Here is a 57,671-nt window from a genome sequence, read left to right as displayed (position 1 = left end):
TTTTTATTGCGCCCCGCGTTTTTGCAGGAACAGAATGGTGGCCGCCACGCGTGAGCGGACGTTGAGTTTACGCAGCAGATTGCGGATATGGACTTTTACCGTCTGCTCAGAAATATTCAGTACCGAAGCGATCTGCTTATTGGACAGTCCTTGTGCCAGTTCGTGCAGAACATCTAATTCACGCTCCGTTAGCACGCTGAAGGGGTCTTCTTCAGCGCCAAACATTTCACGCTCGCGTAAGTACTGACTGACGCGTTCACTAAAGACTTTGCTACCTTTTGCTCCGGCGCGAATCGCTTCCAGCAACACTTCCGGATCGCTATCTTTCAACAGATAACCGTCAGCGCCTGCGTCTATCAATGCAAAGATATCGCTGGAGGCATCTGAAACAGTCAGGATAATAATTTGCGCGGTAACGCCATCCCTGCGCAAGGCATTGAGGGTATCCAGGCCACTCATACCTTTCATATTGAGATCCAGCAAGATCACGTCGATATCCAGTCTATTCGCCAGATCGATAGCACTAGCGCCGTCGCCTGCTTCGGCGACCACTTCAAAGCCAGGGTCAAGCTCCAGTAACTGACGAACACCGCGTCGCATAAGTGGATGATCATCCACAATCAGCACCTGAAAAGGCGTTGCTTCAGGCATAGTAGTCTCCTGAGGTTTTATTAGAATCATTATGTTTGAGCGTAGCGTTGGTAACGCTACCAGGCGCGTGAATGTTACCCCATTTTATGTATGGGCATGTAGTGAAAACTGTAAGTGTGGGTAGAGGGGGATTGACGTAGATATAAAAAAACCAACCTTTGCGGTTGGTTTTCTTGGGATTTTTGGTCGGCACGAGAGGATTTGAACCTCCGACCCCCGACACCCCATGACGGTGCGCTACCAGGCTGCGCTACGTGCCGACTCGTGGCTGCTTATACTACCGTTTTCCACACCGATTGCAAGTAAGATATTTTGCTAACTGATTTATAATTAATCAGTTAGCGATAAAACGCTTCTCGTCTGTCAGCACCTGCAATAACAAACTCAACTGTGGTTTTTCGTCTCTCACTCTTTCACCACGTAAGTTGTAAGTGCGGTATTTACCGTTATTGTTCAGTACTAGCGTCATTTTCGGTGTGGTAATTGCCAGCGTATCGTTATCCGCGGCTGTTACCCAGTAATGACGGCGCTCAGGGTTGAACAAGTCCTGACCTTGTGAGTATTCGCTGGCAGGCGTGCTGACGTGTAGCAGGCGTTGCATCAGCGTGGTCATAAGATCAGTATGATCGGTCAGGGCATTAATACGCTGTGCCGGTGTGCCTGGCCAGTGAATGACTAATGGCACCTGAAGATGGCCACGTGACCAGTCAAAGGTTTCTTCATCTTCGCTCAGCGGAATGCCGCGACCAGCAGTGATAATCACCACCGTGTTGTCCAGTTTCCCGGATTCACGTAACGCATTCAGGACGCGATTGATCTGGTCATCGACATTACCAGCTGCGCGGCTATATTTCCGGGCAAATGCTTGCTGATTGCTGTCGTCAATATTGGTGCCATTGAAAGATACCCAAGAGAACCAGCGGTTATCTTCTTGCGCGTAGCGGCCAAGCCAGTTGATCCACTGCGTGGCGGTCTGCTCATCGGATTGTGTATGTACGCTCGGCATCGAGAAGTCTGACAACAATGCCTGGCGATACAGTGGACTGGTAAAGCCATCTGACGAGAATAAGCCCAACTGATAGCCTTGCTGGTTGAGCGCGGTAATTAACGCCGCAGGCGTACGGGTCGACAGAATACCGTCCATATAGCTTGGCGAGATGCCATAGAACAAGCCAAAGATACCGTTGTCGGTGGCGTTGCCTGAACTCATATGGCGCGTGAACGAAATATTTTGTTCGGCAAAACCCGCCAGTGCAGGCATCTGCTTCTCGTAGCGTGAGTAGTTCAGGCCATCGACAGTAATCAACAACACATTTTGCCCGGTGCCCATATCGCGGTAGCGCAATTCGCTTAACGGATACTGTACGGAAACAGCGTCTGGATTGCCTTGCTCGATCAGACGGCGTTGATACTCCTGCGCATCAAGCAGACCATGCTTCTCAAGAAAACGTCGCGCCGTCATCGGGTACGAAAGCGGCAGGTTAGCGCGCTGCATGGTGATAGGGCGATAGAAGTTAGCATCGGCCCAGATATACACCATGTGTGAGGCGATAAAGGCGATAAATAAGAATGCGGCCAGCGGACGGGCGAAGCGCCGACGACGCGTCAGACTGCGCAGCTTTTGCCAGCTCCACGTCGCAAACACCAGTTCAATCAATAAAATTACTGGCACGCTGATAAACATTAGCTGCCAGTCGCGCGCCATCTCATTCTCGTCCGGATTGATAACCAACTGCCAGACGATGGGATTAAGATGGAGATGGAAACGGGTAAAGACTTCGCTGTCGATCAGTAACAGCGTCATTCCCACAGTGGCCAGAATGACGGACAAAAACCTCATTAGCCTCTGTGAGCCGACGATAAAGGTCAGCGGGAAGAGGATCAGCAAGTAGGTGGCGAACACCAGAAAGCTGAAGTGGCCGATAATGCTTACATAGGAATAAATACGACCCGCAAGCGTTGTCGGCCAGTCGGCGATAAACAGGTAACGACTGCCAATGACAAGTGAGAGCAGAATGTTGAACAGTGCAAACCAGTGCCCCCAGCTGACCATCTGGGAGACTTTTTCACGGTAGCGCTGACGATGAGTTACCATAACCTGTTATCTGTTTCCCTTAGTGCGCTTTGTCTTCGTTGATCGAGGACTGCAAAGCGCGGGCAAAAGAGTTGGCAATTGCCTGGCGTTGAGCCGGGGCAATGCTGGTATTGATAAGGTTAGTGACCATGTTGCCTAACACCATCAGGGAAAGGTCGGTCGGAGCCTTATGTTTTTCCAGTACGTTGAGCAGCTCTGCGAGCAATTGTTCAACCTGTTCATCACTGTAGCGGGAAATTTGTGGCATAAATCGAAATCAGTTAGTTGATGAAAGGGCAACATATTACCGTAGCAACGGTTTTTTTTCTGCTTTTTTATGCTTTCAATCATTCTCCTTACGCAGCCTTCTGTAAAATGACCGCCAACTTTTATTGCGTCGCTTTACCGGTGGTGGTTGAATACCGCCCGGTCTTAAAGGAGAGTTTATCATGAGTCTGGATATCAACCAGATTGCTCTGCACCAGCTTATCAAGCGTGATGAGCAGAACCTTGAGCTGGTGTTGCGCGATTCATTGCTGGAACCGACGGAAACCGTCGTTGAGATGGTGGCAGAGCTGCATCGGGTCTATAGCGCCAAGAACAAAGCCTACGGATTGTTCAGCGAAGAGAGTGAACTGGCGCAGACGCTGCGCTTGCAACGTCAGGGCGAAGAGGACTTTCTGGCATTTAGCCGCGCGGCAACCGGTCGCCTGCGTGACGAATTGGCAAAATATCCATTTGCTGATGGCGGTTTCGTCCTGTTTTGCCACTATCGTTATCTGGCAGTTGAGTATTTGCTGATTTGCGTGCTGAGCAATTTAAGCAGTATGCGCGTCAACGAAAATCTCGACATCAACCCGACCCATTATCTTGATATCAATCATGCGGATATTGTGGCGCGTATTGATTTAACTGAGTGGGAAACCAATCCGGAATCGACACGCTACCTGACTTTCCTGAAAGGGCGAGTCGGACGCAAAGTCGCCGATTTCTTTATGGATTTCCTCGGTGCCAGCGAAGGGTTGAACGCCAAAGCGCAAAACCGCGGTCTGTTGCAAGCGGTCGACGACTTCACCGCAGAAGCGCAACTGGATAAAGCAGAACGGCAGAACGTTCGCCAGCAAGTTTATAGCTATTGTAATGAGCAATTGCAGGCGGGCGAGGAGATTGAACTGGAGTCGCTGTCAAAAGAGTTGGCGGGCGTCAGCGAAGTGAGCTTCACGGAGTTTGCTGCTGAAAAAGGGTATGAACTGGAAGAGAGCTTCCCGGCAGACCGCAGCACGCTGCGTCAGTTGACGAAGTTTGCCGGTAGCGGCGGTGGCTTGACCATTAACTTTGATGCGATGCTGTTAGGTGAACGCATCTTCTGGGATCCCGCGACCGATACGCTGACCATTAAAGGTACGCCGCCAAACCTGCGTGATCAATTGCAGCGTCGGACCTCTGGCGGCAATTAATCGGAGTTGTGTTATGTATGTCAGATGCGGCGTGAACGCCTTATCTGGCCTACCCAAAATAGCAATGCCGTAATCAGGCATTGCAAAGAAGCTAATCTGCAGATACAAAAAACCCCGCCGGAGCGGGGTTTTTTACAACTTATTCAGCGATTAAGCGCGAACGAAGTCGATGTGCTGCAGCTTCGGTTTGTACGGATGACGCTGTACGTCCTGAGCTTTAACTTTGATTTCTTTACCGTCAACAACGATGGTCAGAACTTCGCTGTAGAATTCAGCTTTAGCTTGCATGTTCATGACTTTGTCGTGATCCAGCTCGATAGCCAGCGGCGCTTCTTTGCCACCGTAGATGATTGCCGGGAACTTGTTAGCGGCACGCAGGCGGCGGCTCGCACCCTTACCCTGCTCTTTACGTACTTCTGCGTTGATAGTAAACATTTCTTTCTCTCTTAAATGATTCCTGCTACAGGCGACCCAGCAACAGGTAAGTGATCTGCTTTGCGTATGCAAAAGCGGGCGAGATTCTATACTCAATCGCCTTATACATCAATCAAAACTACCATTAACCGCGTAATTCGTGCGCCCGCCGAAAACGACCTTCGTAATCGAATATTTTTTCACGCACCTGCCAGTACTGGCCTTTCATTCGTGCGACGACAAAATCCGGATGGCGCAATAAGGCTTGTTGGGCGAGGATATCGGCAGCGGTGATCCAGCGCAAAGGGATGCCCGGTGTACGCGTATGTGGGCGGATAAAAAGCTGCTCGAAGGCAGTACGCTGGGCGGGCGTTTGCAGACGGAAACGCTCACTCACATCAGCGCCGTCTTCATCGTAATAGGTGATTTTCAACCATTCGCCTTTCTCGTCGTGCCCATGCTGCAAAGACATGCCGCTACAGCGTAATACCAGCGCGTCTTTCAGTCGTAGCGCCGCTTTTAACATATCATCCGGGTCAACCAGAATGGTGTCACATTCGCGGCAACGGCGGGCGGCAATATCGTTTTCCGCGTTACATTGCGGACAATTTTTAAAACGGAAACGGAAGTCACACTGTTCGCGATGGCCGTCGCTATCTTCAAACCATCCCTGACAGCGGCGACCAAAGTGTTCAATCAATGTCCCATCGGCGGTAGTTTTGCCCCAAAAGGTGTTGGCAAAGCCACAGGCAGGGCAGAAAACCTGCACCGGGACGTTGTCACTTTTGCCTTTCGGTGTACCAACTTCCGGTGCGTAGAGGTCATGAGGATTGCCCGCATAATCGAGAATTAAGCAATCTGTTTTACCCGGCGCCAGACGCAGACCGCGCCCGACAATTTGTTGGTAAAGACTCACTGATTCGGTAGGGCGCAGAATGGCGATAAGATCGACGTGCGGGGCGTCAAATCCGGTGGTCAGCACCGCAACATTGACCAGATAGCGAAAACGTTGGGCTTTAAAATCTTCAATTAATACATCGCGTTCAGCGCCGGGCGTGTCGCCAGTAATCAGTGCAGCATCTTCTGCGGGTAGCAAACCGACAATCTCTTTTGCGTGTTCAACCGTCGCGGCGAAAATCATCACCCCTTTACGCTTTTCGGCGAACTCCATAATCTGGCTGATGATGTGCGGTGTAATGCGTTGCTGTTTTTTCAGCTCGCGGTTGAGATCAGCTTCGCTGAACAGCCCGTTACTCTGTGCCTGCAAGCGGCTGAAATCGTATTGCACTACCGGCATATCCAGCCGTTCTGGTGGCGTCAGATAGCCGTGTTTAATCATATAACGCAGCGGTAGCTCATAAATGCAGTCACGGAAAAGGGCTTTCTCATCGCCGCGTACCATGCCGTGATAATGGAACTGATAAATCCAGCCTTTGCCCAGTCGAAAAGGCGTGGCAGTCAGCCCAAGCAGGCGTAAGTGGGGATTCACTTTTGTTAGGTGAGAAAGGATTTGCTGATACTGGCTCTCTTCGTCGTCACCAATACGGTGGCATTCATCGACAATCAACAGCGAAAATTCACCCTGAAAGGCATCAAGATTACGGGCGACCGATTGCACGCTGCCAAATACCACTTTACCGTGGCTCTCCTTGCGTTTTAGCCCGGCGGCAAAAATATCGGCTTCCAGCCCCAACGCCTGGTATTTAGCATGGTTCTGCGCCACCAGTTCTTTGACGTGTGCCAGCACCAGAACTCGACCACGCGCCAGCCGTGCCAGTTCGGCAATCACCAGGCTTTTACCTGCTCCGGTAGGCAGCACGATAACGGCAGGGGTTTTATGACGACGAAAATGGTTGAGCGTGGCATCCACGGCTTCTTGCTGGTATGGACGAAGTGTAAAAATCATGGTTTAGCGTAGGTAGATTAATCTGCTAATAGTATGCCACGGATCTTTTTCCCTTGAGGGAAGTTATTAGACCGCTATACTGGGCAGACAACAGTTCTGATTTTCGGGTCTATGCCCGACCTCCGTTTTTTACAGGCAAAATCACACACATGCGACTTGATAAATTTATCGCACAGCAACTCGGTGTTAGCCGTGCTATTGCCGGGCGTGAAATCCGCGGCAATCGTGTCACCGTCGATGGCGAAATCGTCCGCAATGCAGCGTTCAAACTGCTCCCTGAGCACGATGTAGCTTATGACGGCAATCCGCTGGCGCAGCAACACGGCCCGCGTTATTTCATGCTCAACAAGCCCCAGGGCTATGTTTGCTCAACTGATGACCCGGATCACCCAACGGTGCTCTATTTTCTGGATGAACCTGTGGCGTGGAAACTGCACGCGGCGGGGCGGTTGGATATTGATACCACCGGTCTGGTGCTGATGACTGACGACGGTCAGTGGTCGCATCGCATTACTTCTCCGCGTCATCATTGCGAGAAGACCTATCTGGTGACGCTTGAATCACCCGTAGCTGACGATACGGCAGAGCAATTTGCTAAAGGCGTACAGCTGCATAACGAAAAAGATCTCACTAAGCCAGCGGTGCTGGAAGTGATTACCCCTACGCAGGTCCGTCTGACCATCAGTGAAGGGCGTTATCATCAGGTTAAACGCATGTTCGCCGCCGTGGGTAACCACGTGGTTGAGCTGCATCGTGAACGCATTGGCGGTATTACTCTGGATGAAGATTTAGCCCCAGGTGAATATCGTCCATTAACTGCAGAAGAAATTGCCAGCGTCGGTTAACACTTTCATTTTATTCAGGAGCCCGTTGTGACCACTCGACAGCATTCGTCGTTTGCTATTGTCTTTATTCTTGGCCTTTTGGCCATGTTAATGCCGCTGTCGATTGATATGTATCTGCCCGCGCTGCCAGTGATTTCAGCGCAGTTTGGTGTGCCAGCGGGCAGCACGCAGATGACCCTGAGTACTTATATTCTGGGTTTTGCGTTGGGGCAGTTAATCTACGGGCCGATGGCGGATAGCTTCGGGCGCAAGCCGGTTGTCCTCGGTGGTACGCTGGTGTTTGCCGCGGCGGCGGTGGCGTGCGCGCTGGCGCAAACCATCGATCAGCTGATTGTGATGCGTTTCTTCCACGGTCTGGCGGCGGCTGCGGCCAGCGTGGTTATCAACGCTTTGATGCGCGATATCTACCCGAAAGAAGAGTTCTCGCGGATGATGTCGTTTGTCATGCTGGTGACCACCATTGCACCGTTGATGGCACCGATTGTTGGCGGTTGGGTGCTGGTGTGGTTGAGCTGGCATTACATCTTCTGGATCCTCGCTGTGGCGGCAATTCTGGCTTCGGCAATGATCTTCTTCCTGATCAAAGAAACGTTACCGCCGGAGCGTCGCCAACCGTTCCACATTCGTACCACTATCGGTAACTTTGCTGCGCTGTTCCGCCATAAGCGTGTCCTGAGTTATATGCTGGCCAGTGGTTTCAGCTTTGCCGGGATGTTCTCGTTCTTAAGCGCCGGACCGTTTGTTTACATTGAAATCAACCACGTTGCGCCGGAAAACTTTGGTTATTACTTTGCGCTAAACATTGTTTTCCTGTTCGTGATGACCATCTTTAACAGCCGCTTCGTTCGCCGTATTGGTGCGTTAAATATGTTCCGCTCGGGGTTGTGGATACAATTTATTATGGCGGTGTGGATGGTTATCAGCGCGCTACTGGGGCTGGGATTCTGGTCGCTGGTGGTTGGCGTTGCGGCGTTTGTGGGCTGCGTATCGATGGTGTCTTCTAACGCGATGGCGGTGATTCTGGACGAATTCCCCCATATGGCGGGAACCGCGTCGTCGCTGGCAGGAACCTTCCGTTTTGGTATTGGCGCCATTGTTGGCGCACTGCTTTCGCTGGCGACGTTTAACTCTGCATGGCCAATGATCTGGTCCATTGCTTTCTGTGCGACCAGTTCCATTCTCTTCTGTCTTTACGCCAGTCGACCGAAAAAACGGTGATCTATTGCACAACGGGGAAGCTAAAAGGCTTCCTTTGTTGATGCATGTCAACCGCAAATCTATCATTCCCCCGATATATGTTTATTTTATGTAAACTCAATTTATGTAAAAAGTCACATCATTGTAGTTAAAAAGGTTGAGTTAGATCGCAGAAACGGGTACATATAGCCCCGCAAACGTGACCACGCCCGCAGATATCATTTAAATCAGAACAATAGCGGCCACGCAGGCGAGGCATCAATCTTTACGATCTGTTGAAGGACAGATTGTTGATGGTGTGTTAAAATTAATGTAAATAAATTGTGAAGTAAATGTGCTTCCGGGGAAAATAAGTGACTTCATTACAACTCTCAATCGTCCATCGACTGCCGCAGAACTATCGTTGGTCTGCAGGTTTCGCAGGTTCGAAAGTTGAACCGATTCCGCAAAATGGACAGTGCGGCGACAACAGCCTGGTGGCGCTTAAATTACTTAGCCCTGATGGCGATAACGCATGGTCGGTGATGTACAAACTCAGCCAGGCATTAAGCGATATTGAAGTTCCGTGCTCTGTTCTCGAGTGCGAAGGTGAGCCATGTCTGTTTGTGAATCGTCAGGACGAGTTTGCGGCGACGTGTCGACTGAAAAATTTTGGTGTAGCCATAGCCGAACCTTTCTCAAACTACAATCCATTTTAAGCGTCAGCTCAACGCCAGTAGCTGACGCGTATACTCCTGCTGCGGTGCGGCAAACACGCGCGCGCACGGTCCTTGTTCCACCACTTCTCCCTGTCGCAGCACGATAACCTGATGACACAACGCGCGGACAACGTGCAAATCATGGCTGATAAACAAATAGGCCAGTTGATGCTTTTGTTGCAATGATTTCAATAGCGTCAATATTTGCGCTTGTACCGTTTTGTCGAGCGATGATGTCGGTTCATCAAGAATGATCAGCGAAGGCTTAAGAATCAATGCCCTGGCAATCGCAATACGTTGCCGCTGACCACCCGAGAATTCCGCCGGATAACGGTGGCGCGTTTCAGGATCTAACCCCACTTCATGCATCACGGCTATCACTTGTTCTTCGCGTTGCACGGCAGAGAGCGTCGGTTGGTGAACCCGTAACCCTTCCTCAATAATCTGCAACACGTTGAGTCGTGGGTTGAGCGAGGAGTTTGGATCCTGAAATACCACCTGAATGCGATGGCGAATGGGCAATAGCTGGCGACGAGTTAAATTTTGTAATGGCTGACCGTCAAAAACGATGTTGCCCTGAGAGTTAATCAACCGCAGTAGCGCCAGCCCCGTTGTGCTTTTACCGGAACCAGACTCGCCTACTAAGCCCAGCGTTTCACCCGCTCGCAGCGTAAAACTGATGTTTTTGACGACCACATTATGATCGACGACACGTTTCAGTAGCCCTTTGCGAATGGGGAAGGCGACCTGAAGCTGTTCAACATCAAGCAACGTTGAGGCCGGTTCTGGCAACGGCACCGGGTCGCCTGACGGTTCGCTGTTGAGTAGCTTTTGCGTATAAGGATGTTCTGGGGAGGCGAAGAGCGTAACGGCGTTATTTTGCTCCACACAGCGACCGTTTTGCATTACCGCCACGCGGTGGGCAAGTTTTCTGACAATACTGAGGTTATGAGTAATAAACAGCATACCCATATTCAGTTCATGTTGCAGTTCGCGCAACAGCTGCAAAATCTGCGCCTGGACAGAGACGTCCAGTGCGGTGGTTGGTTCATCGGCAATTAATAATTCTGGTCGCGTTAACAGCGCCATCGCAATCATCACCCGCTGGCGTTCACCGCCGGAGAGCTGATGCGGGTAATCTGTCAGCCGCTTTGCCACTTGGCGGATACCGACGCGATCAAGGCAGTTAAGAATTTCGCCACGAGCCGCTTCCCGACGCATTCCGCGGTGGAGTGAAAGCACTTCATAAAGCTGCTTTTCCAGTGTATGCAATGGGTTTAACGACACCATCGGTTCTTGGAAAATCATGGCAATCTTATTACCGCGTATGCCACGCAATGTTTGCTCGCTGGCATGAAGCAGCGATTCGCCATGAAAACGGATATCGCCAGAGAGATATTCAACCGGCGGGGAAGGGAGCAGACGTAAAATTGACAGCGCGGTAACGCTTTTGCCAGAACCTGACTCACCCACCAGCGCCAGCGTTTCGCCAGCCTCAATGTGTAGTGAAACATCATTCACTACGGTACGAACAGTTTGCTGATGGCGAAAACCCACCGACAAATTTTCAATCGCTAACAGAGTTTGCGTCATGTTACACCGCCTTATTAGGATCAAATGCGTCGCGGACGGCTTCACCAATAAAGATCAGCAAAGACAACAATATCGCCACCGACAAGAAGGCAGTGATCCCAAGCCACGGAGCCTGAAGGTTATTTTTCCCTTGTAGCAGCAGTTCGCCGAGTGATGGTGAACCGAGCGGCAGACCGAAGCCGAGGAAATCGAGCGAGGTCAGGGTGGTTATCGAACTACATAAAATAAACGGTAAAAAGGTGAGGGTCGCGACCATGGCATTCGGCAACATATGACGCAGGATGATACTGCGATCGCTGACGCCAAGCGCCTGCGCTGCGCGGATGTAGTCGAAATTACGGGTACGTAAAAACTCAGCCCGTACCACGCCGACCAGACTCATCCAGCCAAATAAGACAGTAATTGCCAGCAGCCACCAGAAGTTAGGCTGTACGACGCTGGAAAGTAAAATAATCAAAAACAGCGTCGGCATCCCCGACCATACTTCAATAAAGCGTTGCCCCCAGAGATCGACTTTACCACCGTAATAGCCTTGCAGCGCCCCCGCCAGCACGCCCATTACGCTGGAGCAGAGTGTCAACATCAGACCAAACAGAACCGAGATCCGCGTGCCATACAGAATGCGCGCCAGCACATCGCCGCCGTTGGCATCCGTTCCCAGCCAGTTTTGCCGGGAAGGTGGGGAGGGGAAGGGCTTGTCGGTGGAAAAGTTGATACTGGTAGCGCCAAAGCGAATCGGCGCCCATAGTACCCAGCCTTTATCTTCCAGCCGTTGTTTCAGCCACGGGTCCTGATAATCAGCCTGACTTGCCAGCGGGCCGCCAAAATCACTCTCACTGTAGTTTTTCAGCAACGGGAAATACCAGCTGCCGTCATAACGTACCAGCAATGGCTTATCGTTGGCGATCAGTTCAGAACACAAACTCAAACCAAACAAGATGAGGAAAATCCATAACGACCAGTAGCCGCGGCGATTATGACGAAAACGCGCCCAACGGGCCTGATTGACGGGGCTGAGTCGCGACATTAGCGTCCCTCAAAATCAATACGAGGATCGACCAGCGTATAGCTGATATCACTGACAATATTCAGCAGCAGGCCAATCAGGGTGAAAATGTACAGGGTGCCAAACATCACCGGATAATCGCGCGAGACGGTCGCTTCGTAGCCCAGTAAACCGAGGCCATTGAGCGAAAACATCACCTCAATCAGCAGCGAGCCGGTGAAAAACATGCTGATAAACGTCGCCGGAAAACCGGCAATCACCAGCAGCATGGCGTTGCGGAACACATGTTTCCAGAGAATATTTTTTTCGCTTACCCCTTTCGCACGCGCGGTCACCACGTATTGCTTACGCACTTCATCAAGGAATGAGTTTTTTGTCAGCATGGTCAGCGCCGCAAAGCCGCCAATCACCGTAGCCAGCACCGGCAGCGTGATATGCCACAGATAATCCGTGATTTTCTGATACCACGGCAGCGAATCAAAGTTAGCGGAAACCAGGCCGCGTAGAGGGAACAGGTCGAAATAGCTGCCGCCCGCGAAGAAGACAATCAGCAGGATGGCGAACAAAAAGGCTGGAATGGCGTAGCCGATGATGATAAATGCGCTGCTCCAGACATCAAAGCGGCTGCCGTTATAAACGGCTTTGCGAATACCCAGCGGAATCGACACCAGATAGATAATCAGCGTGCTCCACAATCCGAGGGTGATGGAAACAGGCAGACTGTCTTTAATCAGCGCCAGCACCGAGGCGCTGCGAAACAGGCTGTCGCCAAAATCAAAGCGAATGTAGTCCCAAAGCATTTTGAAGTAACGTTCGTGGATCGGCTTATCGAAACCGTAGCGATGCGTGATCTCAGCGATCACTTCGGGATCTAACCCGCGTCCGCCACGGTAATTACTGTCGCTGATATTGCCGACGCCCGTTTGCGCATGGCTGGCACGAACGCCTTCGCCGCCTGCGCCGGGTAATACTCCGGCATTACCAAACTCAATGGCGGCGATGGCCTGGTCGACGGGGCCGCCAGGCGCAATTTGCACGATGAAAAAGTTGATGGTGATAATCGCCCATAATGTTGGGATCACCAGCAACAGACGGCGAATCAGGTAAGCGCCCATCTACTCTCCCTGTTTGCTGGCGGACGGCAGTTTGGCCGCTTTATTGACGTCATACCACCAGGTATCGATACCGAGGCTATAGATGGGGCGCACGGCTGGCTGGGAGAATTTATCCCACCAGGCGAGACGGTCTTCCGCCATGTACCACATCGGCAACATGTAATAATTCCACGTTAATACGCGATCCAGGGCGCGCCCCAGAGGCAGCAATTTTTCTTTATTTCCCTGGGCGGCAATAATTTGGTTAATTAGCGAGTCGATAACCGGGCTTTGCACGCCGGGGGCATTATAAGTGGAGTTGATATATTCCGATGACCAGGAAATCTGTAAATCGGAACTGGGCCACGGCATCGCCCGCCACACGCGCGGCATCATGTCATAGTCGCGGCTGCGCATTCGGTTGGTGATTTGCGAGTTATCCACCTTGCGAATGTCCATGTTGATACCCAGCCGTTGCAGGCTATGTTGGAACGGCAATACCCACTGACTATTGCTGCTTGCAGGAAGCAATAATTCAAAGCTGAGTGGCTGGCCTGTGGTGGTATTAACGCGTTGCTGACCTTTCAGCACCCAGCCTGCATCGTTGAGAAGTTTGTCGGCTTTTAACAGGTTGTCACGGTCGTAGCCATCGCCTTTGGACACTGGTGGCTGGTAGATTTGCGTGAACACTTCTGGCGGTAGATCTTTTTTCATTGGCGCCAAAAGCACCAGCTCAGCGGCGTCGGGGTAATTTCTGGCCGCGTATTCGGTATTCTGAAAATAACTGTTCGTGCGACTCCAGGCATTGTAAAACAACGCCTTATTCATCCATTCAAAGTCAAAGGCGAGGGTGATGGCTTCCCGGACCCGGCGATCGCTGAATACCGGTCGTTGAATATTAAACGCCAGCCAGCGCGTATCCTGGGCTGATTCGTTCTTTTGCTCATCTTTGATAATGTATTTTTTATCGAAATTCTTACCGGTATAGCGCGTAGCCCAGTTTTTGGCGTCGTTTTCCATACGCAAATCAAAGGCACCGGCTTTAAACGCTTCAAAAGCGACATTATCATCGAGGTAATAATCATAGCGAATGGTATCGAAATTCCAGCGACCACGATTTACCGGTAAATCGGCCGCCCAGTAATCTTTAACGCGAGAATAAACAATATTCTGGCCCATTTTCCAGGATGTAATGCGGTACGGACCACTGGCCAGCGGAGGCGTAGAGAGCGGGTTGCTAAGTTTATGATCCTTCCAGTACTTTTCTGGAAATACCGGCAGCGAAAACAGACTCAGCATATCTTCTTTGCCTGGTTTGGCTAATTCAATACGCACGGTTAATGGCGCTATGGCTTTGACCGTTGTGCCTTTGTATACCAGGCGAAACTGCGGCACGCCCTCGGTCATAAATTTTTGAAAAGTAAACTCAACGTCGCGCGCGGTAATCGGCGAACCATCATGAAAACGGGCGCGCGGATTGATAGCGACTTCTACCCAGGAATAATCGTCAGCATAGCGTGCGCTTTCGGCAATCAGCGGGTAATAACTGCCGGGTTCGTCATCGGAAGTGGTAAATAGCGTGTCGTACAGTTGCTCGGTGCGTGCGCCGGGGTTTCCGCGTAGTGCATAGCGGTTAAAATTATCGAAGGTACCAATGGAGGATAACGTTATTTGCCCGCCCTTCGGCGCAGCAGGATTCACATAATCAAAATGGTTGAAATTAAAAGCATACCGGGGTTCCCCCAGCACCGCAAAGGCATAGCTTTCCTTGATAGCTTGCGCCTGCGCACCGAAGGTGAACAGGGTGATAAACAGCAGCAGTATGCGCACAATCATCTGCAACGGATTTCCTTTTACTCATCATTAGCCGCAATCCGGCATGCTTCAACTATGAATAATAAGGGACACAAGCACACCTTACCACTGCGGCGTATGCGGTTTCTCCAGCCAGCGGACAAAATCATCTATCGGTAAGGGACGGCTAATCCAATAGCCTTGCAGGAAATTAACACCGCGCTCACGTAGCCAGCGCGCCTGTTCCGGTGTTTCGACACCTTCAGCAACCGTCAGCATATTGAGACGTTTCGCCAGCGTGAGCACCGCGTCAAGCACCGGAGATGTGACCGTTTCCGTACCTATAGCATTGATAAACCCACGGTCAATTTTCAGATACTCGAGCGTGAAGCGTTCCAGATAGATAAGCGCACTGTGTCCGGTGCCGAAGTCATCAATAGCAATTTCCACGCCGACAGAGTGCAGCCAGGCGAACAGTTTTGTGGCCTCATGCTCTTTCAGCATATCGCGCTCGGTTATCTCCAGTACAATCTGGAAATGGTGCGCGGGTAGGGAGGCGAGCAGCCGATGTATATCCGCTTTAAAGCTCTCGCTGTGCAGATGTTCCGGTGCGATATTAATGCCAAACTTTATGCCCACCGGCAGTACGTTTTGTAATTCAGCCGCATCACGGGCTATAAGCTCAAACAGATGCTGGGTCAGCGGCACGATCATCTTTTGCGATTCGGCATATTGAATGAAGGCATCCGGCGGGATTTCACCAGCAACAGGGTGACGCCAGCGTAGCAGCACTTCCAGGCCCGTGACCCGCAGCGTTGGTGTATCAACCACCGGCTGATACACCAGGTAAAATTGCTCACGTTTGATGGCAGCCATAATTTCTCTGCCAGGGCGCATGCGCACACTCATCAGGTAATAGCAGAGCAGGCCAACGACCGTTCCACTCATACCGCCCAGTAAAAACGCATACCACACATCGTTCCATGTCCAGTCATCAGCATAAAGACGCACAGTCAGCGGAATGCCTGTTATTTTGGTTTCGCGTACGGGTTTGCCGGATAACTCACGGACGTTCATCAAATGCGACGAAAATGTCGAAAGCACGGTATCGCCAATAATGAGTGCGATTCCGTCGAAATCTTGCTGACGAGAGCTATAGAGAAGATATGGCGTCAGGTGCAGGTTTAATGCTGCAAAAACGCCGCTATTTTTCAATAAAGGGTTGCGATACCAGATGACGATAGCGGGTTTGTTGGGCACCATTGGCGTGCCTGGCAACATCGCCATATCGACGTCTTTGTTAATATCGAGCGCCGGGATCAACTCATTGAGCGGTATATCCATTTCCCCCGTCGCTGATGAACAAAAGCTCTTTTTATCCTTCACCAGCACAAATGTGCGAACATTCATGCTAAACGCCGCGCGGGCAGTTAGTTCAGGGTTAGCCTGCTGACAGGTATCTAAGGTGAGCGGCTGTAGGCGGTCAGTGGTTAATTTCAGGTCGGCGAAGTAGGTATCGAGATACTTTTGTACGTCGGTAATCAGTGTGTCGTATTTGACTTCGTGTTTATGCCAGGCAACCAAAAACTGAAGACAGCTGACCAGTATTGCAATCATCACGCCCGCAATAATGCAGGTAAGCAGGATCTTACGTCCGGAAGAGGGAGCGCGTATGAACATGGTTCCGTTAATATTCCCGAGATTACGACAACGCTGAAGTGGAAGAGAATGACGGGACTATAGCCTGGTTCAAGGCACGGAAACATCATTTTCTATGATGAATGAAAACAAAAAAGCACTGCTTAAGCAGTGCCTTCAGTTAACTCGTCAGGATAGCCAAGGGATTGCATCCAAACGGTTTATTAGCTGCGGCTAAGAACCCGACGTGCTTCGTTGTAACGCTTTTTCCAGTACGGCTCATTCATGCTGGAAATAATAACACCACTGCTGGTGGAAGCATGAACGAACTGATTGTTGCCGATATAAATACCGACATGGCGTCCAGTTGAACCAGCACGGAACAGAACTAAGTCACCTGTACGCAAATTACTGCGGGAAACTGACTTGCCCATTTCCTGCTGTTCATAAGTTGAACGAGGAAGTTCTAAGCCAAATTGTTCGCGGAATGTACGCTGTACGAAACCAGAACAATCGATACCTTTTTTAGTGCTGCCACCCAGACGATAACGTACGCCTTTCCAGTCAGCATACTGATCCATAATTCGCGATTTTACGTCGACATTACGAACCAGATTTTCAAATTCATCCTGAGAAGCTTGCAGTGATGATGTTTCACTACCCACTGCACGTGTCTCAGGATGCATATTCTTTGCGGTGTTATTTGCACTACATGCAGAAAGCAGAACCGCTACTGCAATCGCGGGAATCCCGCGCAAGATATATCTCAAAATCGGTTGAGATTTGACCATGTTGTTTGTTTTCCCTTGAAGTCCTTAACGACAAATATCGTTATAAAAAAATGCCAAGCGACACGAGACTAATTACCTGGGCACGTTGAAACAATTCCTTAAGGCCAAATCTGTGGACTAACGCACAAAATTATATGCTGTGAGGATAATCTACCGCCGAGGCAAAACGTGTTCGAGATTACCCGATTGACGCGGTCTTGGCGAGCGGTTTTACATGATTTTTTATAAGAAAAAGTGATACAGAAAGTTAATAAACGGGATTGGTCAATTAAAGCACTGTTGTCTAAAAGATGCGCAATCCATTCATTTGCTTAGAGAATGATCATTTCACTTAATGAACGAGAGCAAAGTCGCACATCATCAGGATTATCCCTACTATGAAAATAAACCTGATGATGTTAATTACTGTGAGTTATTTGTTTTATGAATGTTTATTTTTTCCAGGCAGTGATTTGTCAAAAAAGGCGATTAATTGATCACTTAAAGGTGTCATTAGCCACCAGGGCAACCCAATCAATATCACCGTCATGGAACCGACAATGATATCGGTAAACCAATGTGCGCCAATCATCACTCTGGGAAATGCAAAAACCACAAATATAATAAGGGCGATTACTCCTGCGACTTTTCCGAAATATCGCCACATAAAAGCGGAAAAAATAAGCAGCATCATGCCATGATCGCCGGGAAAACTATCTCGTGAGGCATCTTTCGTTGGAACAGATAGCAGTTCGCTGACGCGGTTAATATCTGTAAAGGTCAATGTCGGACTGGCCCGTTTTACCGGAATAAATGCCTGGCCCAACTGGTTTAATACCACTGCGGTTAACAGCATGACCAGACCAATAATCACAATACGCCGTCTGCCGGGTGCGTTTTCTTTCAGCCAGAAACTCAGCATCAGTATTCCCATCGTCAGCAGTGAACAACCGTCGAAGGCGCGATTATTAGTCAACGCAACCAGCCATAAAAGAGTCTTGCTTTCGACCAGTTTCTGATTAAAAAAATAAAAAATATCCGCGTCAATTGGCAACCAGAATCCATGATTGACGGGAATGTACCAGGAAAGAAACAGCGCGAGGCCGACAATATTTAACAGCACTATTTGCGGCAAATTTTTGATCATATTTTCTCTAATTATCTTACTGAAAAACGCAGGCAACCTTACGCGTTGGTCGCTAAACGAAGCTTCAACAGCGCGCTCTGTAAGGCGTTCCAGTCAGTTTCGCTGCTGGAAATCAGCTCAATGCGGCTATCTGGTGGTGCAACGTTTTGCGTTTCAATGTGCAGGTCATCGCCCTGACGGTTGATGCGCACAAGACCTTCTGGTATCCGCATCACGCCTTTTACGCGTCCGACCGGCGCAAGTCGCGCCCATTCCAGAATGCCAATGGTGTCGAACACGGTATCAGCGTCGAATATCCAACCGCAGGCCTGGTGTCCTTGTCCGCTATTCAGACTGCGACGCCAGCGTTGATGCTCTGGCAGGCTTAATGCCGCTAATCCTTTTTTCTCGTTATGTTGATGCGAATGGGCAGCGCTGGCGGGTAACTCAGTTAAATTTCGACGAGGTAAATCCAGAAGATGACCTTCAATTTGCCCATGATCGCTGTGAATTAATTGCCGTTCGCCACCGTTTTGTTGCCACCAGCGTTGTAACGCTTGCTCGCTTTCTGGCGTAGCACGGTCGGATTTATTGGCGACAATGATGTCTGCGGCAGCCAGTTGATCACGGAAGTTTTCATTACCGACGCTTTTTTCGTCCAGCAGCAGGCGCGGATCGAGAATGCACAACGTGGCGCGCAGATCGATCCACGGTTCATAGACCGGCGCGGTTAACAGATCGAGGATCTGTTTCGGATGACCCAGTCCGGTCGGCTCTATCAGCAAGCGGTCTGGTTTTCCCTGGCGCAGTAAGGTATTCAACCCTACCTGCATGGGTAAACCATTAACGCAGCACATGCAGCCGCCGGGGATCTCTTTCAGCAATGCGCCGCTATCGGCGAGCAAAGCACCATCAATTCCGACTTCCCCAAATTCATTAACCAGAACCGCCCATTTTTCGTTGGGATCTTTGTGGGCTAGCAGATGAAGAATAGAGGTTGTTTTCCCGCTGCCGAGAAAACCGGTGATGAGGTTGGTCCTGGTCACAACGGCTCCGCAATAATCAGATGAGTTAACTGTGCGTTAATCCTGGCTAAAAAAGGCGGAAAAGAGAAGAGAGAGGGCGGACGAAGCGATGCTCCATCCGCTTTAACCGCAGAAATCGTTAAATTTTGAGGGTGTTTAATAGCGCCTGATGCGCGCCGAACTGCGCGATTTGTTGCCAGGCTTGTTCGATGGCCTGCACAAAATGCGGGTTATCTGGTAGGTCATCACCGAATACTTCACGCAAAGAAAGCAGGGCGGTGACGCGTTGTTCACTGCTACTGCCCGCAACGAGGTTGTGAATTTTATCGTAAAGCGGATCGCGGACATCGATAGCTTTTCCGGCATCATCTACGCCGCTCACATAGCGCATCCAACCTGCGACGCCTAATGCCAGTAACGGCCAGTTTGTTTCGCGAGCCAGATGGATGCGAATCCCTGCCAACATGCGTTGCGGTAATTTTTGACTGCCATCCATCGCGATTTGCCAGGTCTTATGTTTCAGCGCTGGATTGGCAAAACGTTCAATTAACGTATCCGCATAGTATGTTAAATCGACATCTTTAATCCGTAGCGTTGGCGCTTGCTCCTCCAGCATTAATGTTCTGGCGGCATGGCGAAATGCGCGGTCCTGCATGCAATCACTAATATGGGCGAATCCAGCCAGGTAGCCCAGATAAGCGAGAAAAGAGTGGCTGCCATTAAGCATGCGCAGTTTCATCTCTTCCCACGGCAGGACATCATCCACCATTTGTACACCTGCGATTTCCCAGGCTGGGCGCCCTGCGACGAAGTTATCTTCTACCACCCACTGGATAAACGGCTCGCAGCTAATTGCACAGGGATCATTCACGCCCAGATATTGGCTAATTTCTGCCAGTGATTCTTCCGTTGCTGCCGGGACAATGCGGTCGACCATGGTTCCCGGAAAGCTGACGTGTTCTTTTATCCACTCGGCAAGTTCTGGAGAGCGTTTTTCAGCCATCCCCAGCACCGCATTTTTCACCACATGACCATTGTCGGGAATATTATCGCAGGAAAGTACGGTAAACGGCGCAAGGCCACGTTCACGACGGCGTTTCAGCGCTTCGACAAGAATGCCTGGCGCGGAGTGAGGTTCTTCCGGGCTTTGTAAGTCATGAATAATCCGCGAATTATTGGTATCAAGCGCACCGGTGGCCGGGTCGATACAATAACCTTTTTCGGTAATGGTCAGGGACACAATTGCCACCTGCGGTTCGCAAAACTTCTCAATAATCGCCGCTAAGGAATCCAGTTTTGCATTCAGGCATTCATGAACGGCCCCGACAATAATCGCCTGATTGCCGTCTGCGCCTTTCTCCAACACGGTATATAAATGATCCTGTTCGCGAAGTTGGCTCATTAGCCGATCGCCGCTGAACAAACTGATTTCACAGATCCCCCAATCGCTGCTCTGGGCATTCAGCACACGGTCGGTCAGTAACGCCTGATGTGCGCGGTGAAAGGCTCCAAAGCCAAAATGAACGATACGGGATTTCAATTGCTGGCGATCGTAACGTGGAGTGTGAATGTGAGGCGGGAACGTAGTGGAGGCAATTGTGTTCATAGAAGTCACGTCTTAGTAACGATTGATTAACAACGCTAGTGTAAAGTTATATGACAGCAATTGAAATTGGTCTGGATTGTTAATGCGATGAAGTGTGAGGACGATCAATTTACAAGTGAATATTGCAGGCGAAAGGTGTTCAGGAGGCGCAAAATGAAGGATTGGTATAATAAATTAAAAAGGGACAGTCTGAGCTGTCCCTTTTCTGAATGTGGCTGAAGTTAGTCAGCACGCCCCATATAACGGCGTTCTTCGATATGGATACGAATTTTTTCGCCCGGGCTTAAGTATTCTGGTACCTGAATCACCAGGCCGGTGCTCAAGGTCGCCGGTTTGTTACGGGCACTGGCAGAAGCGCCTTTGATGCCAGGAGCGGTTTCAACGATTTCCAGATCAACGGTCTGCGGCAGTTCAAGCGCCAGCAGTTGACCGTCCCAGGTCAGAACCTGCATGTCTGGCATGCCGCCTTCCGGCATAAACAGCAGTTCTTCTTCAATCTGATCTTTGGTGAAGGTATACGGGGTATAGTCTTCTTTATCCATAAAGACATATTCGTTGCCATCGACGTAGGAGAAGTCAACGTAGCGGCGGGTCAGCGTCACGGTATCAACGATATCATCGCCTTTAAAGCGTTCTTCCACTTTCAGTCCGGTACGGACGTCTGAAAAACGCATTTTGTACAGCGTAGCGGCACCGCGGGCGGTAGGCGACTGAATATCAATGTCCTTAACCAGCAGCAGTTTGCCGTTGTAATTCAGTACCATACCTTTTTTAATTTCGTTCGCTCTTGGCATCGAAAAATTCCTGTTGTCGAAAATGTCAAAAATATCGCGACAAACTACTCGCGACGGGCCTTTCAGGCAAGTGGTATTCGCACTTTTGCTGGTGCCAAAAAGGTGGTAATGTGCGCGCTCCTCAATCCGGTGGTTAACCTTAAGAGAACAACGTATGGAATGCCGTCCGGGTTGCGGGGCGTGTTGCACCGCCCCCTCAATCTCCAGTCCTATTCCCGGTATGCCAGATGGCAAGCCCGCCAATACGCCCTGCATTCAGCTTGATGAACAGCAACGCTGTAAAATTTTCACATCTCCACTGCGGCCGAAAGTTTGCGCAGGCTTGCAGGCCAGTGCTGAAATGTGCGGTAACACGCGTCAGCAGGCCATGACCTGGCTTATCGATCTGGAAATGTTGACCGCGCCTTAAACATCTTTAATCCGCAGCAAGCAAAACAGGGTGGCGATAACCATCACCATCGCAAACCAGAACACCGCGTGATAATTCCAGATCTCGGCGACGATGCCCGCAACTGAACCAGCGATGATCCAGCCCACGCGCGACGTATTGGTATAGAGCGTGGTGGCTGAACCTGCCTGACCGGGCATCAGGTCCTGGAAATAGAGCATCCCGATACCGCCCAGAATGCCGATAAAAATAGCATTCAGCAGTTGTAAGCCCAACAGAATGACAGGTGAATGTGCCATCAGCATACCTGCGTAAAAACAGATGCCACCTACGGCGGCAACGCGCATTAAGAAGCGCTTACCCAGACGTTTGGCAAAATATCCGGCAATCAACATGGTCGGAATTTCCAGCCCGGCTGCGGTCCCCATCATCACGCCCGCCAGTTTCTCAGGAAGATGCAGTTCGTTGATAATAAATAGTGGCATGTTGATGATATACAGACTGTTCGAGCCCCACATCAATGTACAAATCACAAACAACAGCAGTGTATCGCGACGATTACGGCGAGGCGCTTCAACCGTGTCAGTTGCTTGCGGCACCTCTTTTTGCATCGACGGTAAAAACAACCACACCATCACACCGCAGACAATAAACGCCACGGCCGCGCTGAGATACATTACCGTAAAGCTGAATCCCATCGCTAAGGCATACGCCAGCGGCGGGCCAATGACCCACGCTAACGATACCTGGGCGCGTAAAAAAGAGCTGAACATCACCGCTTCACGCCCGGTTTTGTCGGCATGTTCACGAGCAAGAGCAAACATTTGCGGGTTGGCGGTAGAACCAAAGCTGCTTAAAAAAACGCCCACGAATAACAAAACAAAGTAGTTGCGATTCCAGGCAAAAAGGGTACAGGCCAGCATGCCTAACAGGCAGCAAAAGACAATCAGCGATTTACGATCGCCGCGTTTATCAGAGCGTCCGGCGAGAAACTGACTGACCAGAATTCCGATAACGGCGCTGCCGGTAAAGAAGAATCCCACCATCGCCGGGCGCGCGTGCACTTCATCAGTGAGGAAAATACTTAGCGTCGGGGTTTGCAGGGCGCCTGCAATACCGGTGAGAAAGGCAACAATTAAAAACGCCGCTGACGTCAGGTCAAACGATTTCGCGCTGGAAACTGCGGGGGAGTTATGCATGCTGGTCGATCAGTGAAAGATGAAGACGCGGAGTTTACGCTGCCTGTCAGAAAATAAACAGTCAGTGAAATCAAACTCGCTACGAATAATCAAAATGGCATTTCACTCTTGCTGATCCTCAGCTGACGCCGTCGAAATGCTAATGCTGATGGCTAATTTCACTGTCAGCATTTCAGATTTTTGGCAAAAAAATGTGCAGCACATCAAACTTTTGGACATAATTTAGCGGCTTCCCTTGCGTGCTGAAGAAGAAGTATTATTCTTGATTGAAACGTTTCAGCGCGATCTTGTCTTTAATCCTAAGCCAGGTTGGCGCTTTTTTTCTCATAGAAGCTGAATCGTTTCAATTCAGCAAGAGAGGAGAACTATGTTCCAGTTATCCGTACAGGACATCCATCCGGGCGAGAAGGCCGGAGACAAAGAAGAGGCTATTCGCAAGGTCGCCGCGGCGCTGGTGCAAGCCGGTAATGTAGCGGAAGGCTACGTCAATGGCATGCTGGCGCGCGAACAGCAAACCTCAACCTTTCTCGGCAACGGGATTGCTATTCCACACGGTACTACCGACACCCGCGATCAGGTACTGAAAACCGGCGTTCAGGTATTTCAGTTCCCGGAAGGTGTGACATGGGGTGAAGGTCAAGTCGCGTACGTGGCTATCGGTATTGCCGCCAGCTCCGATGAACATCTGGGCTTGCTGCGCCAACTAACCCATGTACTGAGCGATGATTCCGTTGCTGAACAACTGAAGTCAGCAACAACAGCAGAAGAACTTCGCGCATTGCTGATGGGCGAAAAGCAGAGTGAGCAGCTGAAGCTTGATAACGAAATGCTGACACTGGATATCGTTGCCAGTGATTTGCTGACCCTGCAAGCGTTAAACGCCGCTCGTCTGAAAGAAGCGGGCGCAGTTGACGCTACCTTCGTCACCAAAGCCATCAACGAGCAGCCATTAAATCTCGGGCAAGGCATCTGGCTGAGCGATAGCGCCGAAGGTAATCTGCGTAGCGCGATTGCGGTAAGCCGTGCGGCAAATGCTTTTGATGTGGACGGCGAAACGGCTGCCATGCTGGTGAGTGTGGCGATGAATGACGATCAGCCCGTCGCGGTTCTTAAGCGTCTCGCCGATTTGCTGCTCGACAATAAAGCTGACCGCTTGCTGAAAGCAGATGCGGCAACGCTGCTGGCACTGCTGACCAGCGATGATGCGCCGACCGACGACGTGTTAAGCGCGGAGTTTGTGGTGCGCAATGAACACGGCCTGCATGCCCGTCCAGGCACCATGTTGGTCAATACCATTAAACAATTTAACAGTGATATTACCGTGACAAACCTTGATGGCACCGGCAAACCGGCAAACGGACGTAGTCTGATGAAAGTTGTAGCACTTGGCGTTAAGAAAGGTCATCGCCTACGCTTTACCGCCCAGGGACCAGATGCTGAACAGGCGCTGAACGCCATTGGCGACGCCATCGCCGCAGGTCTTGGGGAGGGCGCGTAATGAGCAGACGTGTTGCTACGATCACCCTTAATCCGGCTTATGACCTTGTTGGTTTCTGCCCGGAAATTGAACGCGGCGAAGTGAACCTGGTAAAAACCACCGGTCTGCATGCGGCGGGTAAAGGTATCAACGTTGCCAAAGTTCTGAAAGATCTGGGTATTGATGTCACTGTTGGCGGCTTCCTCGGTAAAGATAACCAGGATGGGTTTCAGCAATTGTTCAGCGAGCTGGGCATTGCCAACCGTTTCCAGGTTGTACAGGGGCGCACCCGTATTAATGTCAAGTTGACGGAAAAAGACGGCGAAGTGACCGACCTCAACTTCTCGGGTTTTGAAGTCACTCCAGCCGACTGGGAACGCTTTGTGACGGATTCTCTGAGCTGGCTTGGTCAGTTCGATATGGTCTGTGTCAGCGGCAGTTTACCATCAGGCGTCAGCCCGGAAGCCTTCACCGACTGGATGACTCGCCTGCGTAGTCAGTGTCCTTGCATTATCTTTGATAGTAGTCGTGAAGCGTTAGTGGCAGGTTTGAAAGCGGCACCGTGGCTGGTGAAACCTAACCGCCGCGAGCTGGAAATCTGGGCTGGCCGTAAACTGCCTGAAATGAAAGATGTGATTGAAGCTGCGCATGCGCTGCGTGAACAAGGTATCGCGCATGTCGTTATTTCACTGGGTGCCGAAGGCGCGCTTTGGGTTAATGCCTCCGGCGAATGGATCGCCAAACCACCGTCAGTCGATGTCGTAAGCACCGTTGGCGCAGGGGATTCTATGGTTGGTGGCCTGATTTATGGCTTGCTGATGCGTGAATCCAGTGAACACACTCTGCGTCTGGCGACAGCTGTTGCTGCCCTGGCGGTAAGTCAAAGCAATGTGGGTATTACCGATCGTCCGCAGTTGGCCGCAATGATGGCGCGCGTCGACTTACAACCTTTTAACTGACAGCAGGAGAGGCATAATGAAAACGCTGCTGATTATTGACGCTAATCTCGGTCAGGCACGCGCCTATATGGCGAAGACCCTGCTGGGCGCGGCGGCGCGAAAAGCAAAACTGGAAATCATCGACAATCCGAACGACGCTGAAATGGCGATTGTTCTCGGTGATTCCATCCCGAACGACAGCGCGCTGAACGGTAAAAATGTCTGGCTGGGCGATATTTCCCGGGCAGTTGCGCACCCTGAGCTGTTCCTGAGTGAAGCCAAAGGCCATGCGAAACCTTACACTGCGCCGGTCGCTGCGACAGCACCGGTTGCTGCCAGTGGTCCGAAACGCGTAGTTGCGGTGACTGCTTGCCCGACCGGGGTGGCGCACACTTTTATGGCGGCAGAAGCCATTGAAACCGAAGCGAAAAAACGTGGCTGGTGGGTGAAAGTTGAAACTCGTGGCTCTGTAGGCGCGGGTAATGCCATCACCCCTGAAGAAGTGGCAGCGGCGGATCTGGTGATTGTGGCGGCAGATATTGAAGTCGATCTGGCGAAATTTGCTGGTAAACCGATGTATCGCACCTCTACCGGTCTGGCGCTGAAGAAAACCGCGCAGGAACTGGATAAAGCCGTTGCTGAAGCGACGCCTTACGAACCAGCAGGCAAAGCTCAAACGGCGGCGACTGAAGGCAAGAAAGAGAGTGCAGGCGCGTATCGTCACTTGCTGACGGGCGTTTCCTACATGTTGCCGATGGTGGTTGCTGGCGGTCTGTGTATCGCGCTTTCTTTTGCTTTTGGTATCGAAGCGTTTAAAGAGCCGGGTACGTTGGCAGCGGCGCTGATGCAGATTGGGGGCGGTTCAGCCTTTGCGCTGATGGTGCCGGTACTGGCAGGTTATATTGCCTTCTCTATTGCCGACCGTCCGGGCCTCACGCCTGGCCTGATTGGCGGTATGCTGGCGGTCAGCACCGGTTCTGGTTTCATTGGCGGTATTATTGCGGGCTTCCTGGCTGGTTACATTGCGAAGTTAATCAGTACGCAATTGAAACTGCCGCAGAGTATGGAGGCGCTGAAACCGATCCTGATCATTCCGCTGATTTCCAGTCTGGTGGTTGGTCTGGCGATGATCTACCTGATCGGTAAACCGGTTGCTGGCATCCTCGAAGCTCTGACTCACTGGCTGCAAACGATGGGGACTGCGAATGCTGTTCTGCTGGGCGCGATCCTTGGCGGCATGATGTGTACTGACATGGGTGGTCCGGTTAACAAAGCGGCATACGCGTTCGGTGTGGGTCTGCTGAGTACCCAAACCTATGGCCCAATGGCAGCGATTATGGCGGCAGGTATGGTGCCACCGCTGGCAATGGGGCTGGCAACGATGGTGGCGCGTCGCAAATTCGACAAAGCGCAGCAGGAAGGCGGCAAAGCAGCTCTGGTTCTGGGACTGTGCTTTATTTCCGAAGGTGCAATTCCGTTTGCTGCCCGTGATCCGATGCGTGTGCTGCCGTGCTGTATCGTTGGTGGGGCGTTGACTGGTGCAATCTCTATGGCGATTGGTGCGAAACTGATGGCACCGCACGGTGGTCTGTTTGTTCTGCTGATCCCGGGCGCAATTACGCCGGTACTGGGTTACCTGGTGGCAATTATTGCCGGTACGCTGGTGGCGGGTTTGGCTTATGCCTTCCTGAAACGTCCGGAAGTGGACGCGGTAGCGAAAGCAGCGTAATAAAAGGTGTGTTACAGGGCAGAAATTTCCTGCCCTGTATCATTTGAAGATCGCAAGGTGATTGACCCGTTCTTGAGGGTAACTCTATGAATTTATCTATTTTATCTTTAAGTTGAAACCTGAAATCTTCATCAAACATTAACCTTATTTTCTCAAGGGCAGATTAATTTCTGCCCTTTTTTATTGCTTCCGTTCTGTGCATCCCGTCACAAATTCTCCGTTTTTTTAATCCATGCATTTAATAGCGTTTTGTGAGCCTGTTCAAATCTGCCCATTTTGCTCATCTGGCGGCAATTTACTTTAAGTAAAACATGCATACTATGAGCACATGTTTAAATACGAACACATGTTTAAACGTTATTTGCAGTACCTATATTCTTGTGGATTGACAGAGTTGGTAATTTTTTACCAGGGGACGTGCTATGCGCGAAAAGGAATATGTCGTAATTATAGGTTCGGCGAATATTGATGTCGCCGGATATTTACATGAATCATTAAATTATGCGGATTCAAATCCAGGTAAAATAAAATTTACTCCTGGTGGAGTAGGGCGCAATATCGCGCAAAATCTGGCGTTACTGGGAAATAAAGTCTGGCTACTTAGCGCTGTAGGCAGTGATTTTTATGGTCAATCGCTCCTGACGCAAACCAATCAATCCGGTGTTTATGTCGAGAAATGCCTGATTGTGCCAGGGGAAAATACGTCGAGCTATTTATCATTGCTCGATAATACCGGTGAAATGTTGGTTGCTATAAATGACATGAATATTAGTAACTGTATTTCTGCGGAATATCTCGCACAGCACCGTGAATTTATCCAGGGAGCAAAGGTCATTGTCGCTGACTGTAATATCAGTGAAGAGGCGTTGGTCTGGATTCTGGATAATGCCGCCGACGTACCTGTATTTGTCGATCCAGTTTCGGCATGGAAATGTGTCAAAGTGCGCGACCGTCTAAGTCAGATCCACACCCTGAAGCCAAACCGCCTTGAAGCAGAAACCCTGAGCGGGATTGCGTTGTCAGGGCGTGAAGATGTCGCAAAAGTTGCCGCCTGGTTCCATCAACATGGCCTGAACCGCCTGGTACTGAGTATGGGCGGAGACGGCGTTTACTACAGTGAAATCGGCGGTGAAAACGGCTGTTCTGCACCGATTAAAACCAATGTCATTAATGTTACCGGAGCGGGCGATGCCATGATGGCAGGTCTTGCTTCGTGTTGGGTCGACGGTATGCCGTTTGCCGAATCTGTTCGTTTTGCACAGGGATGTTCGTCAATGGCGCTCTCCTGTGAATACACCAATAACCCCAATTTATCGATTGCCAACGTTATATCGTTAGTGGAGAACGCAGAATGTCTGAATTAAACATTTCCCCTGAATTATTACAAATTTCCCCGGAAGTTCAGGATGCTTTAAAAAGCAAAAAACCAGTAGTTGCGCTGGAATCGACCATTATCTCTCACGGTATGCCGTTTCCACAAAATGCCCAGACGGCAATTGAAGTGGAAGAAACTATTCGTAAACAGGGCGCTGTACCTGCCACTATCGCCATTATTGGTGGCGTCATGAAAGTGGGCTTAAGCAAAGAAGAAATTGAATTGCTGGGTCGTGAAGGACATAACGTAACCAAAGTTAGCCGTCGCGATTTACCTTTTGTTGTTGCCGCCGGAAAAAATGGCGCAACCACCGTTGCTTCAACGATGATTATTGCGGCGCTTGCCGGAATTAAAGTATTTGCAACCGGTGGTATTGGCGGTGTGCATCGCGGGGCGGAACATACCTTCGATATTTCTGCCGATTTGCAAGAACTGGCGCACACCAATGTCACCGTAGTTTGTGCCGGGGCGAAATCTATTCTCGATTTAGGCTTAACTACCGAATATTTAGAAACTTTCGGTGTACCGCTAATTGGCTATCAGACCAAAGCGCTGCCTGCGTTTTTCTGCCGTACCAGCCCGTTTGACGTCAGCATTCGTCTCGATAGTGCCACAGAAATTGCCCGCGCGATGGCGGTGAAATGGCAAAGCGGGCTGAACGGTGGCCTCGTGGTAGCGAACCCGATCCCGGAACAGTTTGCTATGCCGGAACACACTATCAATGCGGCGATCGATCAGGCGGTAGCTGAAGCTGAAGCGCAGGGTGTTATTGGTAAAGAAAGTACGCCGTTCTTGCTGGCGCGTGTTGCTGAACTGACCGGCGGTGACAGCCTGAAATCCAACATCCAGCTGGTGTTCAACAACGCCATTCTGGCGAGTGAAATTGCCAAAGAATACCAGCGTCTCGCGGGTTAATTTCCGACGGGCAGAAAGCCGTCGCCCGTACTGATCATACATACCGAAACCTGGCGCTGGCGCCGGGTTTACTGGCATAAAGGGAAAATCATTATGGATATAATGAGAAGTTTGGTGGGTATGGTGGTATTGCTGGCAATTGCGTTTGTGTTGTCGGTGAATAAAAAGGGCATCAGTTTGCGCACTGTTGGGGCCGCGCTGCTGCTGCAAATCGCCATTGGAGGCATCATGCTCTATTTTCCGCCGGGAAAATGGGCAGTAGAACAGGCGGCATTAGGCGTTCATAAAGTGATGTCTTACAGTGATGCCGGTAGCGCCTTCATTTTTGGTTCGCTGGTTGGGCCGAAAATGGATGTTCTCTTTGATGGCGCGGGCTTTATCTTCGCCTTTCGCGTACTCCCGGCGATTATCTTCGTCACTGCGCTTATCAGCCTACTGTACTACATTGGCGTAATGGGACTGCTGATTCGTATTCTTGGCAGTATTTTCCAGAAAGCCCTCAACATCAGCAAAATCGAATCTTTTGTTGCGGTTACCACTATTTTCCTCGGGCAAAACGAGATCCCGGCGATCGTAAAACCGTTTATCGATCGCATGAATCGCAACGAGTTGTTTACCGCAATTTGTAGCGGGATGGCGTCCATTGCTGGTTCGATGATGATTGGTTATGCCGGAATGGGCGTGCCGATTGACTACCTGTTAGCGGCATCGCTGATGGCTATCCCCGGCGGTATTTTGTTTGCGCGTATTCTTAGCCCAGCAACCGAGCCTTCGCAGGTGACATTTGAAAACCTGTCATTCAGCGAAACGCCGCCAAAAAGCTTTATCGAAGCGGCGGCGAGCGGTGCGATGACCGGGCTGAAAATCGCCGCTGGTGTGGCGACGGTGGTAATGGCGTTTGTCGCAATTATTGCGCTGATCAACGGCATTATCGGCGGAATTGGCGGCTGGTTTGGTTTCGCCAATGCCTCTCTGGAAAGTATTTTTGGCTATGTGCTGGCACCGCTGGCGTGGATCATGGGGGTAGACTGGAGTGATGCCAACCTTGCGGGTAGTCTGATTGGGCAGAAACTGGCGATAAACGAATTTGTTGCTTACCTGAGTTTCTCACCGTATCTGCAAACGGGTGGCACGCTGGAAGTGAAAACCGTGGCAATTATCTCCTTTGCGCTGTGTGGTTTTGCTAACTTTGGTTCTATCGGCGTTGTCGTTGGGGCGTTTTCGGCTATTTCGCCAAAACGTGCTCCGGAAATCGCCCAGCTTGGTTTACGGGCGCTGGCAGCAGCGACGCTTTCCAACCTGATGAGTGCGACTATTGCCGGGTTCTTTCTTGGGTTGGCGTAATGCTCGATTTGTAGTCCGGATAAGACGTATCCGGCAATCGCGCTATTGCAAATAATTTTTACTGCATCATCCCGGAGAATTTATTCTCCGGGTCCATCTCCAGCGCCAGTCCTGACAACTGCTTTCTGTTTTTAATTAGATACCCTTTCTTGTTTTTAATTAATAAACCGTCGTGAATGAATTGCGCGAGAACATATAAAAGATGTCGATAAGAAACGCCTAAATACTCTGCGGCTTGCGTGTGCTTTTCGTGATAAAGATCACTTTCCTGCGAGAGTAATATAAATGCTGCCAGGCGATTCACTAACGGAAATGATTGGTTCTGAGTTAAAGAAACAATATTGCGATAATTTTTATGACTTAAGGTGACGCAGAGTTTTCGTAAAAAAAGCGTGTCGTTTAATAACAGCGGACGGTAATGTTTCATAGGGAGCGCAAGGCACCAACACTCTTCAATAGCCTGTACCGCACGCGGTTCATGGTCTTTGTCGATTAACTCAATCTCGCCAATAAAACAGGGCGCGGCAAAGAAATCGATCAGCGACACGCGACCATTAGCTAGCGTGGCGTAAAGCCTGGCACGGCCTCGCGTCAGGTAAAACAGCCAGGACGGCTGTTGCCCTTCCTGCACAATGTAGTCACGCGCTAAAAAATGAAACAGTCGCGTATCGGCTGAAACATCCGTTGAAAAGCAATCCTTAAATGCGGATTCGTTAATCAGTTGTTGCTTCAATTCATTATTGTGGATTTCTTTCACGATGTTTATCCGCTATGAGATTTCTCATATTTAGCATACGTACGCTGTTGTTAAGATTCAATCATCGGCCCGGTCGAATTTTCTTTGCTGTAGAAAAAAATAACGCAACTGGAAACAGAGGAAATAAACAATGGAAAAGAGAAAAATTATTCTGGATTGTGATCCGGGTCATGATGATGCTATTGCCATAATGATGGCTGCGAAACATCCGGCGATTGATTTATTAGGTATCACTATTGTGGCGGGTAATCAGACGCTTGATAAAACATTAATTAATGGCCTGAATGTTTGCCAGAAACTGGAGATTAATGTTCCGGTTTATGCGGGGATGCCGCAGCCCATTATGCGTCAACAAATTGTTGCCGATAATATTCACGGTGAAACCGGACTGGATGGCCCGGTATTCGAGCCGTTGACCCGCCAGGCAGAAAACACTCATGCGGTGAAATACATCATCGATACCCTGATGGCAAGCGATGGCGATATCACTCTGGTGCCGGTTGGTCCATTGTCAAACATCGCGGTGGCAATGCGCATGCAACCCGCAATCCTGCCCAAAATCCGTGAAATTGTACTGATGGGCGGTGCTTACGGTACAGGTAACTTCACGCCGTCTGCCGAGTTCAACATCTTTGCTGACCCGGAAGCCGCACGCGTGGTGTTCACCTCCGGCGTTCCGTTGGTGATGATGGGCCTCGATCTCACCAACCAGACCGTTTGCACCCCGGACGTGATTGCACGGATGGAAAGGGCAGGCGGCCCTGCCGGGGAGCTGTTCAGCGACATCATGAACTTCACTCTCAAAACGCAGTTCGAAAACTACGGTCTGGCTGGCGGCCCGGTGCATGACGCCACCTGCATCGGTTATCTGATTAACCCGAATGGCATTAAAACCCAGGATATGTACGTCGAAGTGGACGTTAATAGCGGCCCTTGCTACGGGCGTACCGTCTGCGACGAGTTGGGCGTTCTTGGCAAGCCCGCCAATACCAAAGTCGGCATCACTATTGATACCGACTGGTTCTGGGGCTTAGTCGAAGAGTGCGTTCGCGGCTACATCAAAACCCATTAAGTGTTGATAACAAGCCGGGTCAGTATCGCAAGATGCAGCCCCGGCTATTTCTGATGGGCAGAAAGCCGTCGCCCAAAATGACATGAAGAGATAATAACTATGGATGTCATGAGAAGTGTTCTGGGAATGGTGGTATTGCTGACGATTGCGTTTTTACTGTCAGTAAACAAGAAGAAGATCAGCCTGCGTACCGTTGGCGCGGCGTTAGTGTTACAGATCGTGATTGGCGGCATAATGCTGTGGTTACCGCCAGGGCGTTGGCTCGCTGAAAAAGTCGCTTTTGGCGTGCATAAAGTGATGGCGTACAGCGACGCGGGTAGCGCATTTATCTTCGGTTCTCTGGTCGGACCGAAAATGGATACCTTATTTGATGGCGCAGGATTTATCTTTGGTTTCAGAGTATTACCGGCAATTATCTTCGTCACTGCACTGGTGAGTATTCTCTACTACATCGGTGTGATGGGGATCTTAATTCGCATTCTTGGCGGTATATTCCAGAAAGCATTAAATATCAGCAAGATTGAGTCATTCGTCGCGGTCACTACCATTTTCCTTGGGCAAAACGAAATTCCGGCGATCGTGAAGCCCTTTATCGATCGTCTGAATCGCAATGAGCTGTTTACAGCTATTTGCAGCGGTATGGCCTCAATTGCCGGTTCGACGATGATTGGTTACGCTGCACTGGGCGTGCCTGTGGAATATTTGCTGGCGGCATCGTTAATGGCGATCCCCGGTGGGATCTTGTTTGCCCGCCTGTTAAGCCCGGCTACGGAATCTTCGCAGGTTTCCTTTAATAACCTCTCTTTCACCGAAACACCGCCAAAAAGCATTATTGAGGCCGCTGCTACAGGGGCAATGACCGGGCTGAAAATCGCTGCGGGTGTGGCAACAGTAGTCATGGCATTTGTTGCCATCATTGCGTTAATTAACGGTATTATCGGCGGCGTTGGCGGCTGGTTTGGTTTTGAGCAAGCCTCGCTGGAGTCCATTTTAGGTTATCTGCTGGCCCCGCTGGCGTGGGTGATGGGTGTTGACTGGAGTGATGCAAATCTTGCCGGGAGTTTGATTGGGCAGAAGCTGGCGATCAATGAATTTGTTGCTTATCTCAATTTCTCGCCATATCTGCAAACGGGTGGCTCTCTGGATGCTAAAACCGTGGCGATTATTTCTTTTGCGCTGTGCGGTTTCGCTAACTTTGGTTCTATCGGGGTAGTGGTTGGGGCATTTTCTGCGGTTGCGCCACACCGTGCGCCGGAAATCGCCCAGCTTGGTTTACGGGCGCTGGCGGCGGCGACGCTTTCCAACCTGATGAGTGCGACCATTGCCGGGTTCTTTATTGGTTTAGCGTAGTGCGCGATTTATGAGCCGGATAAGACGCGTTAAGCGTCGCATCCGGCAACATTGTTACACCATTGGCACTAATGAAAGCGCGTTATCGGCAGACAGGGTAGGGTTGTTTAAGCTGCCGCTGGCGCGCGAAATTGCCGCGCAGGCCATCGCAAAATGGGCGCTATCACGGAAACTGCTTCCTTCCAGAAAGCTATACACCAGGCCCGCCATAAAACCATCGTCAGCACCAAAACTGTCTACCGTCGTATGTGCTGGCGGAGTCAGCAAAAATTGTTCACCATCCTTTTCGCTGCAATAAACTGACTCATCGGGCAAATAAACAAACAGATGCTGAACACCTTGCTGATGCAACGCATTCACTGCGGCATTATGATCAGCATCGCTGGTTATCGGCTGGCCCCATAAAATTTCCAGCTCTGGCAAAGTGGGTTTCAGAGTGTGAATATGCGCCAGCCAGTGTTTGATTTTGCCCGCTTTAAATTCTGAAACGGTATCGACAAACACCGGGATTTCATCGGCAAGGGTGAAGACCCACTCCAGCGCCTCGGCAGTCAGGTTACAATCTGCCAGCACCACGCCCGCATGATGAAGTAAATCGCGCGACCCGTTCAGTAGTTGCGGTGTCAACTGTTCCAGCAGATGGGTATCGTTAATCGCCAGCACGGTTTCATCGTCTCGATTGGCAATTGCCAGATACGTCGATGTGCTTTGGCCGTGTAAACGAACACAGCCGGAGACATTCACTCCGGCGCGGCGCGTCTCTTCCAGGAGCATTTCGCCATAAAAGTCATCGCCAATCACCGAGAGTAAATGGACGTCGCGGCCTAACAGCGCCAGATTGTGGGCAATGTTGCGCCCAACGCCGCCCGCCGAGCAATGAATCGTACCGGGATTAGAGGCCGCTTGCGGATAACGGATATCCGCCATCCCGCGAATATCCATATTGATTGTTCCCACCACCACGCAATATTCCTGCTCGGTGAGAATGTAACCTTTGCCTTTAATCCGCCCTTTGCGCATTAAATCCATAATATGCGCCGCAACGCGCGAACGGCTAATTTGCAGCATATCCGCAATTTCATTCTGCTGAATCAGCGGGTTACGCCGTAAAATTGCAAGGATTTCCTTCTCCCGGTTGTTCATTTTCAGGCTACCGCTTTTTCAGTTTGTTGCGCTTTCAGCCAGGCGATCTCTTCTGCCCAGATATCCGGGTTGATGGTTTCGAGGATCAGCGGAATCCCGTCGAAGCGGTCGTCCTGCATGATCCAGCGGAACGCATCATGACCGATATTGCCTTCACCAAGGCTATGATGGCGGTCAACGCGGCTGCCAAAGGTACTTTTCGCATCGTTGAGGTGCATCCCGCGCAGATACTTAAAGCCAACAATACGAGCAAAATCAGCGAACGTTTTCTCGCATTCGGCTGGAGTACGCAAATCATACCCGGCAGCGAAAGCATGGCAGGTATCAATGCAGACGCCGACGCGGGATTTATCTTCCACACCGTCGATAATCGCCGCGAGATGTTCGAATTTAAATCCAAGGTTGCTGCCCTGACCGGCGGTATTTTCAATAACCGCGGTCACACCTTGTGTTTTATCCAGTGCAATGTTGATGGATTCGGCAATACGCGCAAGGCAATCCTCTTCTGAAATCTGCATCAGATGGCTGCCAGGGTGGAAGTTGAGCAAAGAAAGTCCCAGTTGTTCGCAACGCTGCATTTCATCTATAAAGGCATCGCGCGATTTTTCCAGGGCTTCAGCGACCGGATGTCCGAGGTTAATCAGATAACTGTCGTGGGGAAGAATTTGCGCCGATGTGTAGTGATATTTTTCACAGGCGGCTTTGAATTCATCGATGGTTTGCGTCGTGAGCGGTGCGGCACGCCACTGACGTTGGTTTTTGGTGAACAAGGCAAACGCGGTTGCGTCGATTTCGGCGGCGCGAATTGCGGCATTTGCCAGACCGCCAGCAGCACTAACGTGCGCTCCAATGTATTTCATGCGAGGACTCCTGTTAAACCCGCTGGAGGAAAACGGTAATGATAGCGGGTTAACAGGAGCAAGATGTAGTGGTTTATGCGATGACGCTTTGAATCACATAGTTAATTGCACCACCACCAACAATCAGCCAGGCAAACAGTACCAGTGCCATCAGCAGAGGTTTCGCCCCGGCTTTTTTCAGCGCGCTGACGTGAGTGGTCAGACCCAGCGCCGCCATCGCCATTGCCAGCAGGAATGTATCCAGCGTTACCAGCATGTTCACCACGCTCTGCGGTAACAGGTGGAACGAGTTAAAGATGGCAACTACGATGAACAAGATGGCAAACCACGGAATAGTGATTTTGCTTTTCTCGCCGCTGTTCGCCCCAGACAGCTGTTTAACACGCGCCGCCAGCAGGATGAGGAACGGGGCCAGCATCATCACGCGCAGCATTTTGGAAATAACCGCTGCGTTTTCTGCATCCGGGCTGATGGCATGACCTGCCGCCACCACCTGCGCCACTTCGTGCACAGTAGAACCAATGTAGATACCGAAAGTTTCCGGGCTAAACCATTGAGACATCAGTGGATATATCGCCGGGTAGAGGAAAATCGCGACGGTCCCGAAGATAACAACGGTTGCAACAGCCACGGTTACTTTACTGGCTTCCGCTTTCACTACCGGCTCAGTCGCCAGTACCGCTGCAGCACCACAGATACTGCTACCGGCACCGATCAACCAGCTGGTGTGCTTATCCAGACCAAACACTTTCTGCCCCAGGAAGCAAGCCAGCAGGAAGGTACTGGACAGCGTCAGCACGTCAATGATGATCCCACTGATACCGACATCGGCAATTTGTGAGAACGTCAGACGGAAGCCATAAAGAATGATACCCAGACGTAATAAATATTGCTTGGCAAACAGCACGCCACCGTCACAGCTTTTCCAGATGTGCGGATAGATGGTGTTGCCTAAAACCATCCCCAACAAGATTGCGAGGGTGAGGGCACTAAACCCGGCACCCGCAATCGCGGGAATGGAACCACCCCACAGGGCGACCCCGGTGATAACTGCACTCAGGGCTAACCCCGGAATAAAATGCCACAGTGTACGATGTTGTTTCTGTAAGGTGATATTCGTCATAACCCTCTCCTTTAACCGGGCATAAGGTTACGACTAACTGGTTTAAAAATAAAATTGATTATATATTTATAATTAATCTTTATAAGTGGTAAGCGACTATGCACATCACCCTCCGGCAGTTGGAAGTTTTTGCAGAAGTATTGAAAAGTGGATCAACCACCCAGGCGTCGGTGATGCTGGCGTTGTCGCAATCAGCAGTGAGCGCAGCCTTGACCGACCTGGAAGGGCAGCTTGGCGTGCAACTATTTGATCGCGTGGGTAAAAGACTGGTTGTTAATGAACACGGGCGGCTGCTCTATCCGCGTGCGTTGGCACTGCTTGAACAGGCGATTGAAATCGAACAACTGTTTCGCGAAGACAACGGCGCGATTCGTGTCTATGCCAGTAGTACCATCGGTAACTACATTCTGCCTGCAGTCATCGCCCGTTATCGCCATGATTATCCGCAGTTGCCGATTGAACTGAGCGTTGGGAACAGCCAGGACGTGATGCAAGCGGTGCTGGATTTCCGCGTTGATATTGGCTTTATTGAAGGACCGTGCCACAGCACTGAAATCATTTCTGAACCGTGGCTGGAAGACGAGCTGGTGGTTTTCGCCGCGCCGACTTCGCCGCTGGCTCGTGGTCCGGTCACTTTAGAACAGCTGGCCGCTGCGCCGTGGATCCTGCGTGAACGCGGTTCCGGCACGCGGGAGATCGTCGATTATCTGTTACTGTCGCATTTACCGAAGTTTGAGATGGCGATGGAATTAGGTAACTCCGAGGCAATCAAACATGCGGTGCGTCATGGGTTGGGAATTAGTTGCCTGTCGCGAAGGGTCATTGAAGATCAATTGCAGGCTGGCACATTAAGTGAAGTTGCTGTCCCTCTGCCGCGCCTGATGCGTACGTTGTGGCGTATACATCATCGGCAGAAACACCTTTCCAACGCGTTACGGCGCTTTCTGGAGTACTGCGATTCCTCCACTTTGCCGCGTTAATCTGTTGTACAGAAACCTACGGGGGCTGTGTCGATTTCGCGACGCAGCACCACCGGTATACATTCGCCGGAAAAGAGATTGGTTGCTTTACTTATAATCCCTGGACGATCATGAAGGTGTCTTATAAAAGCGTATTTCTACCGGAAGGATTGCAAATCGTCTGCTACAATCGCGCCTCATTTTTAAGATGGATAGCATTTTCGTATGGTTTCCGAAACTAAAACCACAGAAGCGCCGGGCTTACGCCGTGAATTAAAGGCGCGTCACCTGACGATGATTGCCATTGGCGGTTCCATCGGTACGGGTCTTTTTGTTGCCTCTGGCGCAACGATCTCTCAGGCAGGTCCAGGTGGGGCGCTGCTCTCGTATATTCTGATCGGCCTGATGGTTTACTTCCTGATGACCAGTCTTGGTGAACTGGCGGCATATATGCCGGTTTCTGGTTCCTTTGCCACTTACGGTCAGAACTATGTTGAAGAAGGCTTTGGCTTCGCGCTGGGCTGGAACTACTGGTACAACTGGGCGGTAACTATCGCCGTTGACCTGGTGGCCGCTCAGTTGGTCATGAGCTGGTGGTTCCCGGACACCCCGGGTTGGATCTGGAGTGCGCTGTTCCTCGGCGTTATCTTCCTCCTGAACTACATTTCAGTTCGTGGCTTTGGCGAGGCGGAATACTGGTTCTCACTGATCAAAGTCACCACGGTCATTGTCTTTATCATCGTCGGCGTGATGATGATTATCGGCATCTTCAAAGGCGCACAGCCTGCGGGCTGGAGCAACTGGACGATTGGCGAAGCACCATTTGCTGGTGGTTTTGCGGCGATGATCGGTGTGGCAATGATTGTCGGCTTCTCTTTCCAGGGAACCGAGCTGATCGGTATTGCTGCAGGCGAGTCCGAAGAACCGGCGAAAAACATTCCACGCGCGGTACGTCAGGTGTTCTGGCGAATCCTGCTGTTCTATGTGTTCGCAATCCTGATCATCAGCCTGATCATTCCATACACCGATCCGAGCCTGCTGCGTAATGATGTTAAAGACATCAGCGTCAGCCCGTTCACCCTGGTGTTCCAGCATGCGGGTCTGCTCTCTGCGGCGGCGGTGATGAACGCGGTTATTCTGACGGCGGTGCTGTCAGCGGGTAACTCCGGTATGTATGCGTCTACTCGTATGCTGTACACCCTGGCGTGTGACGGTAAAGCACCGCGCATTTTCGCTAAATTGTCGCGTGGCGGCGTACCGCGTAACGCACTGTATGCGACCACGGTAATTGCAGGTCTGTGCTTCCTGACCTCCATGTTTGGTAACCAGACGGTATACCTGTGGCTGCTGAACACCTCCGGTATGACAGGCTTTATCGCCTGGCTGGGAATTGCGATCAGCCATTATCGTTTCCGTCGCGGTTATGTGCTGCAGGGGCATGATATTAACGATCTGCCGTACCGTTCAGGCTTCTTCCCGCTGGGACCGATCTTCGCTTTTGTGCTGTGCCTGATTATCACTCTGGGCCAGAACTACGAAGCGTTCCTGAAAGACACTATCGACTGGGGTGGCGTAGCGGCAACCTATATTGGCATCCCGCTGTTCCTTATGATCTGGTTTGGCTATAAGTTGATTAAAGGAACCCACTTCGTACGCTACAGCGAAATGAAGTTCCCGCAGAACGATAAGAAATAAGTTTTACCCCTTCCTTAATAAAGCCCTCTCAACCGAGAGGGCTTTTTCTTTTCCTTAGTATTCATGCGGATATAAAATTTAACATTTGGATTGATAATTGTTATCGTTTGCATTATCGTTACTCCGAAATCAAAAAAGGCTGACAAATCAGAGGCTGTTCAGGCTTTTGGGATGATCACCTGCATACAAAAAAGTCTACCGCGATGCTGCCGTACGCAAGGGGACATGAAGAAGATGTGAGCGATAACCCATTTTATTTTCGTAGTTACCTCATGGAGATATGGAATGTTTAGGTTGAACCCTTTCGTACGGGTCGGGCTGTGTTTGTCCGCAGTTTCATGTGCATGGCCTGTGTTAGCGGTTGATGATGATGGCGAAACGATGGTAGTCACGGCATCTTCCGTTGAACAAAACCTCAAAGATGCGCCCGCCAGTATCAGTGTCATTACCCAGCAAGATTTGCAACGTAAACCAGTGCAAAATTTGAAGGATGTCCTCAAAGAAGTGCCGGGCGTACAACTGACTAACGAAGGGGACAACCGTAAGGGCGTCAGTATTCGTGGTCTGGATAGCAGCTACACCCTGATTCTTGTCGATGGTAAACGTGTTAACTCGCGCAATGCCGTCTTCCGCCATAATGACTTTGACCTGAACTGGATCCCGGTCGATTCCATCGAACGTATCGAAGTGGTACGTGGCCCGATGTCTTCACTGTATGGTTCCGATGCGCTCGGCGGCGTGGTGAACATCATCACTAAAAAAATCGGCCAGAAATGGTCAGGTACGGTAACGGTAGATACCACCATTCAGGAACATCGCGATCGCGGTGACACCTACAACGGCCAGTTCTTCACGAGTGGACCGCTGATTGACGGCGTGCTGGGAATGAAAGCTTACGGCAGCCTGGCAAAACGTGAAAAGGATGACCCGCAGAGTTCCTCTACTACCGACACGGGAGAAACGCCGCGTATTGAAGGATTCTCCAGCCGCGACGGCAATGTCGAATTTGCCTGGACGCCGAATCAAAATCACGATTTTACCGCTGGTTACGGTTTCGACCGCCAGGATCGCGATTCTGACTCGCTGGACAAAAACCGCCTCGAACGCCAGAACTACTCCGTAAGCCATAATGGGCGCTGGGATTACGGCACCAGCGAACTGAAATATTATGGTGAGAAAGTCGAGAACAAAAACCCTGGCAACAGTAGCCCGATTACTTCCGAAAGTAACACGGTCGATGGTAAATACACGCTGCCGCTGACGGCTATCAATCAGTTTGTCACGGTGGGTGGTGAATGGCGCCACGACAAACTTAGCGATGCGGTGAACCTGACCGGCGGCACCAGCACTAAAACGTCCGCCAGTCAGTACGCGCTGTTTGTGGAAGATGAATGGCGGATCTTCGAGCCGCTGGCGCTGACGACCGGCGTGCGTATGGACGATCACGAAACCTACGGCGAACACTGGAGTCCGCGAGCCTATCTGGTCTATAACGCCACCGATACCGTAACAGTAAAAGGCGGCTGGGCGACGGCTTTTAAAGCACCTTCGTTATTACAACTTAGCCCCGACTGGACGACCAACTCCTGCCGTGGCGCATGCAAGATTATTGGTAGCCCGGACCTGAAACCAGAAACCAGCGAAAGTTGGGAGCTGGGGCTTTACTACATGGGCGAAGAAGGTTGGTTGGAAGGCGTTGAATCCAGTGTGACCGTCTTCCGCAATGATGTGAAAGATCGTATTAGCATCAGCCGTACATCTGACGTCAATGCTGCGCCGGGTTACCAAAACTTTGTTGGTTTTGAAACGGGGGCAAACGGTCGACGTATACCGGTGTTCAGTTACTACAACGTCAATAAAGCACGTATTCAGGGTGTGGAAACTGAGTTGAAAATCCCGTTCAACGATGAATGGAAGCTGTCACTCAACTACACCTACAACGATGGACGCGATGTCAGCAACGGTGAAAACAAACCGCTATCCGATCTGCCGTTCCATACCGCTAACGGTACGCTGGACTGGAAACCGCTGGCGCTGGAAGACTGGTCGTTCTATGTTTCTGGTCACTACACCGGTCAGAAACGAGCCGACAGCGATACCGCTAAAACACCGGGCGGTTATACCATCTGGAATACCGGCGCGGCCTGGCAGGTGACCAAAGATGTCAAACTGCGCGCAGGCGTGCTGAACCTGGGCGACAAAGATCTGAGTCGTGATGACTACAGCTATAACGAAGACGGGCGTCGTTACTTTATGGCAGTGGATTATCGCTTCTGATGAGGAGATGCCCGGCGAACCGGGCGAACTTTCACTTCAGTAAATACTGCGCATGGAAGCGCAGATGATCCTCTATAAAAGAAGCAATGAAGTAATAACTGTGATCATAACCAGGTTGAATACGTAGCGTCATCGGCCACGCTTTCTGGCGCGCAGCTTCTGCCAGTACCGCGGGTTGAAGCTGGTCGGCAAGAAACTGATCGTTATCACCCTGATCGATAAGCGTCGGAATCACATCTTGCGCATTGCTGGCGTACATCAGCGCGCAACTGTCCCATTCCAGCCATGCATTTTTGTCCTCACCTAAATAGGTGCTAAACGCTTTGATTCCCCACGGGACGCAGCACGGATTCACAATCGGCGCAAAGGCCGAAACACTGGTGTATTTGCCCGGATTTTTCAGCGCCATAATCAATGCGCCATGACCCCCCATCGAATGACCGCTAATAGCACAGCGATCGCTGACGTTAAATTGCGATTGAATCAGCGTTGGTAATTCATCGCGCAGGTAATCATACATCCGGTAATGCGTCGCCCACGGTGGTTGCGTGGCGTTGAGATAAAACCCTGCACCCTGGCCTAAATCGTAGCCATCATCGTTGGCAACCTGTTCGCCGCGCGGGCTGGTGTCTGGCATCACCAGCACAATCCCCAGTTCTGCCGCTACGCGCTGAGCGCCTGCTTTGGTGGTGAAGTTCTCGTCATTGCAGGTTAAACCTGAAAGCCAGTACAGCACAGGCGGAGGGGCGTTGTCGCGGGGCGGTGGGAGAAAGATGCTGAACGTCATCGGGCAATTTAAGGTACTGGAGTCGTGCCGCCAGCGTTGCTGCCAGCCTTCAAAACAGCGGTGCTCTTCGAGCATTTCCATGCGTGGCTCCTTGTTGTGTTGTTTGCATTTTAGTCATCATACCGTTTATTCAATGCGCTGTGAGTAACTTTCACTTCCGCATATGCATAACGATGTTTTAACATCTAACGCTGAAAGGCAGCGGCAATTACAATAATTATCGCTGTGAATACTGGATTATGTGCGCCACCTCACGCACAATAATCGGGCTGCTAATCAGCTTAATAACTTTGCCCCCACGCAGGGCGGAGGCGTCACACCTGCAGGAGAAAACATAAATGCCATCACTCAGTAAAGAAGCGGCCCTGGTTCATGAAGCGTTAGTTGCGCGAGGACTGGAAACACCGCTGCGCCCGCCCGTGCATGAAATGGATAACGAAACGCGCAAAAGCCTTATCGCCGGTCATATGACTGAAATCATGCAGCTATTGAATCTCGACCTCGCTGATGACAGTTTGATGGAAACGCCGCATCGCATCGCTAAAATGTATGTCGATGAAATTTTCTCCGGTCTGGATTACGCCAATTTCCCGAAAATCACCCTCATTGAAAACAAAATGAAGGTCGATGAAATGGTCACCGTGCGCGATATCACCCTGACCAGCACCTGCGAGCACCATTTTGTCACTATCGATGGCAAAGCGACGGTAGCCTATATCCCGAAAGATTCGGTGATTGGCCTGTCGAAAATTAACCGCATCGTGCAGTTCTTTGCCCAGCGCCCGCAGGTGCAGGAACGTCTGACTCAGCAAATCCTCATTGCGCTGCAAACGCTGCTGGGGACCAATAACGTGGCTGTCTCCATCGACGCGGTGCATTACTGCGTGAAAGCGCGTGGCATCCGCGATGCAACCAGCGCCACGACAACGACCTCCCTCGGTGGTTTGTTCAAATCCAGTCAGAATACGCGGCACGAGTTTCTGCGCGCTGTGCGTCATCACAACTGATTAAAAGGCAGGAACCATGGAGCGCAACGTCACGCTCGATTTTGTTCGCGGCGTCGCCATTCTGGGGATCCTGCTATTAAACATCAGCGCCTTTGGTTTACCAAAGGCGGCTTATCTCAATCCCGCCTGGTATGGCACTATTACCCCATCCGACGCCTGGACCTGGGCGTTTTTGGATCTCATCGGCCAGGTAAAATTCCTCACGCTTTTTGCGCTGCTGTTTGGCGCGGGCCTGCAAATGTTGCTGCCGCGCGGCAGACGCTGGATTCAGTCGCGGTTAACACTGTTAGTCTTGCTGGGCTTTATTCACGGTTTATTGTTCTGGGACGGCGATATCCTGCTGGCTTACGGGTTGGTGGGCTTAATCAGTTGGCGACTGGTGCGCGATGCGCCATCGGTAAAAAGTTTATTTAATACTGGCGTGATGCTGTATCTGGTGGGGATTGGCGTTTTGCTGTTGCTGGGGTTGATTTCTGACAGCCAGACCAGCCGCGCCTGGACGCCAGATGCATCGGCCATTTTGTATGAAAAATACTGGAAACTTCATGGCGGCGTCGAAGCGATCAGTAACCGTGCCGATGGCGTAGGCAACAGTTTACTGGCACTGGGCGCGCAGTATGGCTGGCAACTGGCGGGGATGATGTTAATTGGCGCGGCGCTGATGCGCAGCGGCTGGCTGAAAGGGCAGTTCAGCTTACATCACTATCGTCGTACCGGTTTTGTGCTGGTAGCAATTGGTGTGCTGATTAACCTTCCTGCTATCGCACTGCAATGGCGGCTGGACTGGGCGTATCGCTGGTGTGCCTTCTTACTTCAAATGCCGCGTGAACTTAGCGCGCCGTTTCAGGCAATTGGCTATGCGTCGCTGTTTTATGGCTTTTGGCCGCAATTAAGCCGCTTCAGGCTGGTGCTGGCAATCGCCTGCGTCGGACGGATGGCGCTAACCAATTATCTACTGCAAACGCTGATTTGTACCACGCTGTTTTACCACCTCGGTTTGTTTATGCAGTTTGACCGCCTGGAGTTGCTGGCGTTTGTCGTTCCGGTATGGCTGGCGAACCTGCTTTTCTCTGTTATCTGGCTGCGTTACTTCCGTCAGGGGCCGGTGGAATGGCTCTGGCGTCAGTTAACCTTGCGCGCTGCCGGACCTGCATTATCTAAAACATCCAGATAACGATCTGGATCACATTCATTAACAAAACGGCTGTAACCGTTTCCATTGCTGTGACTCGATTCACGAAGTCCTGTATTCAGTGCTGACAAAATAGCCGCCAGCAAGCAGTAACCTACTGCAATCTCATAACAGGTAGTGAATATGATCACCATTCGTGATGTAGCGCGTCAGGCTGGCGTCTCTGTGGCAACGGTTTCCCGGGTGCTCAATAACAGCACGCTGGTAAGTGCCGACACGCGTGAAGCAGTTATGAAAGCGGTGAGTGAGTTGGATTATCGGCCAAATGCCAATGCACAGGCGCTGGCAACTCAGGTGAGCGATACCATCGGTGTGGTGGTCATGGATGTTTCAGATGCATTTTTCGGCGCATTGGTTAAAGCTGTCGATCTCGTTGCCCAGCAACATCAGAAATATGTGTTGATTGGCAATAGCTATCATGAAGCGGAAAAAGAGCGTCACGCCATCGAAGTGCTAATCCGCCAGCGTTGTAACGCATTGATTGTTCATTCAAAGGCGTTAAGTGACGACGAGCTGGCGCAATTTATGGACAACATTCCCGGCATGGTGCTCATCAATCGGGTTGTGCCAGGCTATGCCCATCGCTGTGTTTGTCTGGATAATATCAGCGGTGCCAGAATGGCGACGCGCATGTTGCTGAACAACGGCCATCAACGTATCGGTTATCTCTCTTCCAGCCACAGCATTGAAGATGACGCAATGCGTAAAGCGGGCTGGATAAGCGCGCTGAAAGAGCAGGATATTGTTCCGCCGGAAAGCTGGATTGGCACGGGGACGCCGGATATGCCAGGCGGCGAGGCGGCGATGGTTGAACTACTCGGGCGCAATCTACAACTTACCGCTGTATTTGCCTATAACGACAATATGGCCGCTGGCGCTCTGACGGCATTAAAAGATAATGGCATTGCGATTCCGTTACATCTCTCAATCATCGGTTTCGATGATATCCCCATTGCTCGTTACACCGACCCGCAATTAACGACCGTGCGTTACCCCATTGCTTCGATGGCAAAATTAGCCACGGAACTGGCCTTGCAGGGGGCAGCAGGCAACATTGATCCGCGTGCCAGCCACTGTTTTATGCCGACGTTAGTGCGCCGCCATTCTGTCGCAATACGCCAGAATGCGGCGGCGATCACTAACTGAGCAAATCAGGGGATGTAACCGCTTTCAATTTGTGAGTGATTTCACAGTATGTTAACAATGTGGTAGCTATGATTGCACCGTTTTAACGTTGTAACTTGTATGTAACAGCGAATAATCGCTTTTATCGAGGTTATGGCGTCATAACAACAATTAGAGCCGTTTTATGGAGCGTTACCGGGCATGGACGAACGGATTTTTAAAAATGAGCTTCGGCGTTCAGTAACACTTCATTAACCATACTGGCCCGCCGAGCATTTATCTCAAGCACTACCCTGCATAAGAAAAACCGGAGATACCATGAATAAGAAGGTGTTAACCCTGTCTGCTGTGATGGCCAGCATGTTATTCGGCGCCGCTGCACACGCTGCTGATACCCGTATTGGTGTGACGATTTATAAATATGACGATAACTTTATGTCTGTTGTGCGTAAGGCTATCGAACAGGATGCGAAAGCAGCACCAGACGTCCAGTTGCTGATGAATGATTCACAGAATGACCAGTCCAAGCAGAACGATCAGATTGACGTGCTGTTGGCGAAAGGGGTGAAGGCGCTGGCAATCAACCTGGTTGACCCGGCAGCTGCGGGTACGGTGATTGAGAAAGCGCGCGGGCAAAACGTGCCGGTGGTTTTCTTCAACAAAGAACCTTCCCGTAAGGCACTGGATAGCTACGACAAAGCCTACTACGTTGGTACTGACTCCAAAGAGTCCGGCATTATCCAGGGCGATCTGATTGCTAAACACTGGGCGGCGAATCAGGGGTGGGATCTGAACAAAGACGGTCAGATTCAGTTCGTACTGCTGAAAGGCGAGCCGGGCCATCCGGACGCAGAAGCACGCACCACTTACGTGATTAAAGAACTGAACGACAAAGGCATCAAAACTGAACAGTTACAGTTAGATACCGCTATGTGGGACACTGCTCAGGCGAAAGATAAGATGGACGCCTGGCTGTCTGGCCCGAACGCCAACAAAATCGAAGTGGTTATTGCTAACAACGATGCGATGGCAATGGGTGCGGTTGAAGCGCTGAAAGCACACAACAAGTCCAGCATTCCGGTGTTTGGCGTCGATGCGCTGCCAGAAGCTCTGGCGCTGGTGAAATCCGGTGCGCTGGCGGGTACCGTACTGAATGATGCCAACAACCAAGCGAAAGCGACTTTTGATCTGGCGAAAAACCTGGCCGATGGCAAGGGCGCCGCTGACGGCACCAACTGGAAAATCGACAACAAAGTGGTTCGCGTACCTTATGTTGGCGTAGACAAAGATAACCTGGCTGAATTCAGCAAGAAATAAGACTGAACGGGCGCAATAGTTTATTGCGCCCTTATTGTATGACCAACAAGGTAAAATTATATGGTCAGCTCAACGACTCCGTCATCAGGTGAATACTTGTTGGAAATGAGCGGTATCAACAAGTCCTTTCCCGGTGTTAAGGCACTTGATAACGTTAATTTAAATGTCCGGCCACATTCTATCCATGCATTAATGGGGGAAAACGGCGCGGGAAAATCAACATTATTAAAATGCCTGTTTGGTATTTATCAAAAAGATGCCGGCACCATTTTATTCCAGGGTAAAGAGATCGATTTTCATTCTGCCAAAGAAGCACTGGAAAATGGTATTTCGATGGTACACCAGGAGTTAAACCTGGTATTACAACGTTCGGTGATGGACAACATGTGGCTGGGGCGATATCCCACCAAAGGCATGTTTGTTGATCAGGACAAAATGTACCGCGAAACTAAAGCGATTTTTGATGAACTGGATATTGATATCGATCCGCGTGCGCGCGTCGGCACATTATCCGTTTCGCAAATGCAGATGATCGAAATTGCTAAAGCGTTTTCCTATAACGCGAAAATTGTGATTATGGATGAACCGACTTCTTCGTTAACCGAAAAAGAGGTCAATCATCTGTTTACTATTATTCGTAAATTAAAAGAACGCGGCTGCGGTATTGTCTATATCTCGCATAAAATGGAAGAGATTTTCCAGTTATGTGATGAAGTCACCGTATTGCGCGACGGTCAGTGGATCGCTACCGAACCGCTGGAAGGGCTGACGATGGACAAGATCATCGCCATGATGGTTGGTCGTTCTCTTAACCAGCGTTTCCCGGATAAAGAAAACAAGCCGGGCGAAGTGATCCTCGAAGTGCGTAACCTGACGTCACTACGCCAGCCATCGATTCGCGATGTCTCGTTTGACCTGCATAAAGGGGAGATCCTCGGTATTGCCGGGCTGGTGGGGGCGAAACGTACCGATATTGTTGAGACATTATTTGGCATTCGCGAGAAATCTGCTGGCACCATTACGTTGCATGGCAAAAAGATCAATAACCATAATGCCAACGAAGCCATTAACCACGGATTTGCACTAGTAACTGAAGAACGCCGTTCAACGGGAATTTATGCCTATCTGGATATTGGCTTTAACTCATTAATTTCCAATATTCGCAACTACAAAAATAAAGTGGGCTTGTTGGATAACTCGCGGATGAAAAGCGATACCCAGTGGGTGATTGATTCGATGCGGGTAAAAACGCCAGGTCATCGGACGCAAATTGGTTCGCTCTCAGGTGGTAATCAGCAAAAGGTGATTATTGGTCGTTGGTTACTGACGCAACCGGAAATATTAATGCTCGACGAACCAACGCGCGGTATTGATGTTGGGGCGAAGTTTGAAATTTATCAGTTAATTGCCGAACTGGCGAAGAAAGGCAAGGGGATTATTATTATCTCCTCTGAAATGCCAGAGTTGTTAGGGATAACAGACCGTATTCTGGTTATGAGCAATGGCCTCGTTTCCGGAATTGTCGATACAAAAACAACAACGCAAAACGAAATTCTGCGTCTTGCGTCTTTGCACCTTTAAGATTAGGGGCTTCCCATGAGTGCGTTAAATAAGAAAAGTTTTCTTACTTACCTGAAAGAGGGCGGTATTTACGTCGTTCTTTTAGTTTTGCTGGCGATTATTATTTTCCAGGACCCAACATTTTTAAGTCTGTTGAACTTAAGTAATATTCTCACCCAGTCATCGGTGCGTATTATTATTGCGCTCGGCGTTGCAGGGTTAATTGTCACCCAGGGGACTGACCTTTCCGCTGGTCGTCAGGTGGGGTTGGCGGCAGTTGTAGCGGCGACGTTATTGCAGTCCATGGATAACGCCAACAAAGTGTTCCCGGAAATGGCGACGATGCCGATTGCGCTGGTTATTCTGATTGTCTGTGCTATTGGCGCGGTTATCGGTTTGATCAACGGCCTGATTATCGCCTATCTCAACGTAACGCCATTTATTACCACTCTCGGCACGATGATTATCGTCTACGGCATCAACTCGCTCTATTACGACTTTGTGGGGGCGTCGCCGATTTCTGGTTTTGATAGCGGCTTCTCCACCTTTGCCCAGGGATTTATTGCACTGGGGAGTTTCCGGCTCTCTTACATCACCTTCTACGCGCTGATTGCCGTGGCGTTCGTTTGGGTACTGTGGAACAAAACCCGCTTCGGTAAGAATATTTTTGCTATCGGCGGTAACCCGGAAGCGGCAAAAGTATCTGGTGTTAACGTCGGCCTGAACCTGCTGATGATCTACGCGCTGTCTGGCGTGTTCTATGCCTTCGGCGGGATGTTAGAAGCTGGACGTATCGGCTCGGCCACCAACAACCTCGGCTTTATGTATGAGCTGGATGCTATCGCGGCGTGCGTGGTGGGCGGCGTATCGTTCAGCGGCGGTGTGGGGACGGTCATTGGTGTAGTGACCGGGGTAATTATCTTTACGGTCATTAACTATGGCCTGACGTACATCGGCGTAAACCCGTACTGGCAGTACATCATCAAAGGGGCGATTATTATCTTCGCCGTGGCGCTGGATTCACTGAAGTACGCGCGTAAGAAGTGATGTGATTGTGGGTATTGCCGGATGCGCCGCATCCGGCAATCGGTGCCAAATGCTGGTTTTACAACGTTACCGGGTGTTCTTTCTCTCCCTTCTTAAACTTCACTTCCCCGAGATCGATACAACTCACCGGGCAAACATGACCGCAAAGCAAACAACCAACGCATTTTTCGGTATTACAATGCGGCGTGCGCGCTTTCTCGTTCCATTCCATCGCCTGATGACCGCCGTCGTAACAGGAAATGTAACAGCGCCCACAGCCAACACATTTATCGAGATTGATATGGGGATAGACGATATAGCTGCGGTCTAAATCTTCTGCCGGAACAATATTATGATTCGCCAGACCCACCATCTCCTGCAACGAGGCAAATCCCTGATCGGCAAGGTAATGCGACAACCCGCTCGCCATATCTTCCACTATCCGATACCCGTACTGCATAATGCCGGTGGTCACCTGCAAGGTTGCCGCGCCGAGCAATAAAAACTCCGCCGCATCTTCCCAGGTTTCAATACCGCCGATACCGCTGATCGGGAAATCGCGCAGCTCTGGATGGGTGCGCATTTGCTGAATAAAGCGCAGGGCGATCGGTTTCACTGCTTTACCGGAATAACCGGAAATACTCGATTTACCGTTGACGATCGGCATACCGATTTTCTGATTAAGATCGATATTGGTGATGGATTTGACGGTGTTAATCGCCGCAATGCCATCTGCGCCGCCGCGTTTTGCCGCCAGCGCCACTTCGCACATATCACCGATATTCGGCGTCATCTTCGCCAGCATTGGCAGCGTGGAACCACGTTTCACTGCCCGACAATATTTTTCTACCAGCTCCGGGCTTTGCCCGACATCGCTACCCATCGCATGGGAGGTCATCTGCGGACAGGAGAAGTTACACTCGATCATATCCGCGCCAGCTTCTTGTACCAGACGCGCCAGCTCTTCCCACTGCTGCTCATTTTCCCCCATGATCGAGGCGATCAATACTTTGTCCGGGTAATCTTCTTTCAGCCGACGCAGTGCGGCCAGATTCTCTTCCAACGGATGTTCAGCAATCTGCTCCATATTTTTGAAGCCGATAAAACCGGTATCTTCTTTCACCAGATGATCAAAACGCGGTGAGACTTCATTAGCGATAAAAAAGCCGATCGTTTTGAACACCACGCCACCCCAGCCGGTGTCGTAGGCTTTGGCGCACATCTCGTAGCAATTGCCAACCGGCGAAGAAGAGAGGCAGAACGGGTTGGGAAACTTCACGCCGCAAAAGGTAATAGAAAGATCTTTCGTTAACATGAGCAAGCTCCCTCTAAATAATGATGAATCGCCTCGGCGGCTTCTTTCCCGGTTTTCACTGCATAAACCACGGTTTTGTCACCCTCAACAATATCGCCAGCGGCAAACAGTTGCGGGTCGCGGGTCTGGTAATTTTGCGTTTCGATGGTGTTGCGCTGTGGTTCCAGTGCGGAAAAAGCGGCAAGTTCGGCATGTTGACCTACAGCGAGAATAATTTTGTCCGCAGCCATCGTCAGTTCGCCCGGTAAACGAACATGTTTAAACGTCACTTTATTGCCGTCTACAGCCAATGGCGTAAAGCCATCGATAATCGATACACCCAATTTTTGAGCGCTGGTGAACTCTTTCTTGCTTGCCGGAAACTCATCTAACTCTTCACGCGCTACGCAAGTTACTGCCTGGCAACCGAGAACTTTCAGCGTGCTGGCAACGTCCATTGCGACATCGCCGCCACCAATAATTAATGCGTTCTGCGGGACGCTGATATCGCCTTGTGCCTGGCGTGCGCGTTGCAGGAAATCGACGGCGATCTCAACATCGCTATGCTCAAACAGCGGCAGGGTGGCCCCGCGCGATAAACCGACAGTCACCAGTACCGCTCGGTTTTCCGCTTTAAGTTGCTCCAGGGGGAGTGTTTTACCAATCTCGCAATTGCACTTAATGGTCACCCCCATTTTTTCGATACGGGCGATTTCTGCATCCAGCACCGATTGCGGCAAACGAAATTGCGGAATGCCATTACGCAGCCAACCACCTGGCTGTGCTTCTTTTTCATAAATAGTGACGTCGTATCCCCGGTTGGTCAGTGTCACACTCGCTTGTAGCCCGGCAGGGCCTGCACCAATAATCGCCACTTTGCCGAGTGTTTTACTACCGGGCTGATAAATCTCCATTCCGGTTTGCTGCTCGAAATCAGTAACAAAACGCTGTAAGCGACCAATATCAATTGGGTCGTCGACACCGGCTCGTGTACAACCGCGCTGGCATAATTTTTCCGTCGGGCATACTCTGGCGCAAACGGCACCGAGCGCGTTATTTTCGCGAATTGTCTCGGCAGCACCTTTAAAATTACGAAAATAAATTGAGCGAATAAATTTTCCCGGATCGGTTTGCGCCGGGCAAGCCTGACTACAGGGCGCGTCGTGACATAATAAACAGCGAGAGGCTTCTTTAATCGCCAGTAAAGGCGTAAAAGCCGGAGTGAGTTCATCCAGATAATTTTGTTGCGGCATGTGATCTTCCTTAATGCTATAGGTAATTAAGGCGAGCGTTTAGTGAATAATAATGTATTGATATTAAGGCTAAGCGTGCGGGGAAATTTAAACTGTGAAAGGATTCACAAATAGCCGCGGTTAAGAATGTGATATCCGCAGCTTATCAGGTGAAGTAATAATTATTCTCAATAATTATCTGGAGAGGGAAATATTAACGATAGAAAATAAGATAAATAATCATGCCAATAGATAAAATTCCGAAACCGCAATACGCCACCATATACGCAAAGAAGAGTCCCGGATTTTTTTCGCGCCAGACATACACCGGTTCCGGCGAATTTTTAACCCGTTTATCAATCGCGCCAGCACGCCAGCCTTTCCACGCTTCGCGAAAACAAAATACAGGGATTAGGAAAAAAACGGCAACGACAAAAAACTGCTGTACATCCATAACTACTTTCCTTGTTTCTTTTGTAATTCAAGTAACTGCTCGGGCGTGACGGCGGGATAGCCCTGCGCATCTTCCGGCACTTGATGCATTGCCGGAATAGGGACCAATGGACCTAAAAAGCGCGGCTCACGTTTAAAAATATAAAGGTCAGCCAGCGCGCCGAAACGGGCGGCAAATTCGCGAATACGGACAGACCACATATCTTTTGGCGATGGTACGGCATAACACTGGGCCTGAATACCCATATGTAAAGCGATAAATAATGCCCGTTCACAGTGAAAACGCTGGGTGATAATAATGAAATCATTAGTATCGAACACTTTGCGCGTGCGTACGATGGAATCCAGTGTTCGGAAGCCCGCGTAATCGAGAACAATATCAGAGGGGTCGACGCCAGCGGCTATTAAATCTTTGCGCATGGTCATCGGCTCGTTATAACTTTGCAACGCGTTATCGCCGCTAAGTAATAGATAGTTCACCTTACCGCTGTTATAGGCATTAATCGCCCCCTGAATACGGTAGCGGTAATACTGATTAATGACTCCGGTGCGATAATACTTTGCTGTGCCAAGCACCACGCCGACCTGACGGTAGGGGAGATCCTGCAACTCGTCGTAGATATAAGGCGCGGTTTTCCAACTCATCCAGCGATCGAGGCCGAGCACAGTCAACAGCAGCAAGCCGATCATGACTAACAGGCTGTAGAACAGACGCTTTAACATGCAGAAGACTCGATCTCGGGAAATTTTTATCAGGCTACTTTACCCGCTGCTTTTGCGCAAGAAACGGTAAACTGTTTGCCGGGATTTTCGACATCAGGAGAGCGCTGACAAGCCTGAGGCAACGCTTATCAGCGTGCCAGACCTGTAGGCCGGACAAGGCGTTCACGCCACATCCGGCACCAGGCTTAAGCGAGAAGAACGCGGTCGATACTGTGACAACCGAGAGCTTTCAGCGTTGCTGAGGTTGCATCCCACTGAATCAACGGCGCATCGGCTTTTTCTGCCAGAACCGCGCGCTGGATATCCGGGTAATCATAACCCTTGAGATTCAACAGAATTAACGCACCCTGCAACGGCGGCAGAGTCGGGTTGAATGCGGCGTTTTCAGCGTAGCTGCCGCTGAAAATACGACCGTCTTTGCATTCCAGCGCTACACCGCTTGGTGACTTACTGTAAGGCATGTGCGAACGGTTTGCCGCGGCAATCGCTGCCTGAGAAAGCGCATCACCAGTGAGCGTAAAGCCGTGATCCTGCTCGTCCATCAGCAGCGTTTTTATCTCCAGATCTTTTGGCCCAAAGGCATCCGGCAGATAGTCACGCAGTGCGTGCGCTTCGCGACCCGGCAGATGAATACGCAGATCCAGACCGCTGTTCAGTTCATTCATAAACTGACGGCAGTGACCACAAGGCGTGTAGTTAACGGTGATGGCCGCGAGAGCTTTCTCACCGCTTAACCAGGCGTGGCTGATAGCACTTTGTTCGGCATGAACAGTTTGCTGCATTGTTGCACCAATAAATTCCATATTGGCACCGAAATACCATGTACCACTCACGCCGCGTGCAATAGCGCCAACGTTAAAATTCGACAATGGCGTACGCGCACAGGCCGCAGCCAGCGGTAGCAGTGCGAAAGCCAACGCGTCTTCGTCCAGCCCGGTTGCGCTCTTAAGCGAAGAGACTTGCTCCCCGGTCAACAAAGCGGGGAAGTACTTGTCTGCCAGAATAGGTTCCAGCGCAGATTGCAAGTTATCCGCAAGTTGGGCAAAAGCAGTTTGAAAACGTGGATGCATGGCGTTGCCTCATAATCATGTAATGGGATAACAGTTTACGAACCTGCTATGGCTTTATATGTGATCTGAATCTCATTAATTATGCAACAAGTGAAACGTACATCAAAAATGCGCGACGCATCGCAAATTTTAGCCCATGACTGCCAGAATAATTGGGAAAAGGAACGGCGCGATCAACGAAGTAATAATCCCGCATAACACCAGCGCCAGCGAACTAAATGCGCCTTCCTGATAATCCAGCTCGGCGCAGCGCGCCGTACCGAGGGCATGGGAAGCTGTCCCCATCGCCAGACCGCGCGCCGCTTTGGTACGAATACGCATCGCATTAAGTAACGTATGACCAAAGACCGCGCCGAGGATCCCGACGAAAATGACACAAACTGCGCTGATTGCCGGAATACCGCCAATACTGCCGCCGACAGCCATCGCAATTGGCGTAGTGACCGATTTCGGTAATATTGACGCAGCAATTTCCGGTGAAGCCCCCATCAACAATGCCACGCAAGTCCCAGTCACCATCGCTACCACGCTGCCGATAAAACAGATGGTGATGATTGATTTCCAGCGTGCGCGGATCTGATGCAACTGTTCATATAAAGGATAGGCCAGCGCGACGACCGCCGGTTGCAGCAGATCGTTTAGCACTTCGCTACCTTTAAAGTAGCTGTCGTAAGAGATGCCGGTTAGCATTAAAAAAGGAATGATCACCACCATTGCCACCAGCAACGGGTTAAGCAAGGGAAACTTATACCGCGCCGCCAGCTTGCGGGCGGCAAAAAAGACAATCAACGTCAGCGGTAATGACCACCAGATATTTGCCATCATTCTTCTGATCCTTTCTGACCTACGACTTTACGTTCACCGTGCACCAGTTGAGAACTCCAGCTCACCACCAGAAAAACCACCAGCGTACTGACTGCACAGGAAACCACTACCGGGCCAAACTGCGCGCGTAGTAAATCAAAATATTGCATTACGCCTACGCCAATCGGCACAAACAATAGCGCCATATAGCGAATTAAAACGTAACACCCCGGATTGACCCACTTCGCCGGAAGAATTTGCAAGGCCAGCAGGACAAACAGGATCAGCATCCCGATAATGCTGCCCGGAATGGTTACCGGTAGCAGGGATGCAATGAAAATGCCTGCATACAGGCAGGCATAAATCAGGACGAAAGCGCGTAAATATTGCCAGATAATGTTCAGTGTCTTACTCATAATCAACACCCCAGATGAGATTGATTCATCATACAATTAATTCATAAAATGTGCTACAGATCACATTAAGAATTCATCGCTATTTTTCGCGCCTGGGTATGACGATGTGAGCAGCGAACTCAGGCAAATCTGCTTTTTCGCAACAGAAAGTGTGTTTGCCATAGATCAAGCATAGAGAGGGATTGCAGCTTTGCAGCAATCTCACTCGGCAGACCTTTAATCCGCTGACCGGAGGCGCTAACATAGCGCCTCATTTTTTTGCGGGTGATGATATGCGTGTGTTACTGGCGCCAATGGAGGGGGTACTTGACTCTCTGGTGCGCGAATTGCTGACCGAAGTTAACGACTACGATCTGTGCATCACTGAGTTTGTTCGCGTGGTGGATCAACTGCTGCCGGTAAAAGTTTTTCATCGCATTTGTCCTGAGCTACAAAACGCCAGCCGTACTCCTTCAGGTACGCTGGTGCGTGTACAGTTGCTGGGGCAGTTCCCGCAATGGCTGGCAGAGAACGCCGCCCGTGCGGTGGAATTAGGTTCCTGGGGCGTGGATCTTAACTGCGGCTGCCCGTCGAAAACGGTTAACGGCAGCGGTGGTGGGGCAACGTTACTGAAAGATCCCGAACTCATCTACCAGGGCGCGAAAGCGATGCGCGAAGCCGTACCGGCGCATTTGCCCGTCAGCGTGAAAGTGCGTTTGGGCTGGGACAGTGGCGAGAAAAAATTTGAAATTGCCGATGCTGTTCAACAGGCTGGTGCTACGGAGCTGGTGGTGCATGGGCGGACAAAAGAGCAGGGGTACCGCGCGGAGCATATTGACTGGCGGGCGATTGGCGAGATTCGCCAGCGGCTGAATATTCCGGTAATTGCCAATGGTGAAATCTGGGACTGGCAGAGTGCGCAACAATGCATGGCTATCAGCGGCTGCGACGCGGTGATGATTGGGCGCGGGGCGCTCAATATTCCCAACCTGAGTCGGGTGGTGAAATATAACGAACCGCGAATGCCATGGCCGGAGGTCGTTGCATTGCTGCAAAAGTATACCCGTCTGGAGAAACAGGGGGATACCGGGTTATATCACGTCGCGCGGATTAAGCAGTGGTTGAGTTATTTACGTAAAGAATATGATGAAGCAACGGGATTATTTCAGCATGTGCGGGTGTTGAATAATTCCCCTGATATTGCAAGGGCTATTCAGGCAATTGATATAGATAAGCTGCGATAATAGTGGAATCGCAGCTTATCAGAGACAATGAATCGCTTATTCAGCTTCATCATCTTGTTGCGCTCCTTTCATGAGCTAAGCCACATATTGCCACTGGCGCAAGGAGCGCGCAGGGGGAGGACAATCGCCTCCTCCCCCTGCACCCCCGGGCTC

51 protein-coding genes and 1 tRNA gene are annotated in these 57,671 nt (G+C 50.6%); 23 read left to right on the top strand and 29 right to left on the bottom strand.

From position 1 onward, the window contains the following. Positions 1 to 3 precede the first annotated feature (3 nt). The 4 genes from narP to D9738_RS14840 form a co-directional block, all read right to left on the bottom strand. On the bottom strand, positions 4 to 651 hold the full coding sequence (narP, locus tag D9738_RS14855; protein WP_130260511.1) for a nitrate/nitrite response regulator protein NarP: 648 nt from the start codon (positions 649 to 651) through the stop codon (positions 4 to 6). A 183-nt stretch (positions 652 to 834) separates the two neighbouring features. Then, positions 835 to 911: transfer RNA gene (locus D9738_RS14850), tRNA-Pro, on the bottom strand. Positions 912 to 985: 74 nt separating this feature from the next. Continuing rightward, positions 986 to 2,746, bottom strand: a complete 1,761-nt coding sequence (gene yejM, locus D9738_RS14845) for an LPS biosynthesis-modulating metalloenzyme YejM (RefSeq protein WP_130260510.1) — start codon at positions 2,744 to 2,746, stop codon at positions 986 to 988. A 19-nt stretch (positions 2,747 to 2,765) separates the two neighbouring features. Then, the gene (locus tag D9738_RS14840; RefSeq protein ID WP_001135667.1) at positions 2,766 to 2,993 is read right to left on the bottom strand and encodes a YejL family protein; all 228 of its coding nucleotides are present in this window, start codon (positions 2,991 to 2,993) and stop codon (positions 2,766 to 2,768) included. A gap of 181 nt (positions 2,994 to 3,174) precedes the next feature. On the opposite strand from D9738_RS14840, the gene yejK reads away from it, so the two are divergent. Next, a complete protein-coding gene (gene yejK, locus D9738_RS14835; protein ID WP_130207118.1) occupies positions 3,175 to 4,182 on the top strand; it encodes a nucleoid-associated protein YejK in 1,008 nt (335 codons plus the stop codon). A 150-nt stretch (positions 4,183 to 4,332) separates the two neighbouring features. On the opposite strand, the gene rplY is transcribed toward yejK, so the two are convergent. Beyond that, positions 4,333 to 4,617, bottom strand: coding sequence for a 50S ribosomal protein L25 (gene rplY / locus D9738_RS14830; protein ID WP_000494183.1), 285 nt, complete (start codon positions 4,615 to 4,617; stop codon positions 4,333 to 4,335). A gap of 124 nt (positions 4,618 to 4,741) precedes the next feature. Beyond that, entirely contained in the window at positions 4,742 to 6,502 is a 1,761-nt protein-coding gene (locus tag D9738_RS14825; protein WP_130260509.1) for a DEAD/DEAH box helicase, read from the bottom strand. Between the two features lie 149 nt (positions 6,503 to 6,651). On the opposite strand from D9738_RS14825, the gene rsuA reads away from it, so the two are divergent. From rsuA to D9738_RS14805, 3 genes are all read left to right on the top strand, one after another. After that, positions 6,652 to 7,347, top strand: a complete 696-nt coding sequence (gene rsuA / locus D9738_RS14820; RefSeq protein WP_130207114.1) for a 16S rRNA pseudouridine(516) synthase RsuA — start codon at positions 6,652 to 6,654, stop codon at positions 7,345 to 7,347. Positions 7,348 to 7,374: 27 nt separating this feature from the next. Continuing rightward, positions 7,375 to 8,565: a multidrug efflux MFS transporter Bcr gene (gene bcr, locus D9738_RS14815; RefSeq protein WP_054410627.1), complete on the top strand. Its 1,191-nt coding sequence runs from the start codon at positions 7,375 to 7,377 to the stop codon at positions 8,563 to 8,565. A gap of 332 nt (positions 8,566 to 8,897) precedes the next feature. Next, positions 8,898 to 9,242: a YejG family protein gene (locus D9738_RS14805; RefSeq protein WP_064526789.1), complete on the top strand. Its 345-nt coding sequence runs from the start codon at positions 8,898 to 8,900 to the stop codon at positions 9,240 to 9,242. Between the two features lie 3 nt (positions 9,243 to 9,245). On the opposite strand, the gene yejF is transcribed toward D9738_RS14805, so the two are convergent. The 10 genes from yejF to yeiP form a co-directional block, all read right to left on the bottom strand. After that, positions 9,246 to 10,835 (bottom strand): microcin C ABC transporter ATP-binding protein YejF, encoded by a 1,590-nt coding sequence (gene yejF / locus D9738_RS14800; protein ID WP_130260508.1) that lies wholly within the window; start codon positions 10,833 to 10,835, stop codon positions 9,246 to 9,248. Position 10,836: 1 nt separating this feature from the next. Next, a complete protein-coding gene (locus D9738_RS14795) occupies positions 10,837 to 11,862 on the bottom strand; it encodes an ABC transporter permease (protein WP_130217098.1) in 1,026 nt (341 codons plus the stop codon). After that, positions 11,862 to 12,956, bottom strand: a complete 1,095-nt coding sequence (locus D9738_RS14790; RefSeq protein WP_130260507.1) for a microcin C ABC transporter permease YejB — start codon at positions 12,954 to 12,956, stop codon at positions 11,862 to 11,864. Before D9738_RS14790 ends, D9738_RS14795 begins: the two co-directional genes overlap by 1 nt. Beyond that, a complete protein-coding gene (locus D9738_RS14785) occupies positions 12,957 to 14,771 on the bottom strand; it encodes an extracellular solute-binding protein (protein ID WP_130260506.1) in 1,815 nt (604 codons plus the stop codon). An 81-nt stretch (positions 14,772 to 14,852) separates the two neighbouring features. After that, positions 14,853 to 16,409 (bottom strand): cyclic di-GMP phosphodiesterase, encoded by a 1,557-nt coding sequence (locus D9738_RS14780; protein ID WP_130207104.1) that lies wholly within the window; start codon positions 16,407 to 16,409, stop codon positions 14,853 to 14,855. 182 nt (positions 16,410 to 16,591) lie between these two features. Continuing rightward, complete coding sequence (gene mepS, locus D9738_RS14775; RefSeq protein WP_000241011.1) at positions 16,592 to 17,158, bottom strand: bifunctional murein DD-endopeptidase/murein LD-carboxypeptidase; 567 nt, start codon at positions 17,156 to 17,158, stop codon at positions 16,592 to 16,594. A 421-nt stretch (positions 17,159 to 17,579) separates the two neighbouring features. Continuing rightward, a complete protein-coding gene (lpxT, locus tag D9738_RS14770; RefSeq protein WP_130260505.1) occupies positions 17,580 to 18,284 on the bottom strand; it encodes a Kdo(2)-lipid A phosphotransferase in 705 nt (234 codons plus the stop codon). 38 nt (positions 18,285 to 18,322) lie between these two features. Further along, a complete protein-coding gene (gene yeiR / locus D9738_RS14765) occupies positions 18,323 to 19,309 on the bottom strand; it encodes a zinc-binding GTPase YeiR (RefSeq protein WP_130260504.1) in 987 nt (328 codons plus the stop codon). Positions 19,310 to 19,427: 118 nt separating this feature from the next. After that, positions 19,428 to 20,894: a mannitol dehydrogenase family protein gene (locus D9738_RS14760; RefSeq protein ID WP_130207098.1), complete on the bottom strand. Its 1,467-nt coding sequence runs from the start codon at positions 20,892 to 20,894 to the stop codon at positions 19,428 to 19,430. A gap of 221 nt (positions 20,895 to 21,115) precedes the next feature. Beyond that, positions 21,116 to 21,688: an elongation factor P-like protein YeiP gene (gene yeiP, locus D9738_RS14755; RefSeq protein ID WP_001136827.1), complete on the bottom strand. Its 573-nt coding sequence runs from the start codon at positions 21,686 to 21,688 to the stop codon at positions 21,116 to 21,118. Between the two features lie 154 nt (positions 21,689 to 21,842). Here yeiP and D9738_RS14750 point away from each other — a divergent pair, with 154 nt between their 5' ends. Continuing rightward, the gene (locus D9738_RS14750) at positions 21,843 to 22,097 is read left to right on the top strand and encodes a YkgJ family cysteine cluster protein (RefSeq protein ID WP_064526801.1); all 255 of its coding nucleotides are present in this window, start codon (positions 21,843 to 21,845) and stop codon (positions 22,095 to 22,097) included. On the opposite strand, the gene setB is transcribed toward D9738_RS14750, so the two are convergent. Beyond that, positions 22,094 to 23,275 (bottom strand): sugar efflux transporter SetB, encoded by a 1,182-nt coding sequence (gene setB / locus D9738_RS14745; RefSeq protein ID WP_130260503.1) that lies wholly within the window; start codon positions 23,273 to 23,275, stop codon positions 22,094 to 22,096. The two genes, D9738_RS14750 and setB, sit on opposite strands and share 4 nt — an antisense overlap. Before the next feature lie 367 nt (positions 23,276 to 23,642). On the opposite strand from setB, the gene fruB reads away from it, so the two are divergent. The 6 genes from fruB to D9738_RS14715 all read left to right on the top strand — a co-directional run bounded on the left by fruB (position 23,643) and on the right by D9738_RS14715 (position 31,053). Continuing rightward, complete coding sequence (fruB, locus tag D9738_RS14740) at positions 23,643 to 24,773, top strand: fused PTS fructose transporter subunit IIA/HPr protein (protein ID WP_130207094.1); 1,131 nt, start codon at positions 23,643 to 23,645, stop codon at positions 24,771 to 24,773. Continuing rightward, positions 24,773 to 25,711, top strand: a complete 939-nt coding sequence (fruK, locus tag D9738_RS14735) for a 1-phosphofructokinase (RefSeq protein WP_000091270.1) — start codon at positions 24,773 to 24,775, stop codon at positions 25,709 to 25,711. The genes fruB and fruK overlap by 1 nt, the downstream gene beginning before the upstream one ends. Before the next feature lie 16 nt (positions 25,712 to 25,727). Further along, positions 25,728 to 27,419 carry a PTS fructose transporter subunit IIBC gene (fruA, locus tag D9738_RS14730; RefSeq protein ID WP_130260502.1) on the top strand — a complete coding sequence of 564 codons (1,692 nt, stop codon included), beginning with the start codon at positions 25,728 to 25,730 and terminating at the stop codon, positions 27,417 to 27,419. A 422-nt stretch (positions 27,420 to 27,841) separates the two neighbouring features. After that, positions 27,842 to 28,783 carry a pseudouridine kinase gene (locus D9738_RS14725; RefSeq protein ID WP_130260501.1) on the top strand — a complete coding sequence of 314 codons (942 nt, stop codon included), beginning with the start codon at positions 27,842 to 27,844 and terminating at the stop codon, positions 28,781 to 28,783. Further along, entirely contained in the window at positions 28,771 to 29,709 is a 939-nt protein-coding gene (psuG, locus tag D9738_RS14720; protein WP_130217118.1) for a pseudouridine-5'-phosphate glycosidase, read from the top strand. Before D9738_RS14725 ends, psuG begins: the two co-directional genes overlap by 13 nt. A gap of 93 nt (positions 29,710 to 29,802) precedes the next feature. After that, a complete protein-coding gene (locus D9738_RS14715) occupies positions 29,803 to 31,053 on the top strand; it encodes a NupC/NupG family nucleoside CNT transporter (protein WP_130207086.1) in 1,251 nt (416 codons plus the stop codon). Between the two features lie 58 nt (positions 31,054 to 31,111). Here D9738_RS14715 and D9738_RS14710 read toward each other — a convergent pair whose 3' ends face one another. After that, positions 31,112 to 31,810 carry a transcriptional regulator YeiL gene (locus tag D9738_RS14710; RefSeq protein WP_130260500.1) on the bottom strand — a complete coding sequence of 233 codons (699 nt, stop codon included), beginning with the start codon at positions 31,808 to 31,810 and terminating at the stop codon, positions 31,112 to 31,114. 130 nt (positions 31,811 to 31,940) lie between these two features. Between D9738_RS14710 and rihB the strand changes: the two genes are divergently transcribed. Together rihB and D9738_RS14700 are read left to right on the top strand one after the other, a co-directional pair. Next, complete coding sequence (gene rihB / locus D9738_RS14705; protein ID WP_130207082.1) at positions 31,941 to 32,882, top strand: ribosylpyrimidine nucleosidase; 942 nt, start codon at positions 31,941 to 31,943, stop codon at positions 32,880 to 32,882. 99 nt (positions 32,883 to 32,981) lie between these two features. Next, a complete protein-coding gene (locus D9738_RS14700; RefSeq protein ID WP_130260499.1) occupies positions 32,982 to 34,232 on the top strand; it encodes a NupC/NupG family nucleoside CNT transporter in 1,251 nt (416 codons plus the stop codon). Positions 34,233 to 34,286: 54 nt separating this feature from the next. On the opposite strand, the gene D9738_RS14695 is transcribed toward D9738_RS14700, so the two are convergent. The 3 genes from D9738_RS14695 to D9738_RS14685 all read right to left on the bottom strand — a co-directional run bounded on the left by D9738_RS14695 (position 34,287) and on the right by D9738_RS14685 (position 37,358). After that, complete coding sequence (locus D9738_RS14695) at positions 34,287 to 35,375, bottom strand: sugar kinase (RefSeq protein ID WP_130260498.1); 1,089 nt, start codon at positions 35,373 to 35,375, stop codon at positions 34,287 to 34,289. 2 nt (positions 35,376 to 35,377) lie between these two features. Beyond that, a complete protein-coding gene (gene nfo, locus D9738_RS14690; protein ID WP_000873880.1) occupies positions 35,378 to 36,235 on the bottom strand; it encodes a deoxyribonuclease IV in 858 nt (285 codons plus the stop codon). Between the two features lie 73 nt (positions 36,236 to 36,308). Next, the gene (locus D9738_RS14685; protein ID WP_000182044.1) at positions 36,309 to 37,358 is read right to left on the bottom strand and encodes a YeiH family protein; all 1,050 of its coding nucleotides are present in this window, start codon (positions 37,356 to 37,358) and stop codon (positions 36,309 to 36,311) included. A gap of 98 nt (positions 37,359 to 37,456) precedes the next feature. Here D9738_RS14685 and yieE point away from each other — a divergent pair, with 98 nt between their 5' ends. The 3 genes from yieE to cirA all read left to right on the top strand — a co-directional run bounded on the left by yieE (position 37,457) and on the right by cirA (position 42,289). Continuing rightward, a complete protein-coding gene (yieE, locus tag D9738_RS14680; protein ID WP_130207074.1) occupies positions 37,457 to 38,338 on the top strand; it encodes a DNA-binding transcriptional regulator YeiE in 882 nt (293 codons plus the stop codon). 204 nt (positions 38,339 to 38,542) lie between these two features. Further along, entirely contained in the window at positions 38,543 to 40,012 is a 1,470-nt protein-coding gene (gene lysP / locus D9738_RS14675; RefSeq protein WP_130207072.1) for a lysine-specific permease, read from the top strand. A gap of 285 nt (positions 40,013 to 40,297) precedes the next feature. Next, entirely contained in the window at positions 40,298 to 42,289 is a 1,992-nt protein-coding gene (gene cirA, locus D9738_RS14670) for a catecholate siderophore receptor CirA (protein ID WP_130207070.1), read from the top strand. 31 nt (positions 42,290 to 42,320) lie between these two features. Here the strand turns inward: cirA and yeiG are convergent, their stop codons facing one another. Beyond that, positions 42,321 to 43,157, bottom strand: a complete 837-nt coding sequence (gene yeiG / locus D9738_RS14665) for an S-formylglutathione hydrolase (protein ID WP_130260497.1) — start codon at positions 43,155 to 43,157, stop codon at positions 42,321 to 42,323. Between the two features lie 257 nt (positions 43,158 to 43,414). Here yeiG and folE point away from each other — a divergent pair, with 257 nt between their 5' ends. From folE to mglC, 6 genes are all read left to right on the top strand, one after another. After that, positions 43,415 to 44,083, top strand: a complete 669-nt coding sequence (gene folE / locus D9738_RS14660; protein WP_001139613.1) for a GTP cyclohydrolase I FolE — start codon at positions 43,415 to 43,417, stop codon at positions 44,081 to 44,083. A 16-nt stretch (positions 44,084 to 44,099) separates the two neighbouring features. Then, a complete protein-coding gene (gene yeiB / locus D9738_RS14655) occupies positions 44,100 to 45,257 on the top strand; it encodes a DUF418 domain-containing protein YeiB (protein WP_130260496.1) in 1,158 nt (385 codons plus the stop codon). 141 nt (positions 45,258 to 45,398) lie between these two features. Further along, a complete protein-coding gene (galS, locus tag D9738_RS14650; RefSeq protein WP_130207064.1) occupies positions 45,399 to 46,421 on the top strand; it encodes an HTH-type transcriptional regulator GalS in 1,023 nt (340 codons plus the stop codon). A gap of 297 nt (positions 46,422 to 46,718) precedes the next feature. Beyond that, the gene (mglB, locus tag D9738_RS14645) at positions 46,719 to 47,717 is read left to right on the top strand and encodes a galactose/glucose ABC transporter substrate-binding protein MglB (RefSeq protein ID WP_001036964.1); all 999 of its coding nucleotides are present in this window, start codon (positions 46,719 to 46,721) and stop codon (positions 47,715 to 47,717) included. Positions 47,718 to 47,777: 60 nt separating this feature from the next. Beyond that, on the top strand, positions 47,778 to 49,298 hold the full coding sequence (gene mglA / locus D9738_RS14640; RefSeq protein WP_130207062.1) for a galactose/methyl galactoside ABC transporter ATP-binding protein MglA: 1,521 nt from the start codon (positions 47,778 to 47,780) through the stop codon (positions 49,296 to 49,298). 15 nt (positions 49,299 to 49,313) lie between these two features. Then, positions 49,314 to 50,324 (top strand): galactose/methyl galactoside ABC transporter permease MglC, encoded by a 1,011-nt coding sequence (gene mglC, locus D9738_RS14635; protein ID WP_001275110.1) that lies wholly within the window; start codon positions 49,314 to 49,316, stop codon positions 50,322 to 50,324. Positions 50,325 to 50,382: 58 nt separating this feature from the next. On the opposite strand, the gene preA is transcribed toward mglC, so the two are convergent. The 7 genes from preA to D9738_RS14600 form a co-directional block, all read right to left on the bottom strand. Then, positions 50,383 to 51,618 (bottom strand): NAD-dependent dihydropyrimidine dehydrogenase subunit PreA, encoded by a 1,236-nt coding sequence (gene preA / locus D9738_RS14630; RefSeq protein ID WP_130260495.1) that lies wholly within the window; start codon positions 51,616 to 51,618, stop codon positions 50,383 to 50,385. Next, on the bottom strand, positions 51,612 to 52,850 hold the full coding sequence (locus D9738_RS14625; protein WP_130260494.1) for an NAD(P)-dependent oxidoreductase: 1,239 nt from the start codon (positions 52,848 to 52,850) through the stop codon (positions 51,612 to 51,614). Before D9738_RS14625 ends, preA begins: the two co-directional genes overlap by 7 nt. 193 nt (positions 52,851 to 53,043) lie before the next feature. Next, a complete protein-coding gene (locus tag D9738_RS14620) occupies positions 53,044 to 53,283 on the bottom strand; it encodes a DUF2542 family protein (RefSeq protein ID WP_130207056.1) in 240 nt (79 codons plus the stop codon). 2 nt (positions 53,284 to 53,285) lie between these two features. Beyond that, on the bottom strand, positions 53,286 to 54,005 hold the full coding sequence (gene sanA / locus D9738_RS14615; protein WP_130207054.1) for an outer membrane permeability protein SanA: 720 nt from the start codon (positions 54,003 to 54,005) through the stop codon (positions 53,286 to 53,288). A 185-nt stretch (positions 54,006 to 54,190) separates the two neighbouring features. Next, complete coding sequence (gene cdd / locus D9738_RS14610; RefSeq protein ID WP_130207053.1) at positions 54,191 to 55,075, bottom strand: cytidine deaminase; 885 nt, start codon at positions 55,073 to 55,075, stop codon at positions 54,191 to 54,193. A gap of 129 nt (positions 55,076 to 55,204) precedes the next feature. Next, on the bottom strand, positions 55,205 to 55,900 hold the full coding sequence (locus D9738_RS14605; RefSeq protein WP_130207051.1) for a CidB/LrgB family autolysis modulator: 696 nt from the start codon (positions 55,898 to 55,900) through the stop codon (positions 55,205 to 55,207). After that, entirely contained in the window at positions 55,897 to 56,295 is a 399-nt protein-coding gene (locus tag D9738_RS14600) for a CidA/LrgA family protein (RefSeq protein WP_001295452.1), read from the bottom strand. The genes D9738_RS14605 and D9738_RS14600 overlap by 4 nt, the downstream gene beginning before the upstream one ends. 272 nt (positions 56,296 to 56,567) lie before the next feature. On the opposite strand from D9738_RS14600, the gene dusC reads away from it, so the two are divergent. Further along, positions 56,568 to 57,518, top strand: coding sequence for a tRNA dihydrouridine(16) synthase DusC (dusC, locus tag D9738_RS14595; protein WP_130260493.1), 951 nt, complete (start codon positions 56,568 to 56,570; stop codon positions 57,516 to 57,518). The last annotated feature ends 153 nt before the right edge of the window (positions 57,519 to 57,671 follow it).

It is taken from the genome of Escherichia sp. E10V5, from assembly GCF_004212315.1.
GTDB lineage: Bacteria > Pseudomonadota > Gammaproteobacteria > Enterobacterales > Enterobacteriaceae > Escherichia.
This window is presented reverse-complemented; position numbering and strand designations above follow the sequence as displayed.

Bases quoted from the DNA above. Each gene is read 5' to 3' on its own strand.
- yeiP (WP_001136827.1), bottom strand. From the start codon at position 21,688: ATGCCAAGAGCGAACGAAATTAAAAAAGGTATGGTACTGAATTACAAC.
- D9738_RS14700 (WP_130260499.1), top strand. From the start codon at position 32,982: ATGGATGTCATGAGAAGTGTTCTGGGAATGGTGGTATTGCTGACGATT.
- D9738_RS14695 (WP_130260498.1), bottom strand. From the start codon at position 35,375: ATGAACAACCGGGAGAAGGAAATCCTTGCAATTTTACGGCGTAACCCG.
- psuG (WP_130217118.1), top strand. From the start codon at position 28,771: ATGTCTGAATTAAACATTTCCCCTGAATTATTACAAATTTCCCCGGAA.
- preA (WP_130260495.1), bottom strand. From the start codon at position 51,618: ATGTTAACGAAAGATCTTTCTATTACCTTTTGCGGCGTGAAGTTTCCC.
- D9738_RS14715 (WP_130207086.1), top strand. From the start codon at position 29,803: ATGGATATAATGAGAAGTTTGGTGGGTATGGTGGTATTGCTGGCAATT.
- fruA (WP_130260502.1), top strand. From the start codon at position 25,728: ATGAAAACGCTGCTGATTATTGACGCTAATCTCGGTCAGGCACGCGCC.
- cdd (WP_130207053.1), bottom strand. From the start codon at position 55,075: ATGCATCCACGTTTTCAAACTGCTTTTGCCCAACTTGCGGATAACTTG.
- mglC (WP_001275110.1), top strand. From the start codon at position 49,314: ATGAGTGCGTTAAATAAGAAAAGTTTTCTTACTTACCTGAAAGAGGGC.
- sanA (WP_130207054.1), bottom strand. From the start codon at position 54,005: ATGTTAAAGCGTCTGTTCTACAGCCTGTTAGTCATGATCGGCTTGCTG.
- yejM (WP_130260510.1), bottom strand. From the start codon at position 2,746: ATGGTAACTCATCGTCAGCGCTACCGTGAAAAAGTCTCCCAGATGGTC.
- mglB (WP_001036964.1), top strand. From the start codon at position 46,719: ATGAATAAGAAGGTGTTAACCCTGTCTGCTGTGATGGCCAGCATGTTA.
- D9738_RS14760 (WP_130207098.1), bottom strand. From the start codon at position 20,894: ATGAACACAATTGCCTCCACTACGTTCCCGCCTCACATTCACACTCCA.
- setB (WP_130260503.1), bottom strand. From the start codon at position 23,275: ATGCATAACTCCCCCGCAGTTTCCAGCGCGAAATCGTTTGACCTGACG.
- yieE (WP_130207074.1), top strand. From the start codon at position 37,457: ATGCACATCACCCTCCGGCAGTTGGAAGTTTTTGCAGAAGTATTGAAA.
- D9738_RS14620 (WP_130207056.1), bottom strand. From the start codon at position 53,283: ATGGATGTACAGCAGTTTTTTGTCGTTGCCGTTTTTTTCCTAATCCCT.
- narP (WP_130260511.1), bottom strand. From the start codon at position 651: ATGCCTGAAGCAACGCCTTTTCAGGTGCTGATTGTGGATGATCATCCA.
- D9738_RS14795 (WP_130217098.1), bottom strand. From the start codon at position 11,862: ATGTCGCGACTCAGCCCCGTCAATCAGGCCCGTTGGGCGCGTTTTCGT.
- mepS (WP_000241011.1), bottom strand. From the start codon at position 17,158: ATGGTCAAATCTCAACCGATTTTGAGATATATCTTGCGCGGGATTCCC.
- dusC (WP_130260493.1), top strand. From the start codon at position 56,568: ATGCGTGTGTTACTGGCGCCAATGGAGGGGGTACTTGACTCTCTGGTG.
- D9738_RS14625 (WP_130260494.1), bottom strand. From the start codon at position 52,850: ATGCCGCAACAAAATTATCTGGATGAACTCACTCCGGCTTTTACGCCT.
- yejF (WP_130260508.1), bottom strand. From the start codon at position 10,835: ATGACGCAAACTCTGTTAGCGATTGAAAATTTGTCGGTGGGTTTTCGC.
- D9738_RS14780 (WP_130207104.1), bottom strand. From the start codon at position 16,409: ATGTTCATACGCGCTCCCTCTTCCGGACGTAAGATCCTGCTTACCTGC.
- yejK (WP_130207118.1), top strand. From the start codon at position 3,175: ATGAGTCTGGATATCAACCAGATTGCTCTGCACCAGCTTATCAAGCGT.
- D9738_RS14605 (WP_130207051.1), bottom strand. From the start codon at position 55,900: ATGATGGCAAATATCTGGTGGTCATTACCGCTGACGTTGATTGTCTTT.
- fruB (WP_130207094.1), top strand. From the start codon at position 23,643: ATGTTCCAGTTATCCGTACAGGACATCCATCCGGGCGAGAAGGCCGGA.
- lpxT (WP_130260505.1), bottom strand. From the start codon at position 18,284: ATGATCAAAAATTTGCCGCAAATAGTGCTGTTAAATATTGTCGGCCTC.
- mglA (WP_130207062.1), top strand. From the start codon at position 47,778: ATGGTCAGCTCAACGACTCCGTCATCAGGTGAATACTTGTTGGAAATG.
- yeiB (WP_130260496.1), top strand. From the start codon at position 44,100: ATGGAGCGCAACGTCACGCTCGATTTTGTTCGCGGCGTCGCCATTCTG.
- D9738_RS14725 (WP_130260501.1), top strand. From the start codon at position 27,842: ATGCGCGAAAAGGAATATGTCGTAATTATAGGTTCGGCGAATATTGAT.
- D9738_RS14600 (WP_001295452.1), bottom strand. From the start codon at position 56,295: ATGAGTAAGACACTGAACATTATCTGGCAATATTTACGCGCTTTCGTC.
- lysP (WP_130207072.1), top strand. From the start codon at position 38,543: ATGGTTTCCGAAACTAAAACCACAGAAGCGCCGGGCTTACGCCGTGAA.
- D9738_RS14750 (WP_064526801.1), top strand. From the start codon at position 21,843: ATGGAATGCCGTCCGGGTTGCGGGGCGTGTTGCACCGCCCCCTCAATC.
- yeiG (WP_130260497.1), bottom strand. From the start codon at position 43,157: ATGGAAATGCTCGAAGAGCACCGCTGTTTTGAAGGCTGGCAGCAACGC.
- cirA (WP_130207070.1), top strand. From the start codon at position 40,298: ATGTTTAGGTTGAACCCTTTCGTACGGGTCGGGCTGTGTTTGTCCGCA.
- D9738_RS14785 (WP_130260506.1), bottom strand. From the start codon at position 14,771: ATGATTGTGCGCATACTGCTGCTGTTTATCACCCTGTTCACCTTCGGT.
- D9738_RS14840 (WP_001135667.1), bottom strand. From the start codon at position 2,993: ATGCCACAAATTTCCCGCTACAGTGATGAACAGGTTGAACAATTGCTC.
- folE (WP_001139613.1), top strand. From the start codon at position 43,415: ATGCCATCACTCAGTAAAGAAGCGGCCCTGGTTCATGAAGCGTTAGTT.
- rihB (WP_130207082.1), top strand. From the start codon at position 31,941: ATGGAAAAGAGAAAAATTATTCTGGATTGTGATCCGGGTCATGATGAT.
- nfo (WP_000873880.1), bottom strand. From the start codon at position 36,235: ATGAAATACATTGGAGCGCACGTTAGTGCTGCTGGCGGTCTGGCAAAT.
- D9738_RS14825 (WP_130260509.1), bottom strand. From the start codon at position 6,502: ATGATTTTTACACTTCGTCCATACCAGCAAGAAGCCGTGGATGCCACG.
- rsuA (WP_130207114.1), top strand. From the start codon at position 6,652: ATGCGACTTGATAAATTTATCGCACAGCAACTCGGTGTTAGCCGTGCT.
- rplY (WP_000494183.1), bottom strand. From the start codon at position 4,617: ATGTTTACTATCAACGCAGAAGTACGTAAAGAGCAGGGTAAGGGTGCG.
- galS (WP_130207064.1), top strand. From the start codon at position 45,399: ATGATCACCATTCGTGATGTAGCGCGTCAGGCTGGCGTCTCTGTGGCA.
- fruK (WP_000091270.1), top strand. From the start codon at position 24,773: ATGAGCAGACGTGTTGCTACGATCACCCTTAATCCGGCTTATGACCTT.
- D9738_RS14685 (WP_000182044.1), bottom strand. From the start codon at position 37,358: ATGACGAATATCACCTTACAGAAACAACATCGTACACTGTGGCATTTT.
- D9738_RS14790 (WP_130260507.1), bottom strand. From the start codon at position 12,956: ATGGGCGCTTACCTGATTCGCCGTCTGTTGCTGGTGATCCCAACATTA.